At 59.0% G+C, this 56,247-nt stretch carries 59 protein-coding genes, 1 tRNA gene and 2 pseudogenes (2 of these 62 running past the window's edge); 24 read left to right on the forward strand and 38 right to left on the reverse strand.

Annotated elements, in window-relative coordinates:
* Positions 1-201 carry the 3' end of a 2-isopropylmalate synthase gene (leuA, locus tag INT12_RS01015; protein WP_017846168.1) on the forward strand. 1,479 nt of this gene lie to the left of the window's left edge, so the window shows 201 of its 1,680 coding nt (coding positions 1,480-1,680); its start codon lies off the left edge, out of view; its stop codon occupies positions 199-201.
* 170 nt (positions 202-371) lie between these two features.
* Here leuA and INT12_RS01020 read toward each other — a convergent pair whose 3' ends face one another.
* From INT12_RS01020 to trmJ, 21 genes are all read right to left on the reverse strand, one after another.
* The gene (locus tag INT12_RS01020) at positions 372-1,163 is read right to left on the reverse strand and encodes an amidohydrolase (RefSeq protein WP_193039573.1); all 792 of its coding nucleotides are present in this window, start codon (positions 1,161-1,163) and stop codon (positions 372-374) included.
* On the reverse strand, positions 1,151-2,299 hold the full coding sequence (locus tag INT12_RS01025) for a pyridoxal phosphate-dependent aminotransferase (protein ID WP_046382181.1): 1,149 nt from the start codon (positions 2,297-2,299) through the stop codon (positions 1,151-1,153). The genes INT12_RS01020 and INT12_RS01025 overlap by 13 nt, the downstream gene beginning before the upstream one ends.
* Positions 2,300-2,413: 114 nt before the next feature.
* Positions 2,414-3,883 carry a ribosome biogenesis GTPase Der gene (der, locus tag INT12_RS01030; protein ID WP_017846171.1) on the reverse strand — a complete coding sequence of 490 codons (1,470 nt, stop codon included), beginning with the start codon at positions 3,881-3,883 and terminating at the stop codon, positions 2,414-2,416.
* Between the two features lie 259 nt (positions 3,884-4,142).
* Positions 4,143-5,294: an outer membrane protein assembly factor BamB gene (gene bamB / locus INT12_RS01035; protein WP_104904504.1), complete on the reverse strand. Its 1,152-nt coding sequence runs from the start codon at positions 5,292-5,294 to the stop codon at positions 4,143-4,145.
* Positions 5,287-5,928, reverse strand: a complete 642-nt coding sequence (locus INT12_RS01040) for a YfgM family protein (RefSeq protein ID WP_017846173.1) — start codon at positions 5,926-5,928, stop codon at positions 5,287-5,289. The genes bamB and INT12_RS01040 overlap by 8 nt, the downstream gene beginning before the upstream one ends.
* A 41-nt stretch (positions 5,929-5,969) precedes the next feature.
* Positions 5,970-7,259 (reverse strand): histidine--tRNA ligase, encoded by a 1,290-nt coding sequence (gene hisS, locus INT12_RS01045; RefSeq protein WP_017846174.1) that lies wholly within the window; start codon positions 7,257-7,259, stop codon positions 5,970-5,972.
* Between the two features lie 23 nt (positions 7,260-7,282).
* A complete protein-coding gene (ispG, locus tag INT12_RS01050; RefSeq protein WP_017846175.1) occupies positions 7,283-8,392 on the reverse strand; it encodes a flavodoxin-dependent (E)-4-hydroxy-3-methylbut-2-enyl-diphosphate synthase in 1,110 nt (369 codons plus the stop codon).
* A 2-nt stretch (positions 8,393-8,394) separates the two neighbouring features.
* Entirely contained in the window at positions 8,395-9,420 is a 1,026-nt protein-coding gene (locus tag INT12_RS01055; RefSeq protein WP_017846176.1) for a helix-turn-helix domain-containing protein, read from the reverse strand.
* Positions 9,420-10,178 (reverse strand): type IV pilus biogenesis/stability protein PilW, encoded by a 759-nt coding sequence (gene pilW, locus INT12_RS01060; RefSeq protein ID WP_046382178.1) that lies wholly within the window; start codon positions 10,176-10,178, stop codon positions 9,420-9,422. Before pilW ends, INT12_RS01055 begins: the two co-directional genes overlap by 1 nt.
* Before the next feature lie 12 nt (positions 10,179-10,190).
* Positions 10,191-11,339, reverse strand: coding sequence for a 23S rRNA (adenine(2503)-C(2))-methyltransferase RlmN (rlmN, locus tag INT12_RS01065; protein WP_017846178.1), 1,149 nt, complete (start codon positions 11,337-11,339; stop codon positions 10,191-10,193).
* 28 nt (positions 11,340-11,367) lie between these two features.
* Positions 11,368-11,793, reverse strand: coding sequence for a nucleoside-diphosphate kinase (gene ndk, locus INT12_RS01070; RefSeq protein ID WP_017846179.1), 426 nt, complete (start codon positions 11,791-11,793; stop codon positions 11,368-11,370).
* A gap of 91 nt (positions 11,794-11,884) precedes the next feature.
* The gene (iscX, locus tag INT12_RS01075) at positions 11,885-12,085 is read right to left on the reverse strand and encodes a Fe-S cluster assembly protein IscX (protein WP_017846180.1); all 201 of its coding nucleotides are present in this window, start codon (positions 12,083-12,085) and stop codon (positions 11,885-11,887) included.
* A 14-nt stretch (positions 12,086-12,099) separates the two neighbouring features.
* Positions 12,100-12,441, reverse strand: coding sequence for an ISC system 2Fe-2S type ferredoxin (gene fdx / locus INT12_RS01080; RefSeq protein ID WP_104904502.1), 342 nt, complete (start codon positions 12,439-12,441; stop codon positions 12,100-12,102).
* A gap of 3 nt (positions 12,442-12,444) precedes the next feature.
* Positions 12,445-14,307 carry a Fe-S protein assembly chaperone HscA gene (gene hscA / locus INT12_RS01085; protein WP_193039571.1) on the reverse strand — a complete coding sequence of 621 codons (1,863 nt, stop codon included), beginning with the start codon at positions 14,305-14,307 and terminating at the stop codon, positions 12,445-12,447.
* A gap of 51 nt (positions 14,308-14,358) precedes the next feature.
* Positions 14,359-14,880: a co-chaperone HscB gene (gene hscB, locus INT12_RS01090; protein ID WP_046382174.1), complete on the reverse strand. Its 522-nt coding sequence runs from the start codon at positions 14,878-14,880 to the stop codon at positions 14,359-14,361.
* An 8-nt stretch (positions 14,881-14,888) separates the two neighbouring features.
* Positions 14,889-15,212: an iron-sulfur cluster assembly protein IscA gene (gene iscA, locus INT12_RS01095; protein ID WP_010565230.1), complete on the reverse strand. Its 324-nt coding sequence runs from the start codon at positions 15,210-15,212 to the stop codon at positions 14,889-14,891.
* A 29-nt stretch (positions 15,213-15,241) separates the two neighbouring features.
* Positions 15,242-15,628, reverse strand: a complete 387-nt coding sequence (gene iscU, locus INT12_RS01100) for a Fe-S cluster assembly scaffold IscU (RefSeq protein ID WP_003443374.1) — start codon at positions 15,626-15,628, stop codon at positions 15,242-15,244.
* Positions 15,629-15,727: 99 nt separating this feature from the next.
* A complete protein-coding gene (locus tag INT12_RS01105; protein ID WP_017846184.1) occupies positions 15,728-16,942 on the reverse strand; it encodes an IscS subfamily cysteine desulfurase in 1,215 nt (404 codons plus the stop codon).
* Positions 16,943-16,992: 50 nt separating this feature from the next.
* A complete protein-coding gene (gene iscR, locus INT12_RS01110; protein ID WP_122763850.1) occupies positions 16,993-17,484 on the reverse strand; it encodes a Fe-S cluster assembly transcriptional regulator IscR in 492 nt (163 codons plus the stop codon).
* 303 nt (positions 17,485-17,787) lie between these two features.
* Positions 17,788-18,570: a serine O-acetyltransferase gene (gene cysE, locus INT12_RS01115; protein WP_046382172.1), complete on the reverse strand. Its 783-nt coding sequence runs from the start codon at positions 18,568-18,570 to the stop codon at positions 17,788-17,790.
* A gap of 2 nt (positions 18,571-18,572) precedes the next feature.
* The gene (gene trmJ / locus INT12_RS01120; RefSeq protein WP_003210307.1) at positions 18,573-19,343 is read right to left on the reverse strand and encodes a tRNA (cytosine(32)/uridine(32)-2'-O)-methyltransferase TrmJ; all 771 of its coding nucleotides are present in this window, start codon (positions 19,341-19,343) and stop codon (positions 18,573-18,575) included.
* A gap of 145 nt (positions 19,344-19,488) precedes the next feature.
* On the opposite strand from trmJ, the gene suhB reads away from it, so the two are divergent.
* Complete coding sequence (gene suhB / locus INT12_RS01125; RefSeq protein ID WP_017846186.1) at positions 19,489-20,304, forward strand: inositol-phosphate phosphatase; 816 nt, start codon at positions 19,489-19,491, stop codon at positions 20,302-20,304.
* Between the two features lie 203 nt (positions 20,305-20,507).
* Here the strand turns inward: suhB and INT12_RS01130 are convergent, their stop codons facing one another.
* The 6 genes from INT12_RS01130 to queA form a co-directional block, all read right to left on the reverse strand.
* Positions 20,508-21,050, reverse strand: a complete 543-nt coding sequence (locus INT12_RS01130) for a glycine zipper 2TM domain-containing protein (RefSeq protein ID WP_053257883.1) — start codon at positions 21,048-21,050, stop codon at positions 20,508-20,510.
* Positions 21,051-21,174: 124 nt separating this feature from the next.
* Complete coding sequence (secF, locus tag INT12_RS01135) at positions 21,175-22,089, reverse strand: protein translocase subunit SecF (protein ID WP_017846188.1); 915 nt, start codon at positions 22,087-22,089, stop codon at positions 21,175-21,177.
* Positions 22,090-22,098: 9 nt separating this feature from the next.
* Positions 22,099-23,967 (reverse strand): protein translocase subunit SecD, encoded by a 1,869-nt coding sequence (gene secD, locus INT12_RS01140; RefSeq protein WP_017846189.1) that lies wholly within the window; start codon positions 23,965-23,967, stop codon positions 22,099-22,101.
* A gap of 62 nt (positions 23,968-24,029) precedes the next feature.
* Positions 24,030-24,368, reverse strand: coding sequence for a preprotein translocase subunit YajC (gene yajC / locus INT12_RS01145; RefSeq protein ID WP_003175975.1), 339 nt, complete (start codon positions 24,366-24,368; stop codon positions 24,030-24,032).
* Positions 24,369-24,411: 43 nt separating this feature from the next.
* The gene (gene tgt / locus INT12_RS01150) at positions 24,412-25,527 is read right to left on the reverse strand and encodes a tRNA guanosine(34) transglycosylase Tgt (RefSeq protein ID WP_010565220.1); all 1,116 of its coding nucleotides are present in this window, start codon (positions 25,525-25,527) and stop codon (positions 24,412-24,414) included.
* A 5-nt stretch (positions 25,528-25,532) separates the two neighbouring features.
* Positions 25,533-26,582: a tRNA preQ1(34) S-adenosylmethionine ribosyltransferase-isomerase QueA gene (gene queA, locus INT12_RS01155; RefSeq protein WP_017846191.1), complete on the reverse strand. Its 1,050-nt coding sequence runs from the start codon at positions 26,580-26,582 to the stop codon at positions 25,533-25,535.
* A gap of 108 nt (positions 26,583-26,690) precedes the next feature.
* On the opposite strand from queA, the gene INT12_RS01160 reads away from it, so the two are divergent.
* The 5 genes from INT12_RS01160 (at position 26,691) to INT12_RS01180 (ending at position 30,530) form a co-directional block, all read left to right on the forward strand.
* Positions 26,691-26,775 (forward strand) — tRNA-Leu (locus tag INT12_RS01160).
* Between the two features lie 163 nt (positions 26,776-26,938).
* Positions 26,939-28,243: a tyrosine-type recombinase/integrase gene (locus tag INT12_RS01165; protein ID WP_092233825.1), complete on the forward strand. Its 1,305-nt coding sequence runs from the start codon at positions 26,939-26,941 to the stop codon at positions 28,241-28,243.
* Positions 28,244-28,682: 439 nt separating this feature from the next.
* Entirely contained in the window at positions 28,683-28,958 is a 276-nt protein-coding gene (locus tag INT12_RS01170) for a hypothetical protein (protein ID WP_092233821.1), read from the forward strand.
* A gap of 289 nt (positions 28,959-29,247) precedes the next feature.
* The gene (locus tag INT12_RS01175; protein ID WP_092233819.1) at positions 29,248-30,228 is read left to right on the forward strand and encodes an integrase domain-containing protein; all 981 of its coding nucleotides are present in this window, start codon (positions 29,248-29,250) and stop codon (positions 30,226-30,228) included.
* Positions 30,225-30,530: a hypothetical protein gene (locus INT12_RS01180; RefSeq protein WP_092233817.1), complete on the forward strand. Its 306-nt coding sequence runs from the start codon at positions 30,225-30,227 to the stop codon at positions 30,528-30,530. The genes INT12_RS01175 and INT12_RS01180 overlap by 4 nt, the downstream gene beginning before the upstream one ends.
* 586 nt (positions 30,531-31,116) lie before the next feature.
* Here INT12_RS01180 and INT12_RS01185 read toward each other — a convergent pair.
* A complete protein-coding gene (locus tag INT12_RS01185; RefSeq protein ID WP_092233813.1) occupies positions 31,117-32,028 on the reverse strand; it encodes a LysR family transcriptional regulator in 912 nt (303 codons plus the stop codon).
* Between the two features lie 401 nt (positions 32,029-32,429).
* Between INT12_RS01185 and INT12_RS01190 the strand changes: the two genes are divergently transcribed.
* From INT12_RS01190 to INT12_RS01200, 3 genes are all read left to right on the forward strand, one after another.
* Entirely contained in the window at positions 32,430-33,485 is a 1,056-nt protein-coding gene (locus INT12_RS01190) for a tartrate dehydrogenase (RefSeq protein WP_092233811.1), read from the forward strand.
* A 93-nt stretch (positions 33,486-33,578) separates the two neighbouring features.
* Positions 33,579-34,931 (forward strand): dicarboxylate/amino acid:cation symporter, encoded by a 1,353-nt coding sequence (locus INT12_RS01195; protein ID WP_193041033.1) that lies wholly within the window; start codon positions 33,579-33,581, stop codon positions 34,929-34,931.
* A 137-nt stretch (positions 34,932-35,068) separates the two neighbouring features.
* Positions 35,069-36,166, forward strand: a complete 1,098-nt coding sequence (locus tag INT12_RS01200; protein WP_092233804.1) for a sugar diacid recognition domain-containing protein — start codon at positions 35,069-35,071, stop codon at positions 36,164-36,166.
* Between the two features lie 95 nt (positions 36,167-36,261).
* Here the strand turns inward: INT12_RS01200 and eno are convergent, their stop codons facing one another.
* Entirely contained in the window at positions 36,262-37,551 is a 1,290-nt protein-coding gene (eno, locus tag INT12_RS01205) for a phosphopyruvate hydratase (protein WP_092233801.1), read from the reverse strand.
* Between the two features lie 342 nt (positions 37,552-37,893).
* On the opposite strand from eno, the gene INT12_RS01210 reads away from it, so the two are divergent.
* Positions 37,894-39,024 (forward strand): glycerate kinase, encoded by a 1,131-nt coding sequence (locus INT12_RS01210; RefSeq protein WP_092233799.1) that lies wholly within the window; start codon positions 37,894-37,896, stop codon positions 39,022-39,024.
* A gap of 624 nt (positions 39,025-39,648) precedes the next feature.
* On the opposite strand, the gene INT12_RS01215 is transcribed toward INT12_RS01210, so the two are convergent.
* Together INT12_RS01215 and INT12_RS01220 are read right to left on the reverse strand one after the other, a co-directional pair.
* The gene (locus INT12_RS01215; protein WP_092233794.1) at positions 39,649-39,954 is read right to left on the reverse strand and encodes a hypothetical protein; all 306 of its coding nucleotides are present in this window, start codon (positions 39,952-39,954) and stop codon (positions 39,649-39,651) included.
* 4 nt (positions 39,955-39,958) lie between these two features.
* Positions 39,959-40,234 carry a hypothetical protein gene (locus INT12_RS01220; protein ID WP_139273555.1) on the reverse strand — a complete coding sequence of 92 codons (276 nt, stop codon included), beginning with the start codon at positions 40,232-40,234 and terminating at the stop codon, positions 39,959-39,961.
* Between the two features lie 379 nt (positions 40,235-40,613).
* On the opposite strand from INT12_RS01220, the pseudogene INT12_RS01225 reads away from it, so the two are divergent.
* Positions 40,614-40,824: pseudogene (locus tag INT12_RS01225) on the forward strand (hypothetical protein).
* A 418-nt stretch (positions 40,825-41,242) separates the two neighbouring features.
* Here the strand turns inward: INT12_RS01225 and INT12_RS01230 are convergent.
* Together INT12_RS01230 and INT12_RS31750 are read right to left on the reverse strand one after the other, a co-directional pair.
* Positions 41,243-41,551, reverse strand: coding sequence for a DUF3077 domain-containing protein (locus tag INT12_RS01230; RefSeq protein ID WP_102617299.1), 309 nt, complete (start codon positions 41,549-41,551; stop codon positions 41,243-41,245).
* Between the two features lie 538 nt (positions 41,552-42,089).
* A pseudogene (locus INT12_RS31750) lies at positions 42,090-42,161 on the reverse strand (dihydrofolate reductase); the annotation flags it as partial.
* Between the two features lie 599 nt (positions 42,162-42,760).
* On the opposite strand from INT12_RS31750, the gene INT12_RS01235 reads away from it, so the two are divergent.
* Both INT12_RS01235 and INT12_RS01240 read left to right on the forward strand, forming a co-directional pair.
* Positions 42,761-43,810, forward strand: coding sequence for a GIY-YIG nuclease family protein (locus INT12_RS01235; RefSeq protein ID WP_126585459.1), 1,050 nt, complete (start codon positions 42,761-42,763; stop codon positions 43,808-43,810).
* A 189-nt stretch (positions 43,811-43,999) separates the two neighbouring features.
* Positions 44,000-44,362, forward strand: a complete 363-nt coding sequence (locus INT12_RS01240; RefSeq protein WP_017846747.1) for a DUF167 domain-containing protein — start codon at positions 44,000-44,002, stop codon at positions 44,360-44,362.
* Between the two features lie 229 nt (positions 44,363-44,591).
* Here INT12_RS01240 and INT12_RS01245 read toward each other — a convergent pair whose 3' ends face one another.
* Positions 44,592-45,242, reverse strand: coding sequence for a LysE/ArgO family amino acid transporter (locus tag INT12_RS01245; RefSeq protein WP_108524526.1), 651 nt, complete (start codon positions 45,240-45,242; stop codon positions 44,592-44,594).
* Between the two features lie 544 nt (positions 45,243-45,786).
* On the opposite strand from INT12_RS01245, the gene INT12_RS01250 reads away from it, so the two are divergent.
* A complete protein-coding gene (locus tag INT12_RS01250; protein WP_017846744.1) occupies positions 45,787-46,440 on the forward strand; it encodes an NBR1-Ig-like domain-containing protein in 654 nt (217 codons plus the stop codon).
* Positions 46,441-46,889: 449 nt separating this feature from the next.
* Here INT12_RS01250 and INT12_RS01255 read toward each other — a convergent pair whose 3' ends face one another.
* Positions 46,890-47,777 carry a LysR substrate-binding domain-containing protein gene (locus INT12_RS01255; RefSeq protein WP_017846743.1) on the reverse strand — a complete coding sequence of 296 codons (888 nt, stop codon included), beginning with the start codon at positions 47,775-47,777 and terminating at the stop codon, positions 46,890-46,892.
* 126 nt (positions 47,778-47,903) lie between these two features.
* Between INT12_RS01255 and INT12_RS01260 the strand changes: the two genes are divergently transcribed.
* Positions 47,904-48,413, forward strand: a complete 510-nt coding sequence (locus INT12_RS01260) for a hypothetical protein (RefSeq protein WP_046484765.1) — start codon at positions 47,904-47,906, stop codon at positions 48,411-48,413.
* A gap of 186 nt (positions 48,414-48,599) precedes the next feature.
* Here INT12_RS01260 and INT12_RS01265 read toward each other — a convergent pair whose 3' ends face one another.
* The 3 genes from INT12_RS01265 to flgA all read right to left on the reverse strand — a co-directional run bounded on the left by INT12_RS01265 (position 48,600) and on the right by flgA (position 50,085).
* Entirely contained in the window at positions 48,600-49,031 is a 432-nt protein-coding gene (locus INT12_RS01265; RefSeq protein ID WP_193040295.1) for a flagella synthesis protein FlgN, read from the reverse strand.
* A 27-nt stretch (positions 49,032-49,058) separates the two neighbouring features.
* Positions 49,059-49,337, reverse strand: coding sequence for a flagellar biosynthesis anti-sigma factor FlgM (gene flgM / locus INT12_RS01270; RefSeq protein ID WP_169886096.1), 279 nt, complete (start codon positions 49,335-49,337; stop codon positions 49,059-49,061).
* Positions 49,338-49,425: 88 nt separating this feature from the next.
* On the reverse strand, positions 49,426-50,085 hold the full coding sequence (flgA, locus tag INT12_RS01275) for a flagellar basal body P-ring formation chaperone FlgA (RefSeq protein WP_226925927.1): 660 nt from the start codon (positions 50,083-50,085) through the stop codon (positions 49,426-49,428).
* Positions 50,086-50,247: 162 nt separating this feature from the next.
* Here flgA and flgB point away from each other — a divergent pair, with 162 nt between their 5' ends.
* The 8 genes in view from flgB to INT12_RS01315 are tightly spaced (at most 31 nt apart) and all read left to right on the forward strand, a layout consistent with a single transcriptional unit that may run on beyond the window.
* Positions 50,248-50,661, forward strand: coding sequence for a flagellar basal body rod protein FlgB (flgB, locus tag INT12_RS01280; protein WP_046382155.1), 414 nt, complete (start codon positions 50,248-50,250; stop codon positions 50,659-50,661).
* A gap of 15 nt (positions 50,662-50,676) precedes the next feature.
* Entirely contained in the window at positions 50,677-51,084 is a 408-nt protein-coding gene (gene flgC, locus INT12_RS01285) for a flagellar basal body rod protein FlgC (RefSeq protein ID WP_108524530.1), read from the forward strand.
* A gap of 3 nt (positions 51,085-51,087) precedes the next feature.
* Positions 51,088-51,765 carry a flagellar hook assembly protein FlgD gene (locus INT12_RS01290; protein ID WP_046382153.1) on the forward strand — a complete coding sequence of 226 codons (678 nt, stop codon included), beginning with the start codon at positions 51,088-51,090 and terminating at the stop codon, positions 51,763-51,765.
* Positions 51,766-51,792: 27 nt separating this feature from the next.
* Positions 51,793-52,941, forward strand: coding sequence for a flagellar hook protein FlgE (gene flgE / locus INT12_RS01295; protein ID WP_193040296.1), 1,149 nt, complete (start codon positions 51,793-51,795; stop codon positions 52,939-52,941).
* Positions 52,942-52,945: 4 nt separating this feature from the next.
* Positions 52,946-53,686, forward strand: coding sequence for a flagellar basal body rod protein FlgF (locus tag INT12_RS01300; protein ID WP_046382151.1), 741 nt, complete (start codon positions 52,946-52,948; stop codon positions 53,684-53,686).
* Positions 53,687-53,717: 31 nt separating this feature from the next.
* On the forward strand, positions 53,718-54,500 hold the full coding sequence (gene flgG / locus INT12_RS01305) for a flagellar basal-body rod protein FlgG (protein ID WP_169886100.1): 783 nt from the start codon (positions 53,718-53,720) through the stop codon (positions 54,498-54,500).
* 23 nt (positions 54,501-54,523) lie between these two features.
* Positions 54,524-55,177 (forward strand): flagellar basal body L-ring protein FlgH, encoded by a 654-nt coding sequence (locus tag INT12_RS01310; RefSeq protein WP_193040297.1) that lies wholly within the window; start codon positions 54,524-54,526, stop codon positions 55,175-55,177.
* An 11-nt stretch (positions 55,178-55,188) separates the two neighbouring features.
* A protein-coding gene (locus tag INT12_RS01315; RefSeq protein WP_226925929.1) for a flagellar basal body P-ring protein FlgI crosses the window boundary here: on the forward strand, positions 55,189-56,247 show its 5' portion. It continues 60 nt past the right edge of the window; the window shows 1,059 of its 1,119 coding nt (coding positions 1-1,059); the start codon lies at positions 55,189-55,191; its stop codon lies off the right edge, out of view.

Consider the following 56,247-nt stretch of genomic DNA (forward strand, 5'->3'; position numbering starts at 1 on the left):
GTGGAAATCATGGACTACAACGAACACGCAATCGGTGCCGGCACCAACGCCAAGGCTGCGGCCTACATCGAGCTGCGAGTGAACGGTGAGCGTCCGGTGCATGGCGTGGGCATTGATGAAAACTTCACCACGGCCAGCTTCAAGGCGGTATTCAGCGCCCTGAACCGCTCGCTGAGCCATTTGGAAGCGAAAGCGGCGTAAACACTGAGCGCTGACATGCAAAAGGCCCCTGGGTGAGAACTCAGGGGCCTTTTTTGTTGGGCTTTGGATGTGTGTGGTCTGTCGGGGCCTCATCGCGGGCAAGCCCACTCCCACATTTTGACCGTGTTTGGCTCGAATGTGGGAGTGGGCTTGCCCGCGATAGCGGTCTGTCAGACAAACTGAAAAGTATCGGCATCCAGGTTCGCCGGAAATTTGCTGCGGTAAGCCGCCAATTCATCCGCTTTGAGGCACACCGTAAACACCCCGTCCGCCTCCCCCGCACTCAACAGGCTCTCACCCTGGAAGTCCAGCACCTGGCTATCCCCGGTATAAGCGAAGCCTTTGCCGTCGGTACCCACCCGATTCACCGCCGCCACATAACACAGGTTCTCGATCGCCCGCGCTGGCAGCAACCGGTTCCAATGCTGGCGTCGCGCCCCCGGCCAGTTGGCCGTGTACAGCAGCAGGTCGGTATCCTGGGCGTCACGACTCCACACCGGAAAGCGCAGGTCGTAGCAAATCAATGGGCGAATACGCCAGCCCTTTATCTCGAACAGCTCCTGGCGCTCGCCGGGCGTGTAGTGATTGTGCTCGCCGGCCATGCGAAACAGGTGGCGCTTATCGTAATGCAGCACCTCGCCATCCGGCCGCGCCCATAACAGACGGTTGCGGTGGCTGCCGTCGGCGGCCTGGATGATCACACTGCCGGTGATCACCGCGTTGTACTTCGCCGCCTGGCTCTGGAGCCAGCGATGGGTCGGGCCATTTTCCGGTTCGGCCTGGGTGGCCGAGTCCATGGAGAAACCGGTGGTGAACATCTCCGGCAGGATGATCAGGTCGGCGCCACGGGCCTGTTCCAGCAACAGTTCGAAGTGATCGAAGTTGGCCTGGCGGTTGTGCCAGGCCAGGCTGGTCTGGACCAGGGCGATGTTCAGGTCGGGTAGTGCATTCAGATCACGCATAGTTTCTCAGCTGCTTGTTGCAGCGTCTCCTCGCGTTTGGCAAAGCACAGGCGCACCAGGCGCTGGCCTTGGGGTGGATGCTGATAGAACACCGAAACCGGGATCGTCGCTACGCCATGCTCGCGGGTCATCCACAACGACATGGCGACGTCATCCAGGTCTGGGCGAATCGCTGAATAATCCACCAGTTGGAAGTAAGTACCGGTGACCCGGGTAAAGCTGAAACGCGACGGCGTCAACAGGTCGCAGAACAGGTCGCGCTTGGCCTGGTAAAAGGCCGGCAGTTCTTCGACGTGTTCCGGGTGTTCGGCCATGAAGTCTGCCAACGCGTACTGCAGCGGGGTCACGCCGCAAAAGTTGACATATTGATGCACCTTGCGCAATTCGATGGTCAGTGCCGGTGGCGCGACCACGTAGCCGGTTTTCCAGCCGGTGACGTGATAGGTCTTGCCGAAGGAACTGACCACGAACGCACGTTGATACAGTTCTTCGTGGGCCAGCACGCTGACATGAGGCACACCGTCAAACACCAGATGTTCGTAGACCTCATCGCTGACCAGGTAAATATCGCGGTCGCGGATCAAGGCCGCCAACAGGTCCAGCTCGGCGCGGCTGATCAGTGCGCCGGTGGGGTTATGCGGCGTGTTCAGGATGATCATGCGCGTGCGCGCAGACAACGCCGCCTGGATCTTTTCAAAGTCGAGGCTGAAGTTTTCCAGGTTCAGTTGCACATGCACGCAGCGACCGCCGGCCAACTCGACCGAAGGCTCATAGCTGTCGTAGCACGGGTCGAACACGATGACCTCATCGCCGCTGCGGATCACCGCCTGGATCGCGCAGAAGATCGCCGCCGTGGCTCCGGGCGTGATCGTCACTTCGCTGTCGGGGCTGACCGTGGCGCCATAGCTGCGCGCGATCTTGGCCGCTACTTGCTGGCGCAGGGCTGGCAGGCCGGTCATCGGTGCGTATTGGTTATGGCCGCTGGCGACATGCTTGCCCACGGCATCGAGCAAACCCTGCGGGCCATTGAAGTCAGGGAAGCCCTGGGACAGGTTGAGCGCGCCGGTTTCGGCAGCGAGTTGCGACATGGTGGTGAAAATGGTCGTGCCGACATTTGGCAGCTTGCTGTTGATCATCGGAGGCCCCTGCAGGTGAACCGCAAGTTTTAAGCTGCCAACTGCATCGGGTCAAGGCGCAAACCACCGCGCACAAAAAAGGGCCCGTAAAGAGCCCTTTTTGCGAGGTCGGAATCAGCGCTTGTCGCGGCGCTTCTTGTCGGCCTTCTTATGGTGAGTCATCAAACGACGCTTCTTGTTCACCTGACGGTCAGTCAGTGTGTTCTTGTTGCCTTCGTATGGGTTCTCGCCACCCTTGAACTCGATACGGATCGGCGTACCGACCAGCTTCAAGACACGGCGGTAGGTGTTTTCCAGGTAACGCACGTAGGATTTAGGCACCTTCTCGATCTGGTTACCGTGGATCACGATAATCGGCGGGTTGGCACCACCCAAGTGGGCGTAACGCAGTTTGATCCGGCGGTTGTTGACCATCGGCGGTGCGTGCTCGCCGACCGCGTCTTCGAGGATCTGGGTCAGACGGTTGGTCGGCCAGCGGGTGACCGCGGACTTGAACGAGTTCTGTACGGACGCGTAGAGATTGCCCACGCCGGTGCCGTGCAGTGCCGAGATAAAGTGGATATCGGCGAACTCGACGAAGAACAGACGACGCTGCAGTTCGATCTTGACGAAATCGCGCTCGCTCGGCGTCATGCCGTCCCACTTGTTGATCGCGATCACCAGCGCCCGACCAGCCTCAAGGGCGAAGCCCAGCAGGTTGAGGTCGTGGTCCACCACGCCTTCGCGGGCGTCCATCACGAAGATCACCACGTTGGCGTCTTTGATCGCCTGCAGGGTTTTCACCACGGAGAACTTTTCAACTTCCTCGTGGATCTTGCCGCGCTTGCGCACACCCGCGGTGTCGATCAGCGTGTACTTCTCGTCGTTACGCTCGAACGGGATGTAGATACTGTCGCGAGTAGTGCCAGGCTGGTCATACACGATGACCCGGTCTTCACCGAGCATACGGTTGACCAGGGTCGACTTGCCGACGTTGGGACGGCCGATGATGGCGATCTTGATACCGTCTTTTTCGCTCGGGCCCGGAATGCGCTTGGCTTCCTCACCTTCGGCGACGACCTCTTCTTCGCCCTCTTCTTCCTCGGCGTCATCCTTAGGGAAGTCACGCAGGGCGATTTCCAACATCTGGGTGATGCCGCGACCGTGGGCACCGGCGATCGGGATCGCGTCGCCCAGGCCCATCGGGCTGAATTCGGCACGGGCCATTTCAGGATCGATGTTGTCGATCTTGTTGGCGACCACGTAGGAACGCTTGTTGCGCTTGCGCAGGTGCTCGCCGATCATCTGGTCGGCAGCGGTGTAGCCCGCGCGGGCGTCCACCAGGAACAACACGACATCGGCTTCTTCAATGGCCAGCAGCGACTGCTCGGCCATCTTTTCGTCCATGCCATGCTCGTCACCGGAGATACCACCGGTGTCGACAATAATGTAGGAGCGCCCTTGCCACTTTGCCTCACCGTATTGGCGATCACGGGTCAGACCGGACAAGTCGCCGACAATGGCGTCGCGAGTCCTGGTCAGGCGGTTGAACAAGGTGGACTTGCCGACGTTAGGTCGGCCCACCAGGGCGATTACGGGAACCATGCGGCTCTCCACTTCGTTATTTCAGAAAATACAAAAGCCGCTGCAAGGCAGCGGCTGGTGCTCGGGGCGGCATTTGAAATGCCACATACCCTGCCCGACACTGGTTCCTGTAGGAGCGAGCTTGCTCGCGAAAAACCTGAGGACGCCGCGTTGATCCAGAAACCCGCGTGAGCGTTGACGTCCTTCGCGAGCAAGCTCGCTCCTACATTAAGCAATGAAGCAGGGCCGCCTGGGGGTAACCCCAAGCATAGTCAAACCTTTACTTGATGGTCAGGGCTTCCAGCTTGCCGCTGTTGCCAAACACATAAAGCATGTTACCCACGACCAGCGGACGAGCACGCAGGCCGTCGCTGTCGATGCGCTCGCGACCCACAAAGCGACCGTCTACCTGGCTCAGCAGGTGCAGGTAGCCTTCGAAGTCGCCTACCACTACGTAGCTGGAGAACACTTCCGGTGCCGACAGTTGACGGCGGGCCAGAGAGTCGTTGCTCCACAGCGCAGTGGTGGAACGTTCGTCGACACTTTCAACGGTGCCGGACGACAGGCTTACGTAGACGCTGCCAAACCCTTGGGCGACACCGGCGTAGCTGGAAGCATCACGCTGCCAGTTGACGCGGCCGCTTTGCAGGTCCAGTGCCGCGACACGGCCCTGGTAGGTAGCGACGTAGAGGGTTTCGCCGGACAGCAGCAAGCCACCGTCGATGTCGACGACACGATCCAGTTCCGAACGACCTTGCGGGATCGCCACACGCGTTTCCCAGATCGGCACGCCGTTCTGGGTATTCAGGGCGACCACTTTACCGGTCGACAGTCCCGCAACGGCCAGATTATTGGTCACAACCGGACCACTGGTACCGCGCAGGGTCAGCACCGCAGGGGTGCTGTCGTACAACCAGCGCTGGGCGCCAGTGCTGGCGTCGAGGCCGATCACACGGTCGTCCTGGGTTTGCACCACGACGATGTCGCCGTTGGTGGCAGGCGGTGCGAGGACTTCACTGGTCACGCGAGCGCGCCATTTCTCTTCACCGGTGCTGGAGTCCAGCGCCACGACTTCGCCCTTGAGCGTGCCGAGCATGACCATGCCGTAACCCACGCCGACGGCGCCGGATACAGGCAGTTCGAGGTCTTTCTTCCACTTCACGTCGCCGTTCATGCGATCCATGGAGATCACCACGCCGGTCACGTCAGCGGCCACAATGTTGTCACCGTCGATTGCCGGTACCAACATGTTGTAGGTTTCGCCCTGACCGTCACCGATGGAGCGGCTCCACTGCTTTTGCAGGACCACTTCTTCCTTGAAGCTGGTCAGCTCGGCCGGAGGCAGTTCTTTTTTACTGTTGCTGCTGCAACCCGCGGCCAGAACGGCCAGAGCCAGCAATGCTGCATGTTTCCAACGGATCACGTCACGCATCCCCTTTGGCCAAGTCGTCGAGCTTGATTTGTAAGCCACCGACCGCCGCTTCATCAGACAGCGCCGCCTTGGCTTTTTGGTACGCAGCATTGGCTTCGTCGGTACGACCCAATTGGACCAACAGGTCACCCTTGAGCTCTTCGCGAGTGGCTACAAATGCCTTGTCAGCGTCGCCGTCGAGCAGTTTGAGTGCTTCGTCGGCCTTGTTCTGTGCCGCCAATACCTGAGCCAGGCGCTGACGTGCGATTTCACCCAGGGTCGGGTTGGTCGGCTTGTCGGCGATGGCCTTCAGTTCGGCGACGGCGTCATCCAGCTTGCCGGTGTCGACCGCGACTTTCGCGACGAACAGGCTGCCGTATTGGGCGTAGGTGCTACCGCCAAATTCGCTCTTGAGCTTGCCGGCCAGGTCTGCCACTTGCGCAGGATCGGGCTTGCCGCTCGGCGTCAGCGTGCTTTCCAGCAATTGCTGATAGAGGATCGAGGCGCCCTGGGACTGGTTGGCCTGATACTTGTGCCAGGCTTGCCAGCCGAACACCACCACTAAAGCCAGCAGGCCGCCGGTAACCAGGGGCTTGCCGTTACGCTGCCACCAGTCCTTGAACTCGGCCAGCTGCTCATCATCAGTACTCGACACCCCAACACTCCTTAATCGCTAAATTCGGCTGTTCGACAGCTTCAACCCTGCACGACGCAGGTGGCCAAGTGCGCGGCGAGCGCATCAAAGGCAATGTTCTGTTGCTCGCCCTGGCCACGCAGGGGTTTGAAACCTATCACTTGCTGGGCCAATTCGTCATCGCCGAGGATCAGTGCGTACAGCGCACCGCTCTTGTCGGCCTTCTTGAACTGGCTCTTGAAGCTGCCGGCGCCGGCATTGATCTGCAGGCGCAGGTTCGGCAACTGGTCGCGCACTTTTTCGCTCAGGGCCAGGGCAGCCAGTTCGGCGGCCTCGCCAAATGCGCACAGGTACACGTCCACCTGACGGGAGATTTCTTCCGGAACCTGTTCCAGGGTTTCCAGCAGCAGGATCAGGCGCTCGATACCCATGGCAAAACCCACGCCGGGAGTCGGCTTGCCGCCCATCTGCTCGACCAGGCCGTCATAACGGCCACCGGCACACACGGTGCCCTGGGCGCCGAGCTTGTCGGTGACCCACTCGAACACGGTCTTGCTGTAGTAGTCGAGGCCGCGCACCAGTTTCGGGTTGATCACGTAAGGAATCCCGGCGGCTTCCAGGCGCGCCTTGAGCCCCTCGAAGTGGGTGCGGGATTCGTCGTCCAGGTAATCAGCCATCTTCGGCGCATTGACCAGCACGGCCTGCGTGTCGGCGTTCTTGGTATCGAGGACGCGCAACGGGTTGGTTTTCAGACGGCGCTGGCTGTCTTCGTCCAACTTGTCCAGGTGGGCAGACAGGTACTCGACCAGGGCGACGCGATAGCGGCCCCGGGACTCACTGGTGCCCAGGCTGTTGAGTTCAAGCTTGACCGCATCGCGGATGCCCAGCAGGCCCCACAGGCGCCAGGTCAGCACGATCAGTTCGGCGTCGATGTCCGGACCGTCGAGGTTGAACACTTCCAGGCCGATCTGGTGGAACTGGCGATAACGGCCTTTCTGCGGGCGCTCGTGGCGGAACATCGGCCCGATGTACCACAGCTTCTGCGGCTGGCCACCGCCGGTGAGGCCATGCTCGAGCACGGCGCGCACGCACGCGGCGGTGCCTTCCGGACGCAAGGTCAGGGAATCACCGTTGCGGTCTTCGAAGGTGTACATCTCTTTTTCGACGATGTCGGTCACTTCACCGATGGAGCGCTTGAACAGCTCGGTGAACTCGACGATCGGCATACGGATCTGTTTGTAACCGTAGTTATCCAGCAGACGCGCAACGGTGTTCTCGAAGTAGCGCCACAGCGGCGTCTGCTCCGGAAGGATGTCGTTCATGCCACGAATGGCTTGCAGAGACTTGCTCACATCTATTCCTTAAATTCGCTGGATCAGCCGCGCGCGATAACTGCAGCGTCAGCCTCGACCTTTTCGGCCGCTTTCTGGCGGATCAGTCTTTCGAGCTCATCCACCAGATTGTCATTCGTCAGTTTCTGCGACGGCTTGCCGTCGATGTAAATCAGGTTCGGCGTGCCGCCGGTCAAGCCGATATGGGCTTCCTTGGCTTCACCCGGCCCGTTGACCACACAACCGATCACCGCGACATCCAGCGGCACCAGCAAGTCTTCGAGGCGCCCTTCCAGTTCGTTCATGGTTTTCACCACGTCGAAGTTCTGCCGCGAGCAGCTCGGGCAGGCAATGAAGTTGATGCCACGGGAACGCAAATGCAGGGATTTGAGAATGTCGTAACCGACCTTCACTTCCTCTACCGGGTCTGCCGCCAGGGAGATGCGGATAGTATCGCCAATCCCTTCGGCGAGCAGCATACCGAGACCCACCGCAGATTTCACTGTGCCTGAGCGCAAACCGCCCGCTTCAGTGATACCCAGGTGCAGCGGCTGCACGATTTCCTTGGCCAGCAGGCGGTAGGCTTCTACCGCCATGAACACGTCGGAGGCCTTTACGCTGACCTTGAAGTCCTGGAAGTTCAGACGCTCAAGGTGTTCAACGTGGCGCAGCGCCGATTCAACCAGCGCGGCCGGGGTCGGCTCGCCGTATTTTTTTTGCAGGTCTTTTTCCAGGGAACCGGCGTTGACGCCGATGCGGATCGGAATCCCGCGATCACGGGCAGCATCCACCACCGCGCGTACACGGTCTTCGCGACCGATGTTGCCCGGGTTGATGCGCAGGCAATCGACGCCCAGTTCGGCCACGCGCAAAGCGATCCGGTAGTCGAAGTGGATGTCGGCAACCAGCGGCACCTTGACCAGTTGCTTGATGCGGCCGAAGGCTTCGGCGGCATCCATATCCGGTACGGAAACCCGCACGATGTCGACGCCGGCGGCTTCCAGACGGTTGATCTGGGCGACGGTGGCAGCAACATCGTTGGTGTCGCTGTTGGTCATGCTCTGTACCGCGATGGGGGCGTCGCCACCCACCGGCACCGAGCCGACCCAGATCTTGCGCGATACGCGACGTTTGATTGGAGATTCGCCGTGCATGACTATTGTCCCAACTTCAGGCGAGCAGTTTCGCCACTGGTGAACGGCGCTACGTCGACAGGCTGGCCGTTGTAGGCCACTTGCGCGCCACGGGCAAAGCCCAGACGCAGCGTCAAAGGAGGCTTGCCGCCCTGGTCGAGCGTATCTCCCTTACGCTTCAGACCGCTAAACAGCACTTTGCCGTTGCCATCGCTGAGTTGCGTCCAGCAGTCAGCAATGAAGGTAATTTGTACGTGCCCGTCACCGGCGATCAACGCGGGGGTGGTCGGCGGCGAAATCGCGGGAGCCGTCGGGGCGGCGGCAGGCGCTGGCGCCTGCACGGGAGCGACCGGGGCGGTGGCTTGCGCCACAGGCGCCGCCGGAGTGTGCGCCGGTGCAGCCGGTACGACTGGGGCGTGCGCCGGTACGGCTGGAGCCGGCACCGCAGCAGTAGTGGCCGCCGGGGCCGATTCCGCCGCGGGTTGCTCGGCCGTCACTGGCGCTTCGGGCGCAGCCTGGCCTTCGGCGACAGCCTGGTCTTCCGGCTCGTCCAACGGGTGAATCTGCGTGGTGCCGTCGGCGCTTTCGACTTCGACGTGCTCCATGGCGTTGCTGGTCAGGTCCTTGGTGCGCTGGGAGGCCTGGTCCTGCCACCAGACGAAACCGCCACCAATCACGGCGATCAGCAGCAACAGGCTGACGATGCGCAGGATCGTGTGGGACACCCGCACCGGCTCTTCGATGCGCCCCAGGCCATGGACGTTGCTGCCCTGGGAGTCGGTGCCGGTGACCTGGTCGAATTGCTGGACCAAGATGGCCTGGTCGATACCCAACAATTTGGCGTAGGCGCGAATATAGCCGCGGGCGAAGGTATGCCCAGGCAGCTTGTCGAACGCGCCGGCTTCCAGGTTGCCCAGTGACGTGGTGGTCAAATTGAGCTTGAGGGCCACTTCCGCCAGCGACCAACCATTGCTTTCGCGGGCCTGACGCAAGGTGTCGCCTGGGTTTACGCGATTAGCTGCTACAACTTCCGGGTGCGCCGCTTTCATCATTGCTCCGACAGGTATTGCTGATATTCCGGCGTACCGGGATAGAGTCGTTCGAGTTGCTGGCCATAACGTGCGGCCGTGTCGCGTTCTTCATGAACCGTCGCCAGGCGCACACCGAGCAATAGACTACGTGCATTTTGCCCGCTGAGCAGGCTAAAACGTTCGTAATAGTCACGTGCCGGCACATAATGCCTGTCTTCGTAAGACAACTCAGCCATTTCGAGCAAGGCGCGAGGCTGGCGACTGTTCAGGTGCAGGGCTTTTTCCAGGTGTTGGCGCGCGATGTCACGCTGGCCGAGACGCTTGGAGGCCACCCCAAGGTTCTCGAACACGCGCGACCGCTCTGGGTAGAGGGTATCGGCGCTGGCTTGCTGGAAATAACGGGAAGCCTGGTCATAGCGTTTCTGCTCGAACAGGAAGCTGCCGTAGTTGTTCAGCAGCCGGGGATCGGCAGGACGGGAAGCCAGGGCCTTGCTGAAATACTGCTCGGCCAACTCAGGCTCGGCCTGGGCCTGGAACACCAGGGCGAGTGCGCCATTGGCCTCGGCATCGTCGCCGTCCAGTTCAAGGGCCTTTTTCAACGGCACCTTGGCCTGCTCGCTCATGCCCTGACGCAGGTAACCCAAGCCCAGTTGCACATAAGCCACTCGCGCCTCTTCGCGGCCCTTGCCGGTTTGCAAAGGGCTGTCATAGCCCGATGAAACACAACCGGTCGCAAGACCGGTAACAAGCAAAAGCAGCGCAAGGCGCAAGGGCATAGAGATCCTCTCTCAGGTTCGAGTCGCAGCGCTTTGCGGCACATCGTCGGCGGCGCTCAGTTCGCGCACGGCGATATAACGTTCGCTGCGACGGGTGCGATCCAGCACCTGTCCTACCAATTGGCCACAGGCGGCGTCGATGTCTTCACCACGGGTGGTACGCACGGTGACGTTGAAGCCGGCCTGGTGCAGTTGATCCTGGAAACGGCGGATGGCGTTGTTGCTCGGCCGCTCATAGCCAGAATGGGGAAACGGGTTGAACGGAATCAGGTTGATCTTGCACGGGATGTTCTTGAGCAACTCGATCATCTCGATCGCGTGTTCGACCTTGTCGTTGATGTCCTTGAGCAAGGTGTACTCGATGGTCAGCACGCGCTTTTCGCCCAGGGACGACATGTAGCGCTGGCAAGATTCAAGCAGCATCTTAAGCGGATACTTCTTGTTGATCGGCACCAATTGGTTACGCAATGCGTCATTGGGTGCGTGCAGCGACAATGCCAGGGAGACGTCGATGTGCTTGGACAGCTCATCGATCATCGGCACCACGCCGGAGGTCGACAGGGTCACACGGCGCTTGGAGATGCCGTAACCCAGGTCGTCCATCATCAGGTGCATGGCCGCGATCACGTTGTCGAAGTTCAGCAGCGGCTCACCCATGCCCATCATCACCACGTTGGTGATGGCACGGTCGACGGTCGCCGGGACGCTGCCAAAGGATTTGTTGGCAATCCACACCTGGCCGATGACTTCGGCGGCGGTGAGGTTGCTATTGAAGCCTTGCTTGCCGGTGGAGCAGAAACTGCAGTCCAGGGCACAGCCTGCCTGGGACGAAACGCACAAGGTGCCACGTTTGCCCTGGGGAATGTAGACGGTCTCGACGCAGCTGCCGGACGCCACGCGCACCACCCACTTACGGGTGCCGTCGCTGGAGATGTCCTCGCTGACAACTTCGGGACCACGGACCTCGGCAATAGCCTTGAGCTTGTCGCGCAGGGCCTTGCTGACGTTCGTCATGGCGTCGAAATCATCGACGCCAAAGTGGTGAATCCATTTCATTACCTGACCGGCACGGAAACGCTTCTCCCCGATCGAGTCGAAGAATTTTTCCATTTCCTGTTGAGTCAGACCCAGCAGGTTGGTTTTTACAGTCGATGTAGTCATGGATTCACCTTCACTCTTAAGCCAATGCTTAGCGAGTGGTTACTTCAGTAGCTGCGAAGAAGTACGAGATTTCGCGGGCAGCAGCGGCTTCGGAGTCCGAACCGTGTACAGCGTTGGCGTCGATGGAATCAGCGAAATCAGCACGGATGGTGCCGGCAGCTGCTTCTTTAGGGTTGGTAGCGCCCATCAGCTCACGGTTCAGAGCGATAGCGTTTTCGCCTTCCAGAACCTGAACGACAACAGGACCGGAGATCATGAAGGCAACCAGGTCGCCGAAGAAGCCACGAGCGCTGTGCTCAGCGTAGAAGCCTTCAGCTTCAGCCTTGGACAGTTGCTTGAGTTTCGAGGCTACAACCTTCAGGCCGGCCTTTTCGAAACGAGTGGTGATCTCGCCGATGACGTTTTTTGCAACAGCGTCAGGCTTGATGATGGAGAAAGTACGTTGAACAGCCATGGTGTAACTCCAGAAACGGTAATTTGCGAAAAATTAAACCCGCGAATTATACGCGGGTTCTTGGGTATTGCCTAACTGCGTAAAGGAGGCGTCAGTCCTGTTCTTCTTTCCAGGCAGTCTGGATCGCTTCCAGGACCTTTTCACCGCCGCGGTCGCGCTCATCGTCAAACCCAGGCAAAGCCATGACCATGTCACGCAAAGCGACAAAGTTCAGCGAGTAGGGATCCATATCCGGATTGCCATCGGCCAACAGGATAGCGATCTCTTGCACATCAACCCATTTAAGACTCATGACACTTCCTTGAATCAATGCGGTGCTTCGGCCGCATGGTTGAGCGAATATTTCGGAATTTCGACGGTGATGTCTTCGGTCCCGACCTTGGCCTGACAGCTTAGGCGAGAAGTCGGCTCCAGGCCCCAGGCACGGTCAAGAAAGTCTTCTTCCAACTCGTCAGCTTCTTCCAGAGAGTCGAAACCCTCGCGAATGATGCAGTGACAAGTGGTGCAAGCGCAGACACCGCCGCAGGCACTTTCGATCTCGATGTGGTTGTCATGGGCAACTTCGAGGATGGACTTGCCGGTCTCAGCCTCCACGACCATACCGTCCGGGCAATGCTCGGCGTGTGGCAGAAAAATGACCTGCGGCATCAATTATTCCTCAATTTCATTCAGGTTGCGGCCCGCCAGGGCGGCTTTTACCGTCTGGTTCATGCGGCGGGCAGCGAAGGCATCGGTCACTTGCGACAGGCGCTTGGTCTGCTGCTCGATGGCATAGCCATCGGAGCCTTTCATCAATTCGGCCAGTTCCTGCATCTGCAGGTCGATGACCATGCGTTCTTCGGCATCCAACAGGCGTTCGCCGTCGACATCCAGAGCGCCCTGCACCGCTTCGAGCAGGCGCTGGGCATCGACTTGCTGCTCGCGCAGCACGCGGGCGACCTTATCGTCACTGGCATACTGGAACGAATCCTTGAGCATCTTGGCGATTTCGCCGTCGGTCAGACCGTAGGACGGCTTGACCTGGATGCTGGCCTCAACGCCCGAGCCCAATTCACGCGCAGCCACGCTGAGCAGACCATCGGCGTCGACCTGGAAGGTCACGCGAATCTTCGCCGCGCCCGCGACCATCGCCGGGATACCGCGCAATTCAAAGCGCGCCAGGGAGCGGCAGTCGCTGATCAGCTCGCGCTCGCCCTGCAGCACATGAATCATCATGGCCGTCTGGCCGTCTTTGTAGGTCGTGAAGTCCTGGGCGCGGGCGACGGGGATGGTGGTGTTGCGCGGAATCACCTTCTCCATCAGGCCGCCCATGGTTTCCAGGCCCAGGGACAGCGGAATCACGTCGAGCAGCAACAGTTCGCCACCGTCGCGCTTGTTGCCCGCCAGGGTATCGGCCTGGATCGCTGCACCAATGGCCACCACTTGATCCGGGTCGATTTCTGTCAGCGGCTGACGACCGAACGCTTCGGCAACGGCTTCGCGCACGCGCGGCACGCGGGTCGAACCACCGACCATGACCACGGCAGCCACGTCTTCAAGCTCTACGCCAGAGTCACGCACAGCGCGGCGACAGGCTTTGAGGCTGCGGGCGACCATCGGCTCGATCAGCGCATCGAAGGCTTCGCGGGTCAGTTTGGCCGACCAATTGCCGTAGGAAACGTCAACAGAGGCCGCGTCAGTCAGGGCTTCTTTGGCGGCGCAGGCGGTTTGCAGCAGATGGCGCTGCTCGCCCGGGTCCAGGTCATCGGACAAACCGGCACTGCTGATGATCCAGCGTGCGATCGCATGGTCGAAGTCATCGCCGCCCAGGGCGGTATCGCCGCCGGTGGCCAACACTTCGAAGACCCCGCCGGTCAGGCGCAGGATCGAAATATCAAAGGTACCGCCGCCCAGGTCGTAAATGGCGACCAGGCCTTCGGCCTGCTGGTCGAGGCCATAGGCCACGGCGGCCGCGGTCGGCTCGTTGAGCAGGCGCAGCACGTTCAGGCCGGCGAGTTTCGCCGCGTCCTTGGTCGCCTGGCGCTGGGCGTCGTCGAAATACGCCGGCACGGTGATCACCGCCCCCACCAGTTCGCCGCCCAGGGTGGTCTCTGCGCGCTGGCGCAGCACCTTGAGGATATCGGCCGACACTTCCACCGGGCTTTTCGGGCCCTGGACGGTGTCGATGAACGGCATGTGCGACTCGCCGCCGACAAAGCGGTACGGCAGTTGATCGCCCAATTGCTTGACGTCGGACAACCCACGACCCATCAAGCGCTTGACCGACAGCACGGTGTTCAACGGGTCGGTGGACGCCGCCAGCTTGGCCGACTCACCGACTTCAATGCGATCGGCGTGATAGCGCACCGCCGACGGCAGGATCACCTGGCCATCAGCATCGGGCAACGGCTCGGACAGGCCGCTGCGCAAGGCGGCGACCAGGGAATTGGTGGTGCCCAAGTCAATCCCGACCGCCAGGCGACGCTGGTGCGGTTGAGGACTTTGGCCGGGTTCGGCGATCTGCAGTAGGGCCATGGTAATCAGGTCTTATCTGTCTTTCAGGCGTGCAACAGGGGCAGCGCTGGGTTAATCGTCGAGGCGCTCTTCTAACTGGCGCACTTCGTAGGAGAGCTTGTCGAGGAACTGCATGCGCCGCATCAGGCGTTCGGCCTGCTCACGTTGCGCTGCATCGTCCCAACAGGCTGCGAAGCTTTCGTTGAGCTCATCCTGGGCCACTTTCAGACGCCGCTTGAAGACTGCGACACCCGCCAGATCGGCTTCGTCCTGCAAGTCTTCGAGTTCCTCGCGCCACTGCATCTGCTGCATCAGAAAGTCCGGATCATGCACCGTGACTTCCAGCGGCAACTCACCACCGTTCATCGCGAGCAGGTAACGCGCGCGCTTGGGGGGGCTTTTGAGGGTCTGATAGGCTTCGTTGAGGCTGGCCGACTGCTCCAGCGCCAGGCGCTGTTCACGCTCGGAAGCGTCGGCAAAGCGGTCCGGATGCACGCCACGCGCCAATTCACGGTAGCGCGTGGCAAGCTGCTCGAGGTCCAGCCGAAAGCTCGGTTGCAACTCGAATAAAGCGAAATGACAAGGAGTGCCCACAAGTAGCCTCAGATGTTGAAGCTTTCGCCGCAGCCACATTCACCGCGCACGTTGGGGTTGTTGAACTTGAAGCCTTCGTTCAACCCTTCCTTGACGAAATCGAGTTCGGTGCCGTCCAGGTAGGTCAGGCTTTTCGGGTCGATGATCACTTTCTCGCCGTGACTTTCGAACACCTGATCTTCCGCCACTACCTCGTCGACGAACTCCAGCACATAGGCAAGGCCGGAACAGCCCGTGGTGCGAACACCCAGACGAATCCCCTCACCTTTACCGCGCCCATCCAGGGAGCGTCGCACGTGCCGCGCAGCCGCTTCTGTCATGCTGATAGCCATCGTTGACTCCTTACTCGTCGCCAAATGCTTTAGATCAAGCCTTTCTTCTGCTTGTAGTCGCGAACGGCCGCCTTGATGGCGTCTTCTGCGAGTACGGAGCAGTGAATCTTCACTGGCGGCAAGGCCAGTTCTTCGGCCAGTTGAGTGTTCTTGATGGTCTCTGCTTCATCCAGAGTCTTGCCTTTCATCCACTCGGTCGCCAGGGAGCTGGAGGCGATGGCCGAACCGCAGCCGTAAGTCTTGAACTTGGCGTCTTCGATGATGCCTTGTTCGTTGACCTTGATCTGCAGGCGCATCACATCGCCGCACGCCGGAGCGCCGACCATGCCGGTGCCGACATCAGGGTCTTCCGCGTCCATCTTGCCGACGTTGCGCGGGTTTTCGTAGTGGTCGATGACCTTTTCGCTGTAAGCCATGGTACTGAATCCTCACTCATCAGGGCCGCTCTGGAACCCTGTAAAAACGTCTGCGTTTTCCGCCACGTTCCTACAGAGCTGGGGTGGCGGCTTCTATAGTTAGTGTGCCGCCCACTCGATCTTGGAAATGTCGATGCCGTCTTTGTACATGTCCCACAGCGGCGACAAGGTGCGCAGCTTGGTGACGGCCTCGCAGACTTTCTGCGCGGCGTAGTCGACTTCTTCTTCGGTGGTGAAACGGCCAAACGTAAAGCGGATCGAGCTGTGCGCCAGTTCGTCGTTGCGGCCCAGGGCGCGCAGCACGTAGGACGGCTCAAGGGAGGCCGAGGTGCAGGCCGAACCGGACGAAACCGCCAGGTCCTTGAGCGCCATGATCAGCGACTCGCCTTCGACGTAGTTGAAGCTCAAATTCAGGTTGTGCGGTACACGGGCAGTCATGCTGCCGTTGATGTACAGCTCTTCAAGGTTTTCGACCTGCTTGTAGAAGCGATCGCTCAGGCCCTTGATACGCACGTTTTCGGCAGCCATTTCTTCCTTGGCGATACGGAACGCTTCGCCCATGCCGACGATCTGGTGAGTCGCCAGGGTGCCCGAACGCATGCCGCGCTCGTGACCGCCGCCGTGCATGATGGCTTCGATGCGAACGCGAGGCTTGCGGCTCACGTACAGGGCGCCGATGCCTTTGGGGCCGTAGGTTTTGTGCGCCGAGAACGACATCAGGTCGACTTTCAGCTTCGACAGGTCGATGTCGACCTTGCCGGTGGACTGAGCCGCGTCGACGTGCAGCAACACACCTTTGGAGCGGGTCAGCTCGCCGATGGCCGCGATGTCGTTGATGGTGCCGATTTCGTTGTTCACGTGGATCACGGAAACCAGGATGGTGTCTTCACGCATGGCCGCTTCGATCATCGCCGGCGTCACAATACCGTCGGTGGTCGGCTCGATGTAGGTGACTTCGAACCCTTCACGCTCCAGTTGGCGCATGGTGTCGAGGACCGCCTTGTGCTCGATCTTGGTGGTGATCAGGTGCTTGCCTTTGGTCGCGTAGAAATGCGCGGCGCCCTTGATTGCCAGGTTGTCGGATTCGGTGGCGCCGGAGGTCCAGACGATTTCGCGTGGATCTGCACCCACCAGGTCGGCGACTTGGCGACGAGCGTTTTCAACCGCTTCTTCGGCTTTCCAGCCGAATACGTGGGAACGCGACGCCGGGTTGCCGAAGTTTCCGTCAACCAGCAGGCATTCGCTCATCTTTTGCGCGACACGCGGATCAACCGGGGTGGTCGCTGAGTAATCAAGGTAAATCGGCAATTTCATGGACTTTCTCCTAAATCAGGCTGGCTGGCGTGCCGTTAGCTCTTCGGCTGTCACTCGACGGCGGACGCTTCAATCTTGTCCAGACGCGGCACCTTGGTGTTGCAACGGCGCTGGTCCTGACGCTGGGCTACTTCTTGCACCTCACGGCGAGTCACAAGATCAGCCAAGCTGATACCACTCAAAAACTCATGGATCTGCAGGCTCAAGTCACACCACAAGTGGTGGGTCAGGCAGGTGTCGCCGGCATGGCAATCACCCAAACCCTGGCATTTGGTGGCATCGACGGATTCGTTGACCGCGTCGATCACCTGGGCCACCTGGATGCCCTGCATGTCGCGGGACAGTTGATAGCCGCCACCCGGCCCACGCACACTAGAGACCAGATTGCTGCGGCGCAATTTGGCGAACAGTTGCTCGAGGTAGGACAGGGAAATGCCTTGGCGCTCGGAGATATCGGCCAGGGACACCGGCCCAGTTTGCGCGTGCAAAGCCAAGTCAAGCATGGCGGTCACCGCGTATCGGCCTTTTGTAGTCAGTCTCATGGACAAGTACCAAGGTGTTTCAGAATGGGAGCAAGTATGCTATTCCCGAGTATTTAAGTCAACTATAAGACCTAGTACTTTAGTCAGGATTACCCGTAAAAAGGGCGCGCAAATAATAGCAGGATGGGGTGGGGACGAACAGAAGGAACAGCGGCCAAGCAGGAATTCCAAGACCAATGGAGAACAACCTGTGGAAGGGGGCTTGCTCCCGTTCGCGAAGGACCAGTCAATGTATGGGTGACTGCCCCACCGCTATCGGGAGCAAGCCCCTTCCCACAGGGGACTTTTGGTGATCGTGAGGCTTCAGCCGGCCTTGGTGGCGGCTTCGTCTTTGATCTCGGCGAAGTCCTCTTCGCGCAGCTCAGGCAGGTCTTTCGCACAATAGTTACTGCCCAATTCCTTCAGCGCGCCGCACATGCCATCCAGCTTGCCGTCTACCGCCTGCAGGTGGTCGAGCAACTGGCCGATGGCACGGGCCACCGGGTCGGGCATGTCTTCGCTGACGCCGTAGGCATCGAAGCCGATCTTCTCAGCCATGGCCTTGCGCTTGGCCTCCTGCTCATCGCCGACTTCCGGCTTGACGATGATGCGCCCCGGAATGCCGACCACGGTTGCGCCCGGCGGCACCGCCTTGGTCACCACCGCATTGGAGCCGACCTTGGCCCCTGCCCCCACGGTGAACGGACCCAGCACCTTGGCGCCCGCCCCGACCACTACACCGTTTTCCAGGGTCGGGTGACGCTTGCCCTTGTTCCAGCTGGTGCCGCCCAGGGTTACGCCCTGATACAGGGTCACGTCGTCACCGATTTCGGCGGTCTCGCCAATCACGATACCCATGCCGTGGTCGATAAAGAAGCGGCGGCCGACCTTGGCGCCCGGGTGGATCTCGATGCCGGTCAACCAGCGCCCAAAGTTGGACACCACCCGCGCCAGCCATTTCCAGCCCATGCCCCACAAGGCACCGGACAGGCGATGAATCCAGATCGCATGCATGCCCGGGTAGCAGGTCAGTACTTCAAAGGCGTTGCGCGCCGCCGGGTCACGGTGGAAAACACTCTGGATATCTTCTCGCAAACGCTCGAACATTTTTAATCCTTCCGCTTAAGAAGCTCGCCACGGGCCGCTTTCTGGGTTTCCGTGAGGATGCCACGCAATATATTCATTTCCGCCCGGCTGACCGAGCTGCGTCCGTACAGACGACGCAGGCGCGCCATCAAGTGCCGCGGTTTTTCCGGATCGAGGAATTCGATGGCCACCAGGGTTTGCTCCAGGTGTTCATAGAACCGCTCCAGCTCGTCCATGGTGGCCAACTCGCCACTCTTGGTCGACGCCACTTCATCCTTCTCAACCTTGCTCGGCTGCCCTTCAGCGGCCAGCCAGGCCATGCGTACTTCGTAACTCAACACCTGCACCGCCGCCCCGAGGTTCAGCGAGCTGAACTCCGGGTCTGATGGAATATGCACATGATAATGACATCGCTGCAGCTCTTCGTTGGTCAGGCCGGAGTCTTCACGGCCGAACACCAGGGCGATTTCAGCGCCGCCGGCGGCCTCTTCCACCACTTTGGTCCCGCATTCACGCGGATCGAGCAATGGCCAGGGGATGCGCCGGTCGCGGGCGCTGGTGCCGAGCACCAGGTTGCAGCCGACCAATGCGTCTTCCAAAGTGGCGACGACCTGGGCTTTTTCAAGGATGTCATTGGCGCCGGATGCGCGGGCATCGGCCTCGTGGTGCGGGAACACGCGCGGCTCGACCAGCACCAGGCGCGTCAGCCCCATGTTTTTCATGGCTCGCGCCACCCCGCCGATATTGCCGGGATGACTGGTATTGACCAAGACGACACGAATGTTTTGCAGCAAGGGAGGCGCTCTCGGACACGGGAAAGGGGAGCAAATCTTACAGAACAGCCTAAGGTTATGCCACGAAAGCTCACGCCGTCCTTCACCTGAAGAAAGTTTCTGCTAGAATGCTCGGCTTTCTTTAACAACCTTAGGTGACACATCCATGCAGCCCATGCTGAATATCGCGCTGCGCGCCGCCCGCAGCGCCAGTGAATTGATCTTCCGCTCCATCGAGCGCCTGGATACCATCAAGGTCGACGAAAAAGACGCCAAGGATTATGTATCCGAGGTGGATCGCGCCGCCGAACAGAAAATCATCGACGCCCTGCGCAAGGCCTACCCGACCCACGGCATTCTCGGCGAAGAAACCGGCCTGCACAAAGGCAGCGGCGAAGGCGAAGACTACCTGTGGATCATCGATCCACTGGATGGCACCACCAACTTCCTGCGCGGTATCCCGCACTTTGCCGTGAGCATTGCCTGCAAATACCGTGGCCGCCTGGAACACGCCGTTGTGCTGGACCCGGTTCGCCAGGAAGAATTCACCGCCAGCCGTGGCCGTGGCGCCCAGTTGAACGGTCGTCGCCTGCGCGTCAGCGGCCGCACCAGCCTGGACGGCGCCCTGCTGGGCACCGGCTTCCCATTCCGTGACGACCAGATGGACAACCTGGACAACTACCTGGGTATGTTCCGCGCCCTGGTTGGCCAGACCGCCGGCATCCGCCGCGCCGGTGCAGCCAGCCTGGACCTGGCCTACGTCGCCGCCGGTCGTTTCGATGCCTTCTGGGAATCGGGCCTGTCCGAGTGGGACATGGCAGCGGGCGCCCTGCTGATCCAAGAGGCCGGCGGCCTGGTGAGCGACTTCACCGGCGGGCATGACTTCCTGGAGAAAGGCCACGTGGTAGCCGGCAACACCAAATGCTTCAAGGCAGTGCTGACGGCGATCCAGCCGCACCTGCCGGCTTCGCTGAAGCGCTAAGCGAGCGAGCACAAAAAAGCACCCTTCGGTGCTTTTTTTATGCCTGGAATTTGGTGTGAGCTTAAATACCAGCAACACCACAAGCCAACTGTGGGAGGGGGGCTTGCCCCCGATAGCGGAGTTTCAGCTACAGATAGGCTGACTGACACACCGCCATCGGGGGCAAGCCCCCTCCCACATTGTGAACTGTGCCAGGCCCGGGGTTATTGCTGGTTCTGGCCGAGGATCAGACGCCCCTCTTTATCGACCGGGATCTGGCCGCCTGGGTCACGATCCATACGCACCGAACCTTCCTTGCCATCCAAGGTGTAACGCACGTCATAACCGACGACCTTGTCGCTGATGTCGTTGACGGTGTTACAACGGGTTTGCGTGGTGGTGTAGGTATCGCGGTTCTGCATACCCTCCTGCACCTTGTTACCGGCATAACCGCCACCGACCGCACCGGCCACGGTGGCCAGCTTCTTACCGTTACCGCCACCGACCTGGTTGCCCAACAGGCCACCGGCCAGCGCACCGACCACCGTACCGACGATCTGGTGTTGATCCTGCACCGGCTTCTGCCGGGTCACGGCGACGTCCTTGCAGACCTCGCGCGGGGTCTTAATCTGGGTTTTCACCGGCTGCACCGCCAGCACTTGCGCATACTCAGGGCCGCTTTTTACCAGGCTGTAGGTGGCAACAGCACCCCCGGCAGTCACACCGACAGCACCCAATACCGCACCAACCAGTAACGACTTGTTCACGTTGAACCTCCTGACCATCACAAACGGACCGAAAGATCCGCGCTATACCCAGCCTTGGAGCAAAAAAAAAGGCGCGAGTTCAATACTCGCGCCTTCTTTGTAACAGCAGATCAACAACCACCCATCAAGGGCGGTCGTCGACCTCCTTGCCAGTCGCGGCCGGAGGGATCAGGTCTTCGCTGTTGAGGTTCAGCCAGATCAGCACCACGTTGGCGATGTAGATCGACGAGTAGGTGCCCGCCAGAACGCCGATAAACAGCGCCAGGGAGAAGCCCCACAGGTTATCGCCACCGAAGATCATCAGTGCTGCGATCGCCAGCAAGGTGGAGATCGACGTCGCCATGGTGCGCAACAGGGTCTGGGTGGTGGAGATGTTGATGTTCTCGATCAACGTCGCCTTGCGCAGTACGCGGAAGTTCTCGCGAACCCGGTCGAATACCACGATGGTGTCGTTGAGCGAGTAACCAATGATCGCCAGCACCGCGGCCAGCACAGTCAGGTCGAAGGTGATCTGGAAGTACGCCAGGATGCCCACGGTCACGACCACGTCGTGGATCAGCGAGACAATGGCGCCGACACCGAACTTCCACTGAAAGCGGAACGCCAGGTAGATCATGATGCCGACCAGCGCCATCAGCATGCCGAGGCCGCCCTGGTCGCGCAGCTCTTCACCCACTTGCGGGCCGACGAACTCGACGCGCTTGACCGCCGCCGGGTTATCACCGCCGACCTTCTGCAATGCCTCGGCAACCTGGTGACCCAGTTGCGGGTCTTCGCCCGGCATACGCACCAGCAGATCGGTGGTCGCACCAAAGCTCTGCACGATAGCTTCGTGATAGCCGGCCTTGACCAGCTCTTCGCGCACCTGAGTCACGTCGGCCGGCTTCTCGTAGGTCAGCTCGATGAGCGTACCGCCGGTGAAGTCCAGACCGTAGTTCAGGCCCTTATGGAACCAGCTGAACAACGCCAGAACGGTAAGGAGCACGGTGACGCCGAACGCAATATTGCGAACGCCCATGAAGTTGATTGTACGTAACATGGCAGCCCCTTAAATCCACAACTTCTTGAAGTCACGCCCGCCAAAGATCAGGTTGACCATTGCGCGGGTCACCATGATGGCCGTGAACATCGAGGTAAAGATACCGAGGGACATGGTCACCGCAAAACCTTTGACCGGGCCGGTGCCCATGGCAAAGAGAATCCCGCCGACCAGCAATGTGGTCAGGTTGGAGTCGAGAATCGCGGTAAATGCCCGGCCGAAGCCTTCGTTGATTGCGCGCTGCACGGTCATGCCGGCGGCGATCTCTTCACGAATCCGCGAGAAGATCAGCACGTTGGCGTCCACCGCCATCCCCATGGTGAGGACGATGCCGGCGATGCCTGGCAGGGTCAGCGTAGCGCCCAGCAACGACATCAAGGCCAGCAGCATCACCATGTTGCCCGCCAGGGCCACGGTGGCGATGACGCCGAAGAAGCGGTAGATGGCGATGATGAACAGCGACACGAACAGCATGCCCCACAAGGCCGCATTGATACCCTTGGTGATGTTGTCGGCACCCAGGCTCGGGCCGATGGTGCGTTCTTCAGCGAAGTACATCGGCGCAGCCAGGCCACCGGCACGCAGCAGCAGGGCCAGCTCAGACGATTCGCCCTGACCGTTCAGGCCGGTGATGCGGAACTGAGCACCCAGCGGCGACTGGATGGTCGCCAGGCTGATGATCTTCTTCTCTTCCTTGAAGGTCTGCACCGGCACGTCTTTCTCGACGCCGTTGACCATTTGCTTGGTGTAGGTGGTGACCGGGCGTTGCTCGATGAAGATCACCGCCATGCTGCGCCCGACGTTGCTGCGCGTGGCGCGGCTCATCAGTTCGCCACCATGGCCATCCAGGCGGATGTTCACTTCAGGCGTACCGTGCTCGCCGAAACCGGCCTTGGCGTCAGTCACCTGGTCGCCGGTGATGATCAAGCCACGCTCGATCTGCGCCGCAGGGCGGTTGCCTTCACGGAACTCGAAGGTCTCGGAAGTGGCTTTGGAAGCACCCGGCTCGGCGGCCAGACGGAATTCCAGGTTGGCGGTCTTGCCGAGGATACGCTTGGCTTCAGCGGTATCCTGCACGCCCGGCAGCTCAACCACGATGCGGTTGGCGCCCTGGCGCTGAACGATCGGCTCGGCCACACCCAGCTCGTTGACGCGGTTACGCACCGTGGTCAAGTTCTGCTTGATGGAGTATTCGCGGATTTCCGCCAGCTTGGCCGGGGTCATCGCCAGACGCAGTACAGGTTGACCGTTGAGGTCGGCCGGTACGATGTCGAAATCGTTGAAGTTCTTGCGGATCAGCGCACGGGCCTGCTCGCGGGACGCTTCGTCAGAGAAGCCCAGCTGGATGGCACCGTTGAGCTGCGGCAGGCTGCGATAACGCAACTTCTCTTTACGCAGCAGGCTCTTCACGTCGCCTTCGTAGACTTTCAGGCGCGCGTCGAGGGCTTTGTCCATGTCGACTTCCAGCAGGAAGTGCACACCACCGGACAAGTCCAGACCCAGCTTCATCGGGTGCGCGCCAATGCTGCGCAGCCATTTTGGCGTGGTCTGTGCCAGGTTGAGCGCGACAACGTAGTCGTCACCCATGGCCTTGCGCACGACGTCTTTGGCCGGCAATTGGTCTTCTTGCTTGGTCAGGCGCAACAAGCCGCCCTTCGCATCAGCTGCCAACGTTGCCGCTTTGACCTGGATGCCCGCATCGGTGAGCGCTTTGCTCGCGCGCTCCAGGTCAGCCTGATTGACCTTCAGCGAAGTGCTGGCGCCAGAGATCTGGATCGCAGGGTCATCAGGATAGAGATTGGGAGCGGAATAAATAAAACCGATCGCCAGCACCGCCAGGATCAGTAGGTATTTCCACAGAGGGTATTTGTTCAGCATCACGCCGCCCGCTTATAACGCGGGGCGCCTTGCGCGCCCCGTCGATTGGTAAAAGTTGTTACTCAGATCGCTTTGAGCGTGCCTTTAGGCAGCGTGGCGGCGATGGCGCCCTTCTGGAACTTCATTTCGACGGTGTCGGAGACTTCCAGAACCACGAAAGCATCGGAAACCTTGGTGATCTTGCCCGCGATACCGCCGGTGGTCACGACTTCGTCACCTTTCTGCAGGCTGCCGAGCAGGTTTTTCTGCTCTTTGGCGCGCTTGGCCTGTGGACGCCAGATCATCAGGTAGAAGATGACCAGGAAGCCGACCAGGAAAATCCACTCGAAACCACCGCCCATAGGGCCGGCAGCAGCAGGCGCAGCGGCATCAGCCATGGCGTTAGAGATAAAAAAGCTCATTTAGCACTCCAGTTGCAAATAGTGAATCTTAGGGTCGGAAAACTCAGTCCAAGGGCGGCACAGGGAGCCCGCGCTTGGCATAGAAGGCATCGACGAAGGCGGCCAATGTACCCTGTTGAATAGCCTCGCGCAAACCAGCCATCAGGACTTGGTAATGACGCAAATTGTGGATGGTATTCAACATGCTACCCAGCATTTCCCCACACTTGTCCAGATGGTGCAGATAAGCACGGGAGAAGTTCTGGCAGGTATAGCAGTCACAGGTGGGATCCAGCGGCGAATCATCATGGCGATGGAACGCGTTACGGATCTTCAGCACGCCTGTATCGATGAACAGATGCCCATTGCGGGCATTACGGGTTGGCATCACGCAATCGAACATGTCCACACCGCGGCGCACACCCTCTACGAGATCCTCCGGTTTGCCAACGCCCATAAGGTAACGAGGTTTGTCAGCGGGCATCAGGCCCGGCAGGTAATCCAGCACCTTGATCATCTCGTGCTTGGGCTCACCCACCGACAGACCGCCGATGGCCAGGCCGTCGAAGCCGATCTTGTCCAGGCCTTCCAGCGAGCGCTTGCGCAGGCTTTCATGCATGCCGCCCTGGACGATACCAAACAGCGCCGCAGTGTTGTCGCCGTGGGCGTTCTTCGAGCGCTGGGCCCAGCGCAGCGACAACTCCATGGAAACCCGCGCGACGTCTTCGTCGGCCGGGTACGGCGTGCATTCGTCGAAAATCATCACGATGTCGGAGCCCAGGTCGCGCTGGACCTGCATCGACTCTTCCGGGCCCATGAACACTTTGGAACCGTCGACCGGCGAGGCGAAGGTCACGCCCTCCTCCTTGATCTTGCGCATGGCGCCCAGGCTGAACACCTGGAAACCACCCGAGTCAGTGAGGATCGGGCCTTGCCACTTCATGAAGTCATGCAGGTCGCCGTGCTTCTTGATCACTTCCGTGCCCGGGCGCAGCCACAGGTGGAAGGTGTTGCCGAGGATGATTTCGGCGCCGGTGGCGACGATATCGCGCGGCAGCATGCCTTTGACGGTGCCGTAGGTGCCGACCGGCATGAACGCCGGGGTCTCTACCGTACCGCGCGGAAAGGTCAGACGACCGCGACGGGCTTTGCCGTCAGTGGCCAGCAATTCAAACGACATACGACTCATAGTTGTTCCTCTGGGCCGCGTGGCGCCGGATTACGGGTGATAAACATCGCATCACCGTAGCTGAAAAAACGGTACCCATTGTCGATGGCAGCCTGATAAGCAGCCATGGTTTCCGGATAACCGGCAAATGCCGACACCAGCATCAACAGCGTGGATTCCGGCAAATGGAAGTTGGTCACCAGCGCATCGACCACATGGAACGGCCGGCCGGGGTAAATAAAGATATCGGTGTCGCCGCTGAACGGCTTGAGCACGCCATCACGCGCCGCGCTTTCCAGGGAACGCACACTGGTGGTGCCCACGGCAATCACTCGCCCGCCGCGCGCCTTGCACGCGTTGACCGCGTCCACGACGTCCTGGCTGACTTCCAGCCATTCGCTGTGCATATGGTGGTCTTCGATGTTATCCACACGCACCGGCTGAAACGTGCCGGCCCCCACGTGCAGGGTCACATACGCGCTCTCGACGCCCTTGGCGGCGATCGCATCCAGCAGCGGCTGGTCGAAATGCAGCCCGGCCGTCGGCGCCGCGACGGCACCGAGGCGCTGGGAATACACCGTCTGATAGCGCTCGCGGTCCGCATCTTCGTCGGGGCGGTCTATATAAGGAGGCAACGGCATATGGCCGACGCGCTCCAGCAGCGGCAACACTTCCTCGGCAAACTTGAGCTCGAACAACGCATCATGACGCGCCACCATCTCGGCCTCGCCACCGCCATCGATCAGCAGGGTCGAACCCGGTTTCGGCGACTTGCTGGAGCGCACATGGGCCAGCACGCGATGGCTGTCCAGCACCCGCTCCACCAGAATTTCCAGCTTGCCGCCGGAAGCTTTCTGGCCAAACAGCCGCGCCGGAATCACCCGGGTATTGTTGAACACCATCAAATCGCCCGGGCGCAAATGCTCAAGCAAATCAGTGAATTGACGGTGTGCGAGGGCACCGCTGAGCCCGTCCAGGGTCAGCAGTCGACTGGCGCGACGCTCGGCCAAAGGGTGGCGGGCGATCAGCGAATCAGGGAGCTCAAAAGTAAAGTCAGCAACGCGCATGATGGGGTTCGTCTAGCAGGGCCGGGAAGTCTAGCGGAAATAGTCAAAATTGACCATGAAACGTGATTGACCAACGGTAATCTCATCTCTATACTTCGCCGCCATTGAGCCCTGATGGCGGAATTGGTAGACGCGGCGGATTCAAAATCCGTTTTCGAAAGGAGTGGGAGTTCGAGTCTCCCTCGGGGCACCATTTGCAGTACATAGACGACTACCAGCGTCTACGAAACACACCTAGAGCCCGCTAACTGCGGGCTTTTTGGTCTCTGGGGTTCCACCCCCATCTCTTGCAAGCCAGCCACTTTTTGGTACATTTTCTGTACATATTCCAGTTCGAGAACCGGAGGTGTACAGCGATGCCATTGACCGCCTTACAAATCAAAGCGTCCAAGCCTGCCGACAGACCGTTTACCTTGAGTGATAGTTCGGGTCTTGCCCTGCTGGTGAAACCCAACGGCAGCAAGTACTGGCACTTCCGGTATACCTATCAGGGTCGGGCGGCGCGCATGTCACTGGGTGTGTATCCGCATATCTCCTTGCAGGAAGCTCGTGAACGAGCTGCAGAATGCCGCAACCTACTCAAGCAAGGCACCAACCCCGGCACAAAACGCCGCGATGACAAGCTGCGACAGCAGGAGGCCGGGCTCAACACCTTCAGGCGAGCCGCGGAGTACTGGTACCAATTCAAAGCGGACTCCGGCCGCAGCAGCGCGACGCTGAAGAAGATCCGCGACTATCTCGATAAGGATCTACTGCCCGCTCTCGGCGAAAAGCAACTGGAGCTCATTACTCGAAGCGACTGTGCAAAACTGCAGGCCTGCATCGAAAAACGAGGCGCCTTCAATGTTGCGGACAAGACCCGGACCTGGCTGAAACAGATTTTCAGTCAAGCCATTGCACGCGGCCTGTGCGAACATAATCCAGCCTCCGAACTCCATGCCATTGCGATAGCTCCACCGCCCACTCAACACTACCCACATCTGCACGAACACGAACTACCTGAGTTTCTCCGGGCTTTAAGCAAGACCACCAGCCGGCTACCAGCGAGGATTGCGTCATGGATGACAATTCTGACGGCTAGCCGCCCCGGCATGGTTCGCTATGCAAAATGGGAAGAGATCGATTTCGAGGAAGGGATATGGACCATCCCGGCCGCCCGCATGAAGATGCGCAGAGATTACGTCAGCCCTCTACCTCATCAATTGATCGCCATGCTTACCAAACTGAATCAAAGCACTGGACGCAGCCGGTATCTATTCCCTGGCAATGGTGAAAAGCAGCCAGTCATCAGTGAAAACACGATCAACCTGGTGTTCGCCAAGATCGGCTATAAAGGACGACTCGTCAGCCATGGCACTCGTCATACCGCAAGCACGCTGCTGCGCGAACATGGCTGGCTAAAGGATCATGTAGAAAGCCAACTGGCTCACGTCGAGGGCGGCATCTCTGGTGAGTACAATCAAGCCCTATACCTATCGCAACGTCGGATGATGATGCAGTGGTATGCGGACTATCTCGATGCCCTCAAAGAAGGCATTACAGCCAACCTTCGCGATCAATTTGATACTCGCGTTAATCAGTTCCTCGCACGCCCTTCTGCATCGCCTCTAACAGCGTCCCACGCACGCAAAGATGATAAGTTTCCTATCGATACAGACTAAGCGGCGATACAGCGATCACGGGATGCCTCACGAATTCGACTCGGTCTGCGACAACATCACAGCCCTATAAAATAGCCGTGGCGCATTCAAACGTGGGTAAGCCTGTGAGATCACCGCTGTCCACCCTTCCTCGCGGGTCCATCCAAGCGGGGCTGCAAAGCCGCCCTGCTTGGATGGACCTCACTTAAAAAATCTAAAGCCCACGTAACTGTCTGTGGAAAACCACTGATTTCCACCGGTGGATACTTTCATCCACAGCCGCAGAATCCCCGAAAAATCGAGCCTTGACCCAAATTATCCACAGGCGTAAAAAAGATCGTGCAAGCGCTGTCCTTGACAGCAACCCAGGTAGTCAGAACCTTTGAGGCTACGCCACATCGTGGTGGTTCACCCCCAAGTGCGATTAGCGTCCGGCGGCTCGCACAGTCACAGCGATGTGATGGATGCCTACTTCTACCAGAGTGCCCACTGCGGCAACTCATACCTCTACATTCCTGCCCTGCAGCAACCTATCCGCTTGGCCATTTCACTGCGCCAACCTGCGTTCGTCTCTTACTTCCAGGAAGAGACGAACGCGCCTACCGCTGCTGCAGCCCAAATCGTACAAGGCTTTGCGGCATTCCCCCTCGTGACAATCGGCGTGACAAACACCGAAGCCACCAGCAACAGCGATGCAGATGATGGTGCCGCAGCCCACGGAATGGACTGCACCTGACTGACAGTCAGGCACGCCCCGGTCATCACATCCCTGCCTTCACCTGACTCAGGATCTCGCGGCATTGGCCTCGTCAGCCAGCACAGCCTCCACCCGCCCACTTCCTCGGAAGTGCTCAGGAGGCCAGATCATGAGATGCCCAAGCTCTTGGCCGTAAGGAGCCGCCTGTCCCGCGTCAGTGGACACCCCTCACAGGCCGCAGGGGCCTTGATCCCTGATAACACTCAACATTCTTGGCGGGATGACGTGGGGATGGTTTTAAAAGTTGGGCTTCGAGAGGAGTTTGATCATGGCACTGGTAGGTAAACGTGACGGGCGAAATTTTGGGTATGGACGACAACTGAGTTATGCCGGGCCGCAGGCATTGCGCGATATGTTTGGCGGCGGACATTACGGAACGGTCAAGGCACACAGTGATCGGTGGCAGGCGTTTGTGCGGTGGTGTCGGTCGGAGGATGGACCGGGGTTTAACGATGCGCGAAAAATTGATCGGCAGACCTTGCTGGACTATGCCGGGCATCTGCGCCAGCAAGTTGAACAAGGGGCTATCTGCATCGCCACCGCGCAAAACCGGTTATCCAGCGTGAACCGGACCATGGCCGCGCTTCGCGGTGATCAGTATGTGAAAGTGCCGAGTCCGAGCAAGGCACTAGGCATGCGGCGCATCAGTGTTCGTCGCTCGGTGCCGCAAGGCCAAGACCGCGAACACGTGAAGCGGATCGTCGACATGCTCTGCGAACACCAAATGCCGCGCGCCGCGGCCATCGCGCAGCTGGCCCGAGCCACCGGCATGCGCTTGCGCGAGACCATTTTGGCCGACCTACCTCGCTTGCAACGCGAGGCCGAAAAACTTGGCAAGATCAACATCCAGGAGGGCACCAAAGGTGGCCGATCCGGTGCGTCGGCCCCTCGCTGGATTACCGTGAACGATCACATCCGCGAAGCATTGGAGTTCGCCCTTCAAGTCTCACCCGACGGTAGCCGCAACCTGCTTGCACCGAACGAACGCTACCTCGATTTCCAACGGGAAATCGTGCGTCCCGCACGAGTCATCCTCCATACGCACAACCTCAAAGGCTTCCACGAATTGCGGGCGGCCTATGCGTGCGAACGCTACGAGCATATCACCCAGCATCTCGCCCCCATCAACGGAGGCCGTTGCTATCAGCTCGACCAACGCCTCGATCGTGAGGCTCGAGACCAAATCAGCTATGAACTCGGGCACGGCCGTATCGACGTGGTATCGGCTTACATTGGTGGTCGAACATGAGCAAGCCATTCGATATGGAGCTGTTCCTTAGGGGTGTCCTGAGCGGGTCGCATGCCACACGCCAGCGTCACCTTCGCCAAGCGAAGGCTATCCAAACAGCTATCGCTGAGCGCTGGCAACGCGACAACCCATGGGCTTGGCAGCAAAAGCATCTCGCTTGGTTTTTAAATCACCACGTGAACCAGCACGCTGAGTCGACGCGCTATTACTTTTTGCTGACCATGCAGTTACTCACTCATCGCCTAGGGAAATCCTGGCAGTTCAACCCCAAGCGAAGGTCAGAAAACGGCCGATTCTGTTGAAAAAGTCGGCCATGGTTTCTACGGCAGAAAAATACGCGTTTGAGATTGAAATCTATGTTTTGAACAGAGGATTCCGGGCTCAGATTTCGCGTAGCGGCGCGCAAAAAAGGCGTTTTCAGCGGTCAGTATGCAGGCAGTCCGGAAGGACCGACTTTTTCAACAGAATCGGCCAAAAGCTGACAGTCGTGGCCGCACTATGATGAGCTAGCCCCAGTCGAGGCTGTGGGCATTCGATGCTTGACTTCTACACGACATCCCCTGTCGGGGACGACAAAGACAACAAGAGTTAAACTGCTACCGGGGAGATACGGTACGACGCGAAATTCCTGCTGCGGCACCGTCCCGTTGGTAGCGATGTTGAACTGGCTTTACGCCGTGAAGAGGAACCCGATCACTTCGGCTCCTTAATTGACCCCTGTGGGCAGTTCCTCTACCGAAAGCTGAGGGCAAGCCGCTGAGCGACAGTGAATCATGGCCCTTCCAAGATCACGTATTCCGGCAAGTTCTACATGCCTCTGGCATCAGTCTGGCCCCGCGGCGCTTTGCCTGCGCTGTTTGCGGTCCATCGGGTTGTAAGTCAATGGGCTCATTCAGCTTCGCTCAAATGATCGATATGAGCAAAGCGCTCGACCAGAAAGTCGATCAGGGTGCGAACCCGTGCAGATAGCTGCAGTTGCTGGGGGTAAACTGCATAGACATCCGCGCGGGTAGGCCTCTGATCTTCAAGGATCAACTGCAAGCGGCCGCTTCGCACATACCGGGCAATGTCCCACTCTGCTCGCATCAGAATGCCGTAACCCTCCAACGCCCAGTTCAAGGCCACCTCGCCGTCGTTGCAACCCAGGGCGCCATGCACTTTGATGTTTTGAGTACGGCTACCTGCTGCGAAACTCCATACGCCATAAGGCGTCTCGTTTTGCCTGATGAAAATGCAGTTGTGCTGCTGCAAATCTGCCAGTCGCTCAGGTGCGCCGTGCTTCTGCAGGTAAAGGGGAGAGGCACAGAGCAAACGACGGTTGGATGCGATTTTGCGAGCATGGAATGCTGCATCCGGCAGTGTGCCGAAACGGATGCTCAGGTCAAACCCGTGGGTCGTCAGATCCAGTGGATGGTCGCTGATCTCCAGTTGTATTTCAACCTCAGGATAGCGGCTGTAAAAGGCCGCCAACGCCGGCCCGATATAGCGGCGACCAAAGCCGAGCGATGCGTTGACCCGAATCAGCCCTTTGGGAGTTGCCCGACTGCTGCTGACCATCTGCTCGACCTCATCGATCTGCGTCAGGATTCGCGCCGCGTGGGAGAAGTAAAGCTCACCCTCTGTGGTCAGGCTCATAGAGCGGGTGGTGCGATTGATTAAACGAATGCCCAGCCTGGCCTCCAGCGCCGATAGACGTTTGCTCACTGCCGGAGGGGTGACCCCCAGCTCGCGAGCCGTGGCGGCAAGGCTGCCTTGGTTGGCCAGCAGGTAAAAAAACGACAGGTCTAAGGTCTGGCTCATTCATGACTCAAAGTGATGTATGGGGCGTTTAAGTTTGATTGAAGCATCATCAATACATATATCCTGCCCATGGCTTGTCTGAATAGCATTTTCAACCTGCAAAAGCAGGAGCCTTAGATGAAGGTGCTCTGGTTTCCGTCAGTGCTGCGCCTGCTTCGGGGGCGAGCCACCATGAAACCGTAACCACCTTTTCAAAATCCGCACCGGCCCGGCTGTTTACCTGGAGGCTTGGTCTCGAGTGGTTTACGCCTCAAAAAGGACGAAGGATTCATAACTTAAAGTAAATTATGTAGTGATTTCAAGTAACTCACACCTTCCGATTCAATACTTATACTCGGAACACACCCTGATCGAACAACTCCGTTTGACGGGCAAAACAAAACTTACAAAGGTGTTCCCAAATGAGTGCTTACAAAATTGCTTCGATTCCTGGTGACGGTATCGGCATTGAAGTTATTGCTGCCGGGGTTGAAGTCCTCAAGGCGCTGTCCAAGAAAGTCGGCTTTGAAATTACCTTCAAGGACTTCGACTGGAATTCGGATAACTACCTGAAAAATGGCTACTACATTCCGGAAGGCGGCCTGGAAGAACTCAAGACTTTCGATGCCATTTTCTTCGGTGCCGTGGGTGCGCTGAACGTTCCTGACCACATTTCTTTGTGGGGACTGCGTCTGCCTATTTGCCAAGGCTTTGACCAGTACGCAAACGTACGTCCTGCCCGCGTGCTTCCTGGCGTTAAAAGCCCGTTGCACAATGGTGATCAGATCGACTGGGTCGTGGTTCGTGAAAATTCAGAAGGTGAGTACTCGGGCAACGGCGGACGTGTACACCGTGGCTTGCCAGAAGAAGTGGCCACTGAAGTCTCCGTGTTCACCCGTGCCGGTGTTGAGCGTATCCACCGTTTTGCCTTTCAGTTGGCGCAAAGCCGTCCGCGCAAGCACTTGACTATGGTTACTAAGTCCAACGCCCAGCGCCATGGCATGGTGTTGTGGGATGAGATCTTCTACGAGGTGGCCAAGGACTTCCCGGATGTGAAAATCGACAAAGAACTCGTCGATGCCGTTACCACGCGCATGGTGCTTAAGCCATCCACTCTGGATGTGATCGTGGCGACCAACCTGCACGCCGATATCCTTTCCGACCTCGCCGCCGCCTTGTCAGGTAGCCTGGGGATTGCACCGACTGCCAACCTGAATCCTTCGCGCCAGTTCCCATCGATGTTCGAGCCGATCCACGGTTCCGCCTTCGACATCACCGGTAAAGGCGTCGCCAACCCGATCGCAACTTTCTGGACTGCGGCCATGATGCTCGAGCATCTGGGCGAGGCGTCGGCGGCCAAGGAACTGATGTCCGCCATCGAAGCTGTAACCGAAAGCGGTTTGCACACGCCTGACCTAGGCGGTACGGCAACCACTCGGCAGATCACCGACGCTGTAATCAAGCTGATTGGCCGCTAATTCAAAGTAATAACTGCGGCATACCGCCAAGGGATGGGTCATTGATCCTGCCCTTGGCATTTCCTGACAACAATAAAAAATCAGGGCCCTGTCATGAAAAGAATTCTGGGAAAGCTCTACGTTCAAGTTTTGCTAGCCGTGATCCTCGGTGCCGTCGTGGGTGTAGCGGTTCCTGAAACCGGTGAAGCACTGAAGCCCTTGGGCGACGCCTTCATCAAGTTGATCAAGATGCTCCTTGCACCGGTGATTTTCCTCACGGTGGTAACGGGCATTGCCAAGATGGAAAACATGAAGGAGTTAGGGCGTGTTGGTTTGCGCGCGCTGATCTACTTCGAGGTGGTATCGACCCTGGCGCTGGTGGTTGGTCTAGTGGTGGTGGACGTGTTCAAGCCCGGCGCAGGCATGAACATCGACATCGCGACGCTGGACGCGTCAAGCCTGGATACCTACACCACCGCAGCGAAGCACACGACGTTCATGGATTTCGTGATGAACATCATCCCGAACACCATTGTCGATGCCTTTGCCAAAGGCAATGTGCTGCAGATCCTATTGTTCTCGGTGCTGCTGGGCGTCGCCCTGGCACAGGTCGGCCCCCGCGCAAAATTCTTCGTCGACACGCTTGATAGCTTGATGCAGGGCATGTTCCGAATGGTCAACATGATCATGCGCTTGGCCCCCATTGGCGCATTCGGCGCGATTGCCTTCACCATCGGCAAATACGGCTTCGGCTCGCTGTTCTCGCTGGGCAAGCTGATGGCCTGTGTCTATCTCACCTGCATCGTGTTTGTGATCTTCGTGCTCGGTCCCATCTGCCGCATGAGTGGTTTCAGCCTGTGGAAATTCCTGCGCTTCATTAAGGAAGAGTTATTCACTGTGCTGGGCACCAGCTCGTCGGAGTCGGTACTGCCGCAGATGATTTCCAAGATGGAGAAGGCAGGCGTTTCCAAGCCCGTTGCCGGCATGGTGATTCCGGCGAGCCTGACGTTCAACCCTGACGGGCAGGCGATCTACTACACCGCCGCCATTTTCATTGCCCAGGCCACCAACACACCATTGACCTTGATGGACCAATTGATCGTGCTGGCCGTGCTGATGTTCACCTCCAAGGGATCGGCCGGGGTGACCGGTTCGGGTTTTATCATTTTGGCGGCCACTTTGGCTTCGCTGGGAACCATCCCGGTGGCTGGCATGGTGCTGTTGTTGGGTGTCGACCGTTTTATGTCTGAAGCGCGTGCCATCACTAACACCATTGGCAACGGCGTCGGCACCATGGCGATTGCCAAGTGGGTTGGAGCACTGGATACGGCGAAGATGAATCGTGCACTCAACGGTCAGCCGGAGCCTGATGAAGTGGCGCCCCCTGTCGCCAGCCAATCCGCGTCCCATGACGCTCATAGCAACGGCTCTCAACAGGTGGGCCTGGCGCCTGCTTTGAAGGTCTAAGCTTCTGCAATCAGAAGTTTGGACTGGCTCAACGTCGGCTCCTTCCCGGAGTCGACGTTTTCTTTTTAGGCGACCTTCAATTTGAAATCAGATAGCTGCGCCGGTCGCGTGACGAGTCATTTTCGAAGGTAAAAACAATGTTTGAGTTGGATCATGTGCTTGCGCAGGACATTGTCGATCGAGCAATGCTCATCCTTCCTTTCAATGTCAATGTGATGGACTGCCAGGGCTTGATTATGGGCAGTGGCGAGCCCGAGCGGATCAACACCCGTCATGAGGGTGCCCAGCTAGTCCTGGCGAACCAGCGCGTGGTGGAAATCGAAGTGCAGTCGTCTCCCTGCCTGAAAGGGGTCCAGCCAGGTATCAACGTGCCGCTGATGCACGATGAACGTTTGATTGGCGTGCTGGGCCTTACGGGCGATCCGCATAAGCTGCGTACTTACGCAGAACTGCTGCGCATGACCGCTGAAATGCTAGTTTCGCAACGGCACCGCGAAGTGCAGTCACAATGGCGCAAACAGCGCAGCGATGACTTGCTGGCCTTGCTTTTGGCGGATTCGGGAGACTGTCCTCGCTTGTTGGACGAAGCGCAGCAGCTAGGGCTCAAACACCAGCTCACGCGCACGCCACTCTTGATTGAGCTGACCTCCATGCAAGTCGCGACGATGGTCAGTGAATGGCTGCTGGCGAGGGTTCCAGACAGTTGGTGTCTAAGTCCGTCGCCTAAGACTGTCCTGTGGTGCTGCCCCGCTCAGAGCGGGGTCGATCCTCACAAGTACCTTCAAAAAATGCACACCCGAGGCTGGACGCCTGTTCGTGTGGCCTTCGGCGTGCCTGCCCAAGGAATTGAGCGGCTACGCAAAGTCTGCACGCATGTGACGGCGCTAGCGGCCTATGGTCGTGCCGTGTTGAAGACAGAGCGGCTCTTGCTGCTGACGCGCTTGCGTCTGCCAGCGATGTTATGGGCTCATCGTGAAGAATATGTGATCGAGGAACTACTCGCCGTCGTCAACAAGGTGCGTGCGAAAGACAGCAATGGTCAGTTGATGCAGACGTTGCGAAGCTGGTGCGAGCACAGTGGGCAAATTCAAACTTGTGCAGATGCACTGGGCCTTCATCGAAACACGCTGCGTTATCGGATGGACAGGATTTCAGAGATCACAGAGATGGATCTAAGCCAGCTGGATAATGTGATTACCTTGTATCTGGGTGTGCAACTGATGGCTGACGGTTGAGCCTCGATGTTCAGGCATAAAACAGGCGCGGACTTGCATCAGCGCCTGAGGTTGGAAAGCTGGACAGTTCGCCGGTATCAGCACTCGGCATAGGCTTAGCGAGTACCTGCGCCGTAAACCGCGAAGGCGCCCAATGCTTCTTCTATACGCAGCAAACGATTGTATTTGCTCACTCGGTCCGACCGGCACAGCGACCCGGTCTTGATCTGTCCGGCCCGTGTGGCGACAGCGAGGTCGGCAATAAAGGTATCTTCCGTTTCCCCGGAGCGGTGTGAGATGACCGCTTTGTAGCCCGCCGCTTGAGCCATGCGGATGGCGGCCAGGGTTTCGGTCAAGGTACCGATCTGGTTGTATTTGATCAGGATCGAGTTGGCGATCCCTCGATCTATACCGTCCTTGAGGATGCGCGTGTTGGTGACGAACAGATCGTCGCCGACCAATTGCACACGTTCGCCCAGATGAGCGGTCAGTTTTTTCCAGCCGTCCCAGTCGCTTTCGTCCATGCCGTCTTCGATAGAAGTGATGGGGTAGCGCTCACAGAGTGAGCTCAAGTAACGGGAAAAGTCTTCGGAGTCGAATCGACGATCTTCACTCTGCAGATGGTAAAACCCGTCCTCGAAGAATTCGGAGGCTGCGCAGTCGAGCGCCAGGGTAACGTCCTGTCCCAGCACATAGCCTGCCCGTTCCACGGCTTCCTGGATGACCACCAAAGCGGCTTCGTTGGAGGGCAGCGAAGGGGCAAACCCGCCTTCGTCGCCGACCGAGGTACTCAAGCCTTGAGCGCGCAATACAGCTTTCAAGGAATGAAAGATCTCGGCTCCCACGCGCAGTGCCTCGCGAAACGATGTGGCTGACACTGGCTGAATCATGAACTCCTGAATGTCCACATTATTGTCGGCATGTTCACCGCCGTTAATGATGTTCATCATCGGTATGGGCAAGGCGTATCGTCCAGGTTGACCGTAGAGGGAGGCCAAGTGCTCGTACAGCTCCAGGCCTTGGTGCTGTGCGCCAGCTCGTGCGGTGGCCAGCGATACGGCTAGCGTCGCATTGGCGCCCAAGGCGCTTTTGGACTCAGTGCCGTCCAGTTTGATCATGGCCTCATCGACGGCCTTCTGGTCTAAGGCACTAAGCCCTTTGACCCGTGCGCCGATCACGCTGTTGACGTTGTCCACGGCGCGCAGAACGCCCTTGCCCAAGTAGCGTGATTCACCATCGCGCAGTTCCAGCGCTTCTCTCGAACCCGTCGATGCGCCAGAGGGCACACTGGCAGATCCGGTCACACCGTTGGCCAGTGTCACGCTGGCTTCTATCGTCGGGTTGCCGCGTGAATCGAGTATCTCGCGGGCGTGAACGTACGCAATGGCAGAGGTTTCAGGCGTCATGGAGGGTCTCCGATCGAGTGGTGTTTGCAGGGGACGGGTGGCTGGCGTTTTCGAATAGTTCTTGCTGTTCTGCTCGTACGGCACGGACGTCGAAATCCCGTGGCCAATCAGTCATGGGCTCTAAGGGAGGCGGCGTTTGTACGGCCGCGTGCGGGTTCAAAATCATTGGACGTCACTCTTTTGTTAATGAGGGCAACATTTCTTGACCAAGCCTACGCCGCGATTCGGTCGAATCCTTTAGGCGCGCGAACAAAAGCGCTTGCCTGTACTTGTGCCGGGAGCTGGAGCCTAAGCGGTTCGCTAATGTCAGCATGAGGCATCACCTATCGCCGGAGAGCGCTCATGAAAATCGTCATAGCACCTGATTCATTCAAGGACAGCCTGAGCGCCGATGGCGTTGCACAAGCCATTGCGCAGGGGCTGGCAGAGGTGCTGCCCAACGCTGAATTGGTGCAATGCCCGATGGCCGATGGCGGCGAGGGAACCGTGGAGGCGATTCTGGCGGCCCTGCATGGTGAGTGTCGTCACGCCAGAGTTTGTGGGCCTTTGGGTGTTGAGGTTAGCGCCCGTTGGGGATGGCTTGCGAAGACGCGAACCGCGGTCATTGAAATGGCTGAGGCGAGCGGCCTGCAACTGGTGGCCCTGGAGCAACGTGATGCCTGTCTCAGCTCTAGCTACGGCACTGGACAACTGATCCTTGATGCTCTGGATGCCGGGGCCGAGACAATCATCCTCACCATTGGTGGTAGCGCAACCAACGACGGTGGTGCGGGTATGCTCAATGCCTTGGGCGTGTGCTTCCGAGATGCTGGTGCAAGAGAGTTGACGCCAGGAGGTCTGGCTCTTTCTGGCTTGTGCAGTATCGATTTGAGTGGGATGGATCCGCGTCTACATAGCACCCGTTTCGAAGTGGCGGCTGATGTCGATAACCCCTTGTGCGGTGCCCACGGCGCTTCATTTACCTTTGGCCGGCAAAAGGGTGCAAGCAGCGAGCAGATCGAGCAGTTGGATCAAGCATTGACTCATTTCGCCGACTGTTGCGCAGTTGTGCTTGCGCAGGATGTTCGCGACGTTCCGGGCGCCGGTGCAGCCGGAGGCATGGGGTTCGCCGCGAAAGCGTTTTTGGGCGCCGGTTTTCGACCGGGCATAGAAGTGGTGGCCGAATTGGTCGGGCTTGCCGATAAGATCAAGGGTGCAGCCTTGGTGATCACCGGCGAAGGCCGTTGTGATGGTCAAACATTGCGCGGTAAAACCCCCATGGGAGTGGCGCGTATTGCGCGTGAGCAAGGCGTACCTGTAGTGATTCTTGCCGGCACGCTCGGTGAGCGCTACGAGGCGCTGTATGAACACGGCGTCAACGCTGCTTTCGCATTGGTGTCGGGCCCCATGAGCCTCGCCGATGCGTGCCAGCAAGCACCTCGACTATTGCGCGAACGGGCGCGGGATATTGCTCGTCTCTGGCGGCTTAAATAGCTATTTGCGGCCTGCAGGCAACTGAGAGGTATGAACCGTCCCACGCCTGAGCTCAGTCACCACCACCTGCGGAGCACCTACTCGCCACATTGAGCGGTTTCTCAGTCCTGCGGTGATCTTTGCTGCTCTTTATTGGATTAGTTTCAGGTTATTTGCTAGTGCAGGTGCGTCTATCCTGTGCCTGCGGCCTTAGATGCAAATTAAGTCAGCCGTTGCAGTTTCTGCATCTGCGGCGGCCGGTGTGAACTCATCGGCCGCGCCTCATGCTGTGAAATTTGTAGTGATCCAATTTCAGGATGCGCTTGAGGTGAGCTCACACCATTTCTACCTTTTTACGGTCGTGCGAAAGCGCTGATACTCTCGCTTGGCGGTGATATGACGAACCACATCTCGAGTGGTTCATCGTTCGGCCCCACTCCTACCGTTCGAGTATCGGCCCAAAAGCGATTCCTGGTTATGTGCCGCTTTGGCCGACCTTTGCGGAGCCTGAGAGGCTGCAATGGTTTTCTACCCCTCGCGGCAGGCAGAAAACGGCCCAGAGGCAGACATTCTGACGGAACCAATTCTCCGAGATCCTTGTGAAACTACTCCGGATTCTCACAAAGGCACTTACTCATTTAACAGTCAGTCCCAAAACTCACTGGACGGAAACTCATCGAACCAAACCTCGTCGTCAAAATCTTCGTCGGCCTTAGTCTCGGCCATGCTTAGATGGATAGAACTCGGTACGAGGCGCCACCGCAGCTCGCGGAATTTCACTTCGAAATCGAACCGCGCGGCCAAGAACTGAAAGGTTTTCGCAAGGGGATATTCTGTAATGCCCGTGAGTTCAGCTGTCGCCAAGACAACTAGCACCCCAGTATCGTCTTGGTAGTTACTCGATACCTTGGGGTCAGCCACATTGATGGTCAGGTTAGGTGAGGGTTTCACGAGGCTATTCTGCTTTGGCCAGGAGGGCCACTTGTTCCTTCAGCTGCTGAAGCACATCCGGGATAAAGGCCACTTCATCGAATTGATCTACTCCAAAGACGTAATGGAGAAGCCGAACGTCCTGGGGTTGTTTATGCGCGGTGGTGCGAAGTTCATGGAAGGAGGCAAAACCAGCAGAGACAGATAGCCGCTCACGCGCATCGGCCAGTTGCCAACCTCGCTGGCTCGCGATCGATTTCGTGAGCGATTTAAAAACGTTAAATGCGGAAAAAGCGGACATGACATTCCTCTTATATGGACGTATGACCGATTGCCTGCTCACCGGACTGTCCAAAAAGGATTCGTCATGGGATGGGGGTTTACAACGATGGGCTCTTGCTTCGCGTAACAGGCGCCAGGCGACCATCTCCGCCCTGCGCGAGAAGATAGTGCAAGTGCTTTTGTCTTGGCAAGGGAGTCTTGCGATGCTTGGGAAAGCGTCAGATCTGGCCAGAGGGTACTGGTGGTTGACCACCGCTTTTGGCCAACTGTAGGGCTTCGTGACTGGCAGCAATCACTGTGGATGCACCTTCCTCCCGGCGCCCCTGCCGACCATGCGCAACCCCCTACCTAGGTCAGTACCCCCCTGCTACGCTTAAAATTTCACGGAGGATTGCACAATGCCAAACTCAGACTTACTCCCTTCCCTCCTATTCAAGATCAACGAAAACCAGCTCGCCCTGGAGGCCGCCATCATGGAGCTTTCAAACTGGGTAGAGATGCGCGGATCGGCGGACGTCGCAGAACAATGTTCGGGGTGCCCTGGACACGATCGATCGGAACGAGGAGTTCATCAAGATAACGCTTGCTGTGCTCATGACGCCCGAGTGATCGCGAAAGTTCGTCATGTGTCGGTTTCGGCCCTTTTTGGCAGACTAGGAGTCTATCCGTGACCCGTTTCTTGTAGATCTTATCTACAGCTCGTCGGAAATTTGATGGCGAAATCCGATCAAGCTTCCATCCATACCAGCCCTTATTGGTGACAGGCAAGGTGTACACTTCACGGTACAACATGGAAGTGTACACACGCATAAAACTATGTTAATTAGATAGTTATGCTATTATTCGAGTCTCCCTCGGGCACCATCTTAAAAAAAGACCTTGAAATTCAAGGTCTTTTTTTTCGCCTGTCGAAAAGTGGGCAACCAGCAAAACCCCTGACCAGCGCAACATCAACTTGAAACACAGCCCCTTGTGGGAGCTGGCTTGCCTGCGATAGCGTCAGCCGCAACCCCCTCAAACCACCAGACTAACTACCCGCCACTTCACCCTCCTCCGTCACCCCATTGGCCAACATCCCATTCGCCAAATCATCCACCACCGCCTTCGCCATCTCCCCCAAATAATGCGCCGCCCAGGCATAACGATCCGCGCCCGTGTCCATGGCGGCATCCAACGCCAGCAGTTTTGAACAGTGGAGAAGTTCGGAGGCGTGCTCCAGCGCATCGCGGATGGGCACGCCGGAGTTCACGCGGAATAGTCGGTGAAGGTTGGGCTGCTTGCCACAGGTGGAAAAGGTGATGACGCCGAGGGTTTTGTTGAGGGGTGGGTTGATCATTGAGCACCTCCTGGATGGGCGGAGGTGCGGGTGGTGGGGTTGTGAGGGTATGGCCTGTCAGAAATGCTCATGGTTTTAGCTCCTAATGTCGAGAAGCTGCCACGTTCGTTATCAGGCGAAAGGGTGGCAGCTGTGCGCAGGCTGATAAACCGGGACAATAGGAACCCGGCAGGCCCGAAGGCCTCCCGCGCACAGCCGCCATAACACGGATGTGCGGACGCAAAAAAAGCGTCGGCATGGTGCTGGAGACGCTAGAGCGCCTATTGTTCCACGGGTTATCAGGCCCGGTCACTGAATTTGCAGCGACGACGGAAAGGTAGCGCGGATGGAGGCGGGACTAAAAGGTGGTATCTGTGGCGAAAGGTTTCCGGGATCTGTAAGGGTTAGGCGAGTGTCGACGGAAACAACCGGGGTCTGCCCCCCGATTACCTCCGGGAAAACGTATTGGTTTAATGGGCATCAGAAATGACCGTGTGCGCCGACGCGATGGCTGATATCTTTCCCGCGCTCCCAATCGCGTCCAATCGACGCCGGTCCCATCAATGTCGCCATCTGGCCGGGCGATGAAGCCGTCCAGGCTGACGGCGATGAAAACATGTGCAGTGGCCATCAGGACCTCCTAATTGAAACGACGTTTATTCATACTTGATCATAAGCCGAATAAAAGGTTCGCCTTCGCTGACTGCCGTTCATAGGTACGATCCCATAAGCGCCAAGATGGCAACAGGGCCAAGCTAAACCGTTTCTATGAACTTAGAGACTGTTGAGAGTGCCGTCGCGGTCGTTGAACTCCCATATTATTCTTTCTCCAGCGTGACGCGCCCAAGTCTACTTGGTGAGCGACGACATTGAGGCATTTCAGCCCTTTTTGATTTTTCAGAGTTTGACTCTAATTACCCTAGGTCACACGAAGTTGAAAGTACTGTCAGATACCTCGAAGTCGAGGTCGACGATTCCTTTAAGACGGCGGAACAGATGAAAGTCTGACTATTTATAACGACAGTCGACTCTAAACCGTCGCTATCCGCCCCGGAGCGGTCGATCGAGCCTCGGCCTTAACTCAATCATTCGGCCTGTAGGCGACTCCGCGTGCTAAATTGATATTTTCGAGGCGAGTTACCTTCACGCCAGGTGGTAAGTGCTGTTTGCAAGCCATTCCGACTGGTGACTTAAGGAGCTAGTTTCCTATACAACTGTAGGTAGACCATTATGGAAAACCATCCTGCCCCTGAGAGAGGATATGTATATATCCTCGGGGTTAAAGACATCGAACTTCCGGTGTGCAAGATCGGAAGAACCGCTAGAGATCCTGCTGTTCGCTGTGCAGAAATAAATCAGAGCTCGACGGGTGATTTTCTTTGGGAGGTAACCCATCAGATTGCAGTGAACGACTGCCAGAAGTTTGAGTCGCTGGTTCATACAAAGCTCCTGCAACTCCGACAGAGAAGGCGTGAGTTCTTCAATCTTCACCCGGACGATGCAATTCTTGCGGTTCAATCCATACTCGCGTCGGTATCGGACGTAAGTGCAGTAACCATCATGGAAGCGCAAAAAGAAGACATCGATGTATCAAAAGCGGGTGCTCCTCCCCGCAAACAGTCTACGCGCTCCAGCAGGAACACCCTATACGCCCATCTATTACACGGATTCACCGAATTGCTGGGTATTAAAGGACGACCATTCGGCCAATTAAACAAACCCTCCTTTGGAATTAGTGATGGACACGAAGGAGTTCAATGGAACCTCGCGATATACCCGAACGATGGGAAAGCGCGCGTGGGAGTTAATCTCGAGGGCTTGCAATACAGCGGCTGGCCGATTGCAACGCTGATAAAATCCGAACTGGAAATCCCTGCGTTACTACGACTTGTGCCAGATATACTCGATCCTCAGGACATCACCCTGCGTTTCGCGAGAGACGCGTGGCAGCTAAGTTCAAGACCGAAAATCCTGGAGGACACTTTAGGTGGACGCGAGTTTCGTCTCTCCGAAATCACCGATGGGTTATGGCGTTCAATACTCACCGAAGCCATCGGCTGCCTCAACAAAGACCGGAGCTACCATGGCCGAGCCCGCCAAGCTGTGACCGTGCTGAGAAAGGATGGGGCAGACGCGAATTCGACGTTTATGTTGGTTTCGCCTCACCTGACTATTTGGACTCCAATTGACCCATTGAGCGACTCGATCGAAGCGTTGTCCGCTGCGATTGATCGCTTAAAGCCCGTCCATGAATGGGCATCGAAGGTGAGCGGCGGTTAGGGTCGGCATTTGAAAAAAACGCCAACCAACTACACAATCAACCGGGCGTTTGGGCGTTTTCGCGTCGCGCAATTCCTCCGGGTCGGCGCAACCAAGCGCCGTTTATTGCGACCTTAGCCGACAGAACAATCGGGGAGTGACCCCGATTACCTTAGTTAGGCATTTTTATCCGACCTACGCAGGATCCATGTGAAGAAAGCAAAAGCGATTACCAAAAAGAAATCATCCGGCCGTGGCTTTGAGATGTCCTCATTTTGTGGGTGGGATGGAGAGACTTTAGTTCTGAACATACTTGGAACTCCGAGCGCCAAAAAGGATGCCATCGGCAAGGCGAAAGGAAGTCAACTCAAGATCAGCGTCACCGCCGCACCCGTAGCAGGCAGGGCGACTGACCACATGGTTAAGTTTCTCGCCCGAGAGTTTGACGTCTCGGTTTCTGACATCACGGTTGTGTTCGGTCGTTTTAATTTGAACAAGCAAATGCGTATAAGGGCGCCAGGAAGCTTACCTGCCGTAGTGGCCAAGGCCCTGTCAGAAGCAGAAAGCACCTGACCATTCGCTACGGGCGCGATGCAGCCTAATGAGCCGCCCTGCTGTCATGGACTGTTCCAGTGTCTGCTTGCAGTAAAAGGGGGGACAGATTTATTTTCTGCACTCCAAGCGTCCGCTTCTGGCCGACTTCGGCCTATCGCAACCGGCAGATTACTCTTTCTCCAGCGCGATACGCCCAAGCCGACCTGGTGAAAGACGACATTGAGGCGTTCGCAGCCCTTTGGACTCTTCAGAGTCTGACCCCGATTACCTGCTGAAAGACACCCACTGAATCAGTGATCAACATCCCGGCCAGGTACACCATCAACACCGCCACACCCGCATCCAACCAGCGCCACACCACTGGCGCCTGGAACAGCCGCGTCAAACGCTGACATCCCAGCGCCAGTATCACAAACCACACCAACGACGCCGTCATCGCGCCGCTCGCGAACAGTGCTTGTTGGCCGGTGGGTTTGGCTGCGCCGATCGAGCCGATCAGCACGACGGTATCAAGCCAGGCGTAGGGATTGGCAAACCCGAGCACCAGTGCTGTGCGCAGCAAGCCTCGTTGCGAGTGACCGCCTTGCGTGTTGGGCATGGACTGGTTACGTAGGCACGCCAGCAAGCGTTGACCGCCAAACCAAAGCAAATACGCCGCACCGGACAGCAGCAACAGCGCCACCACACCCGGCCGACTTCCCAGCAATGAACCCAACCCTGCGACGCCAACAGCGATCAGTAGGACATCGGCGAGTACGCAGATAGCAACCACGGCCCAGATCGGACCCCGGCCCACACCTTGGCGGATGACCAAGGTGTCTTTCGGACCAGGCGCGGCGAACAGCCCCATGCCCAAAAGCAAGCCTTCGAGGTAAAGAGCGTTGAAGTTTAGAAACATGGGATGTTCGAACCCGCTAGAATATTAGAGAAGTTGAATCGGTTGATTACCGAACTTGGTGTGCGGACGTTTATGGCACTATTTAAACTGATGGTTGCGAGCGGGAAAAATTTAGCAGCGTTTGAACAAAGGAAAATGAATCTTTAGTGGCCTGAGAGATTGCTGAATATCCATCAACAATTTTTTGTAGTCCTGCAGCATGGCATCAGACATTTGCAGGATGCCGAAGCCTGATCGAACAATGGATTCACAGCACGTTTTTATTTGAGTCATCGCTATATCCAAAGATGATTGTAAAGGAATGCAACACACACAAGGTTCGCAAGCATGCGAGAAACCACGACACTGGATGTAGCCACCCCAAACGGGACCTATCCATGTCCTTCACCACGTCGCTAGCAGGTCGCAAGTGTGCATCGCTCGATATACGTAGCGGCGAGCAGGTTGTCCTTTTTGGCGAACAACGTGACGACTATCACCAAGGACCGGAGATCAACACTCGAATATGAACATCAGAACACGCGATACGCTTCGAGCCTTGGTTATGCGACGCAGCCGAGAACTGGGAAAGCCCCTGACAGCCCTGGCCAAAGAAGCCGGCATTTCCCGAACCTACCTCTACGGATTGACCGGCGGAGCCTCACAAGATCCCTCAGTACGCACCCTGATCAAACTGGCCAAGGCGTTGCAGGTTTCGCCGCTGCTGTTATTCCGCTACTTCGCCGACCTGGCTGGCGCACCGGGGGATGCCTGTTCAATGGCAACCACTAATCGCGCCACCGGCCTGCGTGACCCCAGCGATATAGCTGTCTTCAACGCGGATGTCACCACCCCAGACCAGACCGTGGTGCTGCCCGGTGAGACGTTTCAGAAAACCTGGGAGATCCAGAACCTTGGCGCCCGCCCGTGGCGCGGTCGGAAATTGGTACGGGTCGACGGCGAATACGTAATCGCTCGCCGCAGCGCGTCCGGCGTTCCCTTGGAAGTGGTGATGGACACCCACCTGCGCAGCCTGAACAACGAAATCCCCATCGCCGAAACCCTGCCCGGCCAGCCGGTACGTATCAGCGTGGAGTTCGGCGCCCCAAGAGAGACCTGCACACTCACATCCATCTGGCGTATCGAAGATGAACAGGGCCAGCCTTGTTATGGACCCGCCTTCATCCTGCATGTAATCGTCAACGTCATGGCACGTTAAGGTCCGACGGGAGCCCCACAAATCTGTCCAAAACTCTGTGTCTGATGACGGGCGTCTATCAATGTAGACCGCAACTGCATTTACACCTCCATAAAAATAAAACCTCGACTACTGTATTAAACCAACTAACCCTCTCTTCCTTATTACCAAAAAATCAAAAAAACACATTGCACGCCCCTTCAACTCATCCAAAAGTCTTACCCCCCTATTAATAGGTCGTGGTTTTACAAACAGACATTGACGCATTTATCCCGCCAGGAATAAGGAACCCCACAGGGGCTGGCGGTTTATCTCAATGGCGTGCGGATCAATGAAGCGTTCCGCGATACCGTGAATTTCGACCTGGTACCCTGCGTGGCCATCGACTGCGCTGATGCATGCCGGTTTCAATGTGAAGTTCTGAGTCGCTCAGCGTCTGAACCAATCCGGTACAGGCCCCACCGCATCCCCTACTTCACCTGCGCTTCCTCCAACAGCCAACGCGCAAATACCTGGATGGGCGCGCGGCTCAGTTCAAGCGGTTCGGGTAGCACGAGGCAAAAGGCCTTGGCGACATTCTTCTCTTGTGGCCATGGCGCGACCAGCCGGCCTTGCGCCAGTTCGGCTTCCACGTACAGGCGCGGTACGAGTGCCACGCCGAGCCCCGCCAGCGCGGCTTCGATCAGCATCGCATGCAAATCGTAGCGCGCGCCCATCGCGGCGTTGCTCAGGACAATCCCGGTTTGCTGGGCGTAACGCTGCCAGGCATCCGGGTTCTGTCGTCGGTGTAATCGCGGCAGTGAATCCAGAGCCGTTGCCTGCTTGCCCGGCTTCAGCAGGCCAGGGTGACAAACCGGAATTAACACTTCGTTCAACAGGCGGTGCGTCTGCATGCCCGTCCACGCCGGGTGCTCAAAATGGATGGCGGCATCAAAACCGCTGCCGGCGAGCACGAACGGTTCCATACGTTCCGAGAGGTGTACGCAGATATTCGGGTGTTGCTGGCCAAAGCCGGCCAACCGCGGAATTAGCCAGCGCAGGGCAAAGGTTGGGCTGACGGCGATATCCAGGCTGGCGCCGTCGCTGGGCTGGCCCATCAAATACTGGCTGTCCCTGTCGAGCCGGTCGAGTAGTTCGCGCACTTGGGCCGCGTAGCGCTCACCGTTGGGCAAGAGCCGCACACGGTTGCCAACACGCTCGAATAACGTGACCCCCAGAAACGCCTCCAGACGGCCTATCTGCCGGCTGATGGCGCCTTCAGTCAGGGCCAACTCGTCTGCGGCACGGGCGAAACTGCCATGCCGGGCTGCGGCTTCAAAGGCCATCAGGGCAGCGTTACTCGGGAGCTTTCGACGCATGGGCATTCCTGGTTCAAGTCAAGGCCTCCACCTTGATGTTTAATCACTGCAGAGTGCCGAAAAGTCGTTTTATGGCTCATTACCGTGTCACTAGCATGATAAAACATCAACCAACGAAGTGACATGATGATTTATACAGTCGAATGCAACTACGCTGACCCCGCCAGCGAAGCTGAGTGGAATGCGTTTTACAGCCTGGAAAAACTGCCAGCGCTGATCTCGGTGAGCGGATTCAGCTCCTCGCAGCGGTTCAAAGCCTTGAGCGGCGATTGCCCGGCCTACCTGGCCCTGCATTCAGTCGACACGCTTGCCGTGTTGCAGAGCGACGAGTACCGCCAAAAAGGGGGAGGCAATTTTGCCCGTTGGCAGTCGCACATCACTGATTGGAAGCGCAACCTCTATGCCGGGCTGGACCGGGCAGTTGGCGTGGGCGCGAACGAATTCCTGTTGGTCAGTGAACAAGGCCCTCAAGTACTGATTGGATTAGGCCTTACACCTGTAGCGCTGCACGCGGTTGCGTTGGACAAGAACCCTGCACACCGTTGGCTGGCCAAACTGGGTTGCACTCAGGCAAGGGCCAGCGATCTGCAGGGGCTGAAGGTATATAGCGCAATGACCATGCAGTTACTGTCATGAGCCACGCGGACATAAATCACTGGAGGCTTGCCGGCCGGCACAGTGATCTAGGTTTTACCCCGAAGGGTCTTACCGGATGACCAATCACCTTCATAGGGGCCCGACTTAGCGGCCTCTCGTTCGCGTTTAACCTTCTCGTCGATTTGCTGCCTAAGTTTGTTTCGATCACACAGACAACATCACTACTCAATCAACGCCGCGCAGCCTGCGCCCATCCGGCCCATACAACTTGTTACCAATAACCGAATTCAAAAACCCGACAACCCGCTGATTACTCGCCATCCGCAGCCCCAACGCCTCGCCATTGGCGATATTAAGCTGCCGCGCCCGCCGCGCCAGTGCCTGCACTTTCCGCCAGGCCGCGACGCAATCGGCATCCTGCGCCGACTTCAGCGCCCCCTGCCGCCCTGCCCCATAGCCGAGCTTCAACTGCGCCCCAGACCGAATCGCTTCCAACTGCTCCAGCTTCTGCAACGCCGCCTGCTTGCACGCCGTCAGTTCCTGCAGTTTTTCACCGTCGACCTTGGCCTGGGCCAATGCACGCCGCTCCAGTTCCAGCCAGTCGATCAGTTCGACGATCGCCTGCTGCTGCAACTCCAAGTGTTTCGCCAGACTCATAGGTACCTGCTGCTCATCGACCAACGCTCATGGAAGGGTTTCGCGCACGCTGGAGGCCAGGCCGTCGAATATCGAATCCGCGCTGACCTGATAGGTGCCACTGTCGATGGCCTGGCGCAGCGCCGCGACTTTCTCCATGTCCACGTCCGCCGACGTCGCGACCTGCGAGCTGGCGGTGCTGCTGGAGACTTGCACGCCGTCGTCGAGGGTGGCTTCGAGAGGTTGCAGTTCCACGCGTTGATTACCGCCTGCGTTGCTGTCAGCGGGCGCCAGGGTGTTGGTCAGGTTTGCACTTATGATTTTCACGTTAGAGGCTTCAATTGGCTGTGGTTGGGTCAACTATCGGCAATCGCGACGGCAAACTTTGACCGGTAATCGGGTTTCGCTAAAAAAATCAGTAGCGCAGCTGCAATTCGTTCTGGCCCACCACCTGGGCGTTGAGCATTTTGCCGTCGTTGCCCATGACGCGCACGTTGCTGCCCAGGCTGCCGTTGTCCAGTGCCTTGCCTTCGCGGCGGATGGTGAAGCCAGCGCCCCGGGCCTGCAGGACCACGCGGGCGTTCCGCTCGACCAGCCAACGCTCGCGCACGTGATTCACGGTGATAACCATGCCCCGGCTTAGGTTGCGGCTGGCCTGGCGGCCGATGATCTGCGAAGGCTCGAACACGCTGCCTTTGGGCAGGCGCTCCAGCGGGCCGCGCTTGAGTTCCAGCATCGGCGCCTTGATCACCTCACCCGCGGCAATCCGCTGACGACTGACCACGTAGTCGCCGACCACGCGCACGCTGACTTGCAGGTAACCCGCGACCTCGTCCAGGCAACGCACGCCCACGGCCACCCGACCGATCACGCTTTGCTCCGGGCGCACCAGATACGGCCGCGGGTGGGCGCAGGCCGCGATGCGCGCCGCCGGTTGGCCGATGTCCACGGCAACCAATTGGGCGCGCGCGGGCAAGCGTGGCGCAATCACCTCGCGCACCTGCTCCTGCAGGCCGTCCGCCTGGGCCAAGGTGCAGCACAACAGGCCCATCAAGCCCCACATCCGTCTTGTCATCGATCCCGCCCTCCGCGCTACCCAGCGCAGAATTCTAGTCGCCCCGCCAGCGAGGCAAGGCCTGAATTGGTCGTCAAATAGCCGCCTGTTTCGGCCTTTGCCGGGGCAGCCTTGGGACTAACCTGCGAGCCGTTCATTTATTTGATGCACAGGTCCGCAACCATGATCGACAAGCTCGACAACGAGCTGCGCTTTCAGCAGGACGCAATGAGTTTGCGGGCTGAGCGCCAGCAGGTATTGGCCAATAACATCGCCAACGCCGACACACCCAACTTCCGCGCGCGGGATTTCGACTTCAGCGCCGAACTGGCCAGCTCCCTGCAAAAGTCCCACACCCAGGGCCGCGGCATGACCCTGGCCACCACGTCCGACCGCCACCTGCACGCCGACTCCAGCCGCTTCGCCAGCCGCGACCTGCTCTACCGCGTGCCGGACCAACCGAGCCTGGACGGCAACACCGTGGACATGGACCGCGAACGCGCGCAGTTCACCGATAACGCCGTGCGGTACCAGGCCAGCCTGACCTTTCTGAGCAGCCGCCTGCAGTCGCTCAAGACCGCCATGCAGTCCGAATAACCCAGGGAAACCACCATGTCGATGTTCAGCATTTTCGATATCGCCGGCTCCGCGCTGAGCGCCCAGTCCCAGCGCATGAACGTAACCGCCAGCAACCTGGCCAACGCCGACACCACCAGCGGCCCGGACAACGAAGCCTACCGGGCGCGGCAGGTGGTGTTCGAGTCGCAATACCAGGCCGGCAGCAGCATCGGTGGCGTGCGCGTCAGCCAGGTGGTCGAAGACGGCTCGCCGATGCGCCAGGAATACCGCCCCGGCGACCCATTGGCCGACGAATCGGGCTTCGTGACCATGCCCAACGTCGAGCCGGTGGGCGAAATGGTCAACATGATCTCTGCGTCGCGCTCTTACCAGGCCAACGTCGAGGTCATGTCCACCAGCAAGGAAATGATGCTGAAAACTTTGACCCTAGGTGAGGCGTAAACCATGACCAGTACGATTGCCAGCTCGGTGCTGTCGACGATGAACAGCACCAGCACCACCGCCGAAAGCACCACTTCGGCGGCGGACGACTTGCAGGACCAGTTCCTCACGCTGCTGACCACCGAGCTGCAGAACCAGGACCCCACCGACCCGATGGACAACAGCGAGATGGTCACCCAGCTGGCGCAGATCAGCACCATCAGCAGCATCGAAGACGTCACCAGCACCCTGGAAGGCATCTCCAGCCAGATCAGCGCCTCCGAAACCCTGCAAGCCTCGGCCCTGGTGGGCAACGGCGTGTTGATCGACGGCAATGTGATCCAGGTCGACAGCGGCGTGGCGACCACGTTTGGCGTCACTCTGGACAGCGATGCCGACAGCGTCAGCGTCACCATCAAAGACAGCAGCGGCACCGTCGTGCGGACCCTGGACGAGGGCAGCATGAGCGCCGGCACCCAGGCGTTGTCGTGGGACGGCCTGCAAGACGACGGCACCACGGCCGCCGACGGCGCCTACACCTTCTCTATCAGCGCTACCACCGACGACGTCGCCGTGGCCAGCACCGCCCTGAAATACGCGCTGGTCACCGGCGTCACCACCGACAGCAGCAACGAAGTCGCGCTGGACCTGGGGGGCGTCAACGACAACGTCGCCCTCAGCGACATCAGTCTTGTCCTCTGACCCTCTACCTAACGAAGGAGAAACACCATGGCTTTTTCCCAAGCGCTCAGTGGTCTGTCGGCAGCGTCCACCGACCTCAACGTGGTCAGCAACAACATTTCCAACTCCCAGACCGTGGGCTTCAAAAGCTCGACCACGCAGTTCGCCGATGTGTACTCCGGCGCCGACGTCGGCCTGGGTACCCAGGTCTCGGGCGTGGTGCAGAACTTCGAATCCGGCAGCCTGACCACCACCGATAACGCCCTGGACCTGGCGATCAACGGTGACGGCTTCTTCACCTTCTCCGACGGCACGCAAACCGTGTACTCGCGCAACGGCCAACTGACCCTGACCGCCGACGGTTACCTGGAAAACGCCGCCGGCGATCAACTGCTCGGGGTCAACGGCGTGATCCAGATCCCCACCACCGGCATGCAAGCCAGCGCCAGCACCGAGCTGGACGCCGAGCTGAACCTGGACGCCAGCGACGACATCATCACCACCACCTTCGACCAGACCGACTCGTCGACCTACTCCTATTCCACCAGCGCGACGCTCTACGACTCCCTGGGCACCAGCCACACCAGCACCCTGTATTTCAGCAAGACCGCCGACAACACCTGGGACGTACACACCGCCATCGACGGCAACCTGCTGACCGACTCCCAGACCGTCAGCTTCAATTCCAGCGGCCTGATCACCAGCGGCGAAACCGGCACCTACACCTACGACCCGGCCAACGGCGCGGCCAGCCTGTCGCTGACCCTGGACCTGACCGGCACGACCCAGTTCGGCAACGACTCCTCGGTGTCCGACATCACCCAGAACGGCTACACCTCCGGCAGCCTGGTGAGCTTCACCATCGACGAGACCGGCACGGTGGTCGCCACCTACTCCAACGACCAGACCAAAAACATCGACCAGATCCAGCTGGCCACCTTCAGCAATGAAAACGGCCTCAAAGCCAACGGCGACAACACCTGGCTGGCCACCACCTCCTCCGGCCAGGCCCTGCTTGGCGTGGCCAGCAGCGGCTCGCTGGGCTCGATCCTGAGCGGCACCACCGAAGACTCCAACGTCGACCTGACCGCCGAACTGGTCAACCTGATCATTGCCCAGCGCAACTTCCAGGCGAACGCCAAGTCGGTGACGGCGCAAAGCGAAGTGTTGCAGCAAGCCGTGAATATCGGTTCCTGACCCTATGGATCGCATGCTCTTCACGGCCATGAGCGGGGCCAATCAGGCGCTCGAACAGCAGGCCGTCGTGGCCAACAACCTGGCCAACATCGTCACCCCGGGGTTTCGCGCGCAACTGGTGGAGATGCAGTCTTCGCCGGTGGCGGGCGAAGGCTTGCCGACCCGCGTCTCGGTGGCCGCCAACGGCGTGGGCGTGGACTGGAGCGAAGGGCCGATCGTGCATACCGACCGCGCGCTGGACGTGGCCCTTGGCGCAAACGTGATGCTCGCCGTGCAGGCCGGCAACGGCCAGGAAGCCTACACCCGGCGCGGTGACCTGCAGGTCGACGGCACCGGCGCCATGACCGTGGGCGGGCGCCCGGTGATCGGTGACGGCGGGCCGATCAGCGTACCGCTGGGCAGCGAGGTCACCCTGGGCAGCGACGGCACCATCAGCGTGCGCGAGCTGGGCATGGAACCCCGCGGCTTGAGCCCAGTGGGCAAGTTGAAGCTGGTGTCGGCACCGCCCGGCACCTTGCAGGCCGGCACCGACGGTTTGTTCCGCAGCGCGAACGCGCAGCCGCTGCCGGCCGACGACAGCCTGCGCGTGGCGCCCGGTGCGTTGGAAGGCAGCAACGTCAGCCCGACCAACGCCATGGTCGCGATGATCGACAACTCGCGGCGCTACGACATGCAGATGAAAGCCATCAGCACCGCCGACGAAAACGCCAAACGCGCCAACAGCCTGCTTTCCCTGCAGGGCTGACCTCCCGGTTGAATAGACAAGGAACCGAACGATGATCCGATCACTGTGGACGGCGAAAACCGGACTGGAAGCCCAGCAGGGGCAAATGGACGTGATCGCCAACAACCTGGCGAACGTCAGCACCAACGGCTTCAAGCGCTCGCGGGCAGTGTTCGAAGACCTGGTGTACCAGAACGTACGCCAGCCCGGCGCCCAGAGCAGCACCGACACGCGCCTGCCCTCCGGCTTGCAAGTGGGCACCGGCGTGCGCGAAGTCGCCACCGAGCGCCTGCACACCCAGGGAAACCTGGAGCAGACCAGCAACTCCAAGGACCTGGCCATCAACGGCCTGGGCTTTTTCCAGGTGGACATGCCCGACGGCAGCACCGGCTACACCCGTGACGGCAGCTTCCAGCTCGATGCCAATGGCGAGATGGTCACCTCCAACGGCTACAAACTGTCGGCCGGCGTGACCATCCCGGCCAACGCCACAGCCATCACGATCAGCAGCGACGGCATCGTCTCGGTGACCACGCCCGCCACGTCTACCTCGACCCAGGTCGGCCAATTGAACCTGGCGTTGTTCATCAACCCGGCCGGCCTGGAAAGCATCGGCCAAAACCTGTATCTGGAAACGGACGCCTCGGGCTCGCCCACCGAAACCACGCCGGGCCTGAACGGCGGCGGCACGCTGTCCCAGGGCTACGTGGAAACCTCCAACGTCAACGTGGTGGAAGAAATGGTCGGCATGATCCAGACCCAACGCGCCTATGAAATCAACAGTAAGGCCGTCGAAAGCTCGGACGAGATGCTCCAGCGTCTGACCCAGCTCTGAGCGCCCGGTTCGAGACTCCCTTTATGGCTCACAAGTATCTTCTGGCCGGCGTGCTGGCCCTCGTCGGCTGCGATCAACTGCCCCACAAACCGGTGGTGCCCGACGAAGAAGTCCAGGCGCAGGGCTACCCCGCACGCCTGGCCAACGGCTCGATCTACCAGAGCAGCCGCTCGCAACCGCTGTTCGAAGACCGCCGCCCGCGCATGGTCGGCGACACCCTGACCATCGAGCTGGAAGAACAGGTCAGCGCCAGCAAGAACTCCTCCTCCAATGCCAGCCGCGCCGGCTCCATGGGATTGAGCCTGGCGACCACCTCCAGCCGCGCCAGCCAGGTCGGCTCCTTTGGGCTGGATGCTTCGACGACTCATGACTTCCTGGGCGCCGGCGGTTCCCAGGCGAACAACTCGTTCACCGGCACGATTTCCGTGACGGTGATGCAGGTGATGCCCAACGGGCACTTGCGTGTGCGCGGCGACAAACAGATCGCGATCAACCAGGGCACCGAGTTCATCCGCTTTTCCGGGCTGGTCAACCCGCGCAGCATCACCGGCGAGAACACCGTGTCATCGACCCAGGTGTCCCAGGCGCGCATCGAATACGTGGGCGATGGCTACATCAACGAAGCGCAGCGGATGGGCTGGCTCCATCGCATCCTCCTCAACGTTTCCCCTTTTTGAGTACCCACGCCATGTTCACTAGAGCCGCCCGAACGTTGCGCACCCTGCTGCTGAGCTGCCCGTTGTGGCTGGGGGCAACGGTTCACGCCGAGCAGATTCGCGACATCGCCGACTTCGCCGGCATCCGCTCCAACAACCTGGTGGGCTACGGCCTGGTGGTCGGCCTGGATGGCAGCGGCGACCAGACCACCCAGAGCCCGTTCACCGAACAGGGCCTGACCAACATGCTGTCGCAATTGGGCGTGACCCTGCCGGCCGGCGCGAACATGCAGATGCGCAATATCGCGGCGGTGATCGTCACCGCCAACCTGCCGGCCCTCTCGCGCCCGGGGCAGCAGATCGATGTGGTGGTGTCGTCCATCGGCAACGCCAAAAGCCTGCGCGGCGGCACCTTGCTGATGACCCCGATGAAGGGCGCCGATGGCGAGGTGTACGCCATGGCACAGGGCAACCTGCTGGTGGGCGGCGCCGGCGCGTCGGCCAACGGCAGCAGCGTGACGGTCAACCAGTTGGCCGGCGGGCGCATCAGCCGAGGCGCGATTATCGAGCGCACGGTGGCGCTGAATTTGAACAACGAGCACGGCCTGCTCGGTTTGTCCCTGCACGAACCGGACTCGGCCACGGCACAACGCGTGGTGTATGCGATCAACCTGGAAATGCGTCGAACCGTGGCCTCGGCGGTGGACGGCGGGATGATCGAGATTCAGGGCCCGGTGTCGCCCAATGAGCGCACCAACTTCATGGCGCGCATCGAGAGCATCGAAGTGTTGCCGATCCAGGCGCGCCCCAAGGTGATCCTCGATTCGCGCACCGGCTCCATTGTGCTCAACAGCTCGGTGAAGCTGTACCGCGCCGCAGTGGCACACGGCAATTTGTCGGTGATCATCGACACCACCAACACGGTCAGCCAGCCCGGCGCCTTCAGTGGTGGCCAGACGGCGACCAGTTCCCAGAGCAATATTTCCATCGAGTCCCAAGGCGGTTCGCTGCATCTGCTCGAAGGCACGGCGAACCTGATGGACGTGATCAAGGGCCTGAATGCACTCGGCGCCACGCCACAGGACCTGATG

Source organism: Pseudomonas sp. K8 (assembly GCF_014889455.1).
Taxonomy (GTDB): Bacteria; Pseudomonadota; Gammaproteobacteria; order Pseudomonadales; family Pseudomonadaceae; genus Aquipseudomonas; species Aquipseudomonas veronii.

Bases quoted from the DNA above. Each gene is read 5' to 3' on its own strand.
- INT12_RS01020 (WP_193039573.1), bottom strand. From the start codon at position 1,163: ATGCGTGATCTGAATGCACTACCCGACCTGAACATCGCCCTGGTCCAG.
- INT12_RS01025 (WP_046382181.1), bottom strand. From the start codon at position 2,299: ATGATCAACAGCAAGCTGCCAAATGTCGGCACGACCATTTTCACCACC.
- der (WP_017846171.1), bottom strand. From the start codon at position 3,883: ATGGTTCCCGTAATCGCCCTGGTGGGCCGACCTAACGTCGGCAAGTCC.
- bamB (WP_104904504.1), bottom strand. From the start codon at position 5,294: ATGCGTGACGTGATCCGTTGGAAACATGCAGCATTGCTGGCTCTGGCC.
- ispG (WP_017846175.1), bottom strand. From the start codon at position 8,392: ATGCACGGCGAATCTCCAATCAAACGTCGCGTATCGCGCAAGATCTGG.
- INT12_RS01055 (WP_017846176.1), bottom strand. From the start codon at position 9,420: ATGAAAGCGGCGCACCCGGAAGTTGTAGCAGCTAATCGCGTAAACCCA.
- pilW (WP_046382178.1), bottom strand. From the start codon at position 10,178: ATGCCCTTGCGCCTTGCGCTGCTTTTGCTTGTTACCGGTCTTGCGACC.
- rlmN (WP_017846178.1), bottom strand. From the start codon at position 11,339: ATGACTACATCGACTGTAAAAACCAACCTGCTGGGTCTGACTCAACAG.
- ndk (WP_017846179.1), bottom strand. From the start codon at position 11,793: ATGGCTGTTCAACGTACTTTCTCCATCATCAAGCCTGACGCTGTTGCA.
- iscX (WP_017846180.1), bottom strand. From the start codon at position 12,085: ATGAGTCTTAAATGGGTTGATGTGCAAGAGATCGCTATCCTGTTGGCC.
- fdx (WP_104904502.1), bottom strand. From the start codon at position 12,441: ATGCCGCAGGTCATTTTTCTGCCACACGCCGAGCATTGCCCGGACGGT.
- hscA (WP_193039571.1), bottom strand. From the start codon at position 14,307: ATGGCCCTACTGCAGATCGCCGAACCCGGCCAAAGTCCTCAACCGCAC.
- iscA (WP_010565230.1), bottom strand. From the start codon at position 15,212: ATGGCTATCAGCATGACAGAAGCGGCTGCGCGGCACGTGCGACGCTCC.
- iscU (WP_003443374.1), bottom strand. From the start codon at position 15,628: ATGGCTTACAGCGAAAAGGTCATCGACCACTACGAAAACCCGCGCAAC.
- INT12_RS01105 (WP_017846184.1), bottom strand. From the start codon at position 16,942: ATGAAATTGCCGATTTACCTTGATTACTCAGCGACCACCCCGGTTGAT.
- iscR (WP_122763850.1), bottom strand. From the start codon at position 17,484: ATGAGACTGACTACAAAAGGCCGATACGCGGTGACCGCCATGCTTGAC.
- cysE (WP_046382172.1), bottom strand. From the start codon at position 18,570: ATGTTCGAGCGTTTGCGAGAAGATATCCAGAGTGTTTTCCACCGTGAC.
- suhB (WP_017846186.1), top strand. From the start codon at position 19,489: ATGCAGCCCATGCTGAATATCGCGCTGCGCGCCGCCCGCAGCGCCAGT.
- secF (WP_017846188.1), bottom strand. From the start codon at position 22,089: ATGTTACGTACAATCAACTTCATGGGCGTTCGCAATATTGCGTTCGGC.
- secD (WP_017846189.1), bottom strand. From the start codon at position 23,967: ATGCTGAACAAATACCCTCTGTGGAAATACCTACTGATCCTGGCGGTG.
- yajC (WP_003175975.1), bottom strand. From the start codon at position 24,368: ATGAGCTTTTTTATCTCTAACGCCATGGCTGATGCCGCTGCGCCTGCT.
- tgt (WP_010565220.1), bottom strand. From the start codon at position 25,527: ATGTCGTTTGAATTGCTGGCCACTGACGGCAAAGCCCGTCGCGGTCGT.
- queA (WP_017846191.1), bottom strand. From the start codon at position 26,582: ATGCGCGTTGCTGACTTTACTTTTGAGCTCCCTGATTCGCTGATCGCC.
- INT12_RS01165 (WP_092233825.1), top strand. From the start codon at position 26,939: ATGCCATTGACCGCCTTACAAATCAAAGCGTCCAAGCCTGCCGACAGA.
- INT12_RS01170 (WP_092233821.1), top strand. From the start codon at position 28,683: ATGGATGCCTACTTCTACCAGAGTGCCCACTGCGGCAACTCATACCTC.
- INT12_RS01175 (WP_092233819.1), top strand. From the start codon at position 29,248: ATGGCACTGGTAGGTAAACGTGACGGGCGAAATTTTGGGTATGGACGA.
- INT12_RS01180 (WP_092233817.1), top strand. From the start codon at position 30,225: ATGAGCAAGCCATTCGATATGGAGCTGTTCCTTAGGGGTGTCCTGAGC.
- INT12_RS01185 (WP_092233813.1), bottom strand. From the start codon at position 32,028: ATGAGCCAGACCTTAGACCTGTCGTTTTTTTACCTGCTGGCCAACCAA.
- INT12_RS01190 (WP_092233811.1), top strand. From the start codon at position 32,430: ATGAGTGCTTACAAAATTGCTTCGATTCCTGGTGACGGTATCGGCATT.
- INT12_RS01195 (WP_193041033.1), top strand. From the start codon at position 33,579: ATGAAAAGAATTCTGGGAAAGCTCTACGTTCAAGTTTTGCTAGCCGTG.
- INT12_RS01200 (WP_092233804.1), top strand. From the start codon at position 35,069: ATGTTTGAGTTGGATCATGTGCTTGCGCAGGACATTGTCGATCGAGCA.
- eno (WP_092233801.1), bottom strand. From the start codon at position 37,551: ATGACGCCTGAAACCTCTGCCATTGCGTACGTTCACGCCCGCGAGATA.
- INT12_RS01210 (WP_092233799.1), top strand. From the start codon at position 37,894: ATGAAAATCGTCATAGCACCTGATTCATTCAAGGACAGCCTGAGCGCC.
- INT12_RS01220 (WP_139273555.1), bottom strand. From the start codon at position 40,234: ATGTCCGCTTTTTCCGCATTTAACGTTTTTAAATCGCTCACGAAATCG.
- INT12_RS01230 (WP_102617299.1), bottom strand. From the start codon at position 41,551: ATGATCAACCCACCCCTCAACAAAACCCTCGGCGTCATCACCTTTTCC.
- INT12_RS01235 (WP_126585459.1), top strand. From the start codon at position 42,761: ATGGAAAACCATCCTGCCCCTGAGAGAGGATATGTATATATCCTCGGG.
- INT12_RS01245 (WP_108524526.1), bottom strand. From the start codon at position 45,242: ATGTTTCTAAACTTCAACGCTCTTTACCTCGAAGGCTTGCTTTTGGGC.
- INT12_RS01250 (WP_017846744.1), top strand. From the start codon at position 45,787: ATGCGACGCAGCCGAGAACTGGGAAAGCCCCTGACAGCCCTGGCCAAA.
- INT12_RS01255 (WP_017846743.1), bottom strand. From the start codon at position 47,777: ATGCGTCGAAAGCTCCCGAGTAACGCTGCCCTGATGGCCTTTGAAGCC.
- INT12_RS01260 (WP_046484765.1), top strand. From the start codon at position 47,904: ATGATTTATACAGTCGAATGCAACTACGCTGACCCCGCCAGCGAAGCT.
- INT12_RS01265 (WP_193040295.1), bottom strand. From the start codon at position 49,031: ATGAGTCTGGCGAAACACTTGGAGTTGCAGCAGCAGGCGATCGTCGAA.
- flgA (WP_226925927.1), bottom strand. From the start codon at position 50,085: ATGACAAGACGGATGTGGGGCTTGATGGGCCTGTTGTGCTGCACCTTG.
- flgB (WP_046382155.1), top strand. From the start codon at position 50,248: ATGATCGACAAGCTCGACAACGAGCTGCGCTTTCAGCAGGACGCAATG.
- flgC (WP_108524530.1), top strand. From the start codon at position 50,677: ATGTCGATGTTCAGCATTTTCGATATCGCCGGCTCCGCGCTGAGCGCC.
- INT12_RS01290 (WP_046382153.1), top strand. From the start codon at position 51,088: ATGACCAGTACGATTGCCAGCTCGGTGCTGTCGACGATGAACAGCACC.
- flgE (WP_193040296.1), top strand. From the start codon at position 51,793: ATGGCTTTTTCCCAAGCGCTCAGTGGTCTGTCGGCAGCGTCCACCGAC.
- INT12_RS01300 (WP_046382151.1), top strand. From the start codon at position 52,946: ATGGATCGCATGCTCTTCACGGCCATGAGCGGGGCCAATCAGGCGCTC.
- flgG (WP_169886100.1), top strand. From the start codon at position 53,718: ATGATCCGATCACTGTGGACGGCGAAAACCGGACTGGAAGCCCAGCAG.
- INT12_RS01310 (WP_193040297.1), top strand. From the start codon at position 54,524: ATGGCTCACAAGTATCTTCTGGCCGGCGTGCTGGCCCTCGTCGGCTGC.